This window comes from Pseudomonas sp. GM49 (assembly GCF_000282355.1).
In the GTDB taxonomy this organism is placed as follows: Bacteria; Pseudomonadota; Gammaproteobacteria; order Pseudomonadales; family Pseudomonadaceae; genus Aquipseudomonas.
The window spans coordinates 1-40,918 of the sequence record NZ_AKJL01000336.1; the positions used below are offsets into that span (position 1 = coordinate 1).

The 40,918-nt window shown below is 57.5% G+C and carries 31 protein-coding genes and 5 pseudogenes; 14 read left to right on the forward strand and 22 right to left on the reverse strand.

Translation table 11 applies throughout. The features are described from left to right. The 9 genes from PMI29_RS00735 to PMI29_RS00695 form a co-directional block, all read right to left on the reverse strand. A partial coding sequence (locus tag PMI29_RS00735) for a Gfo/Idh/MocA family oxidoreductase (protein ID WP_008004502.1) occupies positions 1–282 on the reverse strand: 282 nt, incomplete at its 3' end. 149 nt (positions 283–431) lie between these two features. Then, complete coding sequence (locus PMI29_RS00730; RefSeq protein WP_008004504.1) at positions 432–1,292, reverse strand: sugar phosphate isomerase/epimerase family protein; 861 nt, start codon at positions 1,290–1,292, stop codon at positions 432–434. Between the two features lie 72 nt (positions 1,293–1,364). Then, positions 1,365–2,390, reverse strand: a complete 1,026-nt coding sequence (locus PMI29_RS00725; protein WP_007986618.1) for a Gfo/Idh/MocA family protein — start codon at positions 2,388–2,390, stop codon at positions 1,365–1,367. Positions 2,391–2,422: 32 nt separating this feature from the next. Continuing rightward, positions 2,423–4,354: a 3D-(3,5/4)-trihydroxycyclohexane-1,2-dione acylhydrolase (decyclizing) gene (gene iolD, locus PMI29_RS00720; protein WP_008004506.1), complete on the reverse strand. Its 1,932-nt coding sequence runs from the start codon at positions 4,352–4,354 to the stop codon at positions 2,423–2,425. A gap of 171 nt (positions 4,355–4,525) precedes the next feature. Further along, entirely contained in the window at positions 4,526–5,347 is an 822-nt protein-coding gene (locus PMI29_RS00715; protein WP_008004509.1) for a TIM barrel protein, read from the reverse strand. 25 nt (positions 5,348–5,372) lie between these two features. Further along, positions 5,373–6,875, reverse strand: a complete 1,503-nt coding sequence (locus tag PMI29_RS00710) for a CoA-acylating methylmalonate-semialdehyde dehydrogenase (protein WP_008004511.1) — start codon at positions 6,873–6,875, stop codon at positions 5,373–5,375. Positions 6,876–6,919: 44 nt separating this feature from the next. Then, a complete protein-coding gene (gene iolB / locus PMI29_RS00705) occupies positions 6,920–7,729 on the reverse strand; it encodes a 5-deoxy-glucuronate isomerase (protein ID WP_008004513.1) in 810 nt (269 codons plus the stop codon). After that, positions 7,726–8,619 carry a myo-inosose-2 dehydratase gene (iolE, locus tag PMI29_RS00700; protein WP_008004515.1) on the reverse strand — a complete coding sequence of 298 codons (894 nt, stop codon included), beginning with the start codon at positions 8,617–8,619 and terminating at the stop codon, positions 7,726–7,728. The genes iolB and iolE overlap by 4 nt, the downstream gene beginning before the upstream one ends. Positions 8,620–8,786: 167 nt before the next feature. Continuing rightward, entirely contained in the window at positions 8,787–10,724 is a 1,938-nt protein-coding gene (locus PMI29_RS00695; protein WP_008004517.1) for a bifunctional 5-dehydro-2-deoxygluconokinase/5-dehydro-2-deoxyphosphogluconate aldolase, read from the reverse strand. Positions 10,725–11,035: 311 nt separating this feature from the next. Here PMI29_RS00695 and PMI29_RS00690 point away from each other — a divergent pair, with 311 nt between their 5' ends. Beyond that, on the forward strand, positions 11,036–11,956 hold the full coding sequence (locus PMI29_RS00690) for a MurR/RpiR family transcriptional regulator (RefSeq protein WP_008004519.1): 921 nt from the start codon (positions 11,036–11,038) through the stop codon (positions 11,954–11,956). Positions 11,957–12,115: 159 nt separating this feature from the next. Next, a complete protein-coding gene (locus PMI29_RS00685; protein WP_008004521.1) occupies positions 12,116–13,231 on the forward strand; it encodes a Gfo/Idh/MocA family protein in 1,116 nt (371 codons plus the stop codon). 43 nt (positions 13,232–13,274) lie between these two features. On the opposite strand, the gene PMI29_RS00680 is transcribed toward PMI29_RS00685, so the two are convergent. Next, positions 13,275–13,727, reverse strand: coding sequence for an Lrp/AsnC family transcriptional regulator (locus PMI29_RS00680; RefSeq protein WP_008004522.1), 453 nt, complete (start codon positions 13,725–13,727; stop codon positions 13,275–13,277). Between the two features lie 147 nt (positions 13,728–13,874). On the opposite strand from PMI29_RS00680, the gene PMI29_RS00675 reads away from it, so the two are divergent. Next, positions 13,875–14,492 (forward strand): LysE family translocator, encoded by a 618-nt coding sequence (locus tag PMI29_RS00675; protein ID WP_007986596.1) that lies wholly within the window; start codon positions 13,875–13,877, stop codon positions 14,490–14,492. A gap of 213 nt (positions 14,493–14,705) precedes the next feature. Next, positions 14,706–15,193 (forward strand): annotated as a pseudogene (locus tag PMI29_RS31635) (MaoC family dehydratase). A gap of 81 nt (positions 15,194–15,274) precedes the next feature. Here the strand turns inward: PMI29_RS31635 and PMI29_RS32960 are convergent. From PMI29_RS32960 to PMI29_RS00665, 4 genes and pseudogenes are all read right to left on the reverse strand, one after another. Next, a pseudogene (locus tag PMI29_RS32960) lies at positions 15,275–15,478 on the reverse strand (hypothetical protein); the annotation flags it as partial. A gap of 800 nt (positions 15,479–16,278) precedes the next feature. Next, a pseudogene (locus PMI29_RS32965) lies at positions 16,279–16,527 on the reverse strand (multidrug ABC transporter ATP-binding protein); the annotation flags it as partial. 457 nt (positions 16,528–16,984) lie between these two features. Further along, entirely contained in the window at positions 16,985–17,371 is a 387-nt protein-coding gene (locus PMI29_RS00670; RefSeq protein WP_008004535.1) for a hypothetical protein, read from the reverse strand. A 648-nt stretch (positions 17,372–18,019) separates the two neighbouring features. Beyond that, the gene (locus PMI29_RS00665; RefSeq protein ID WP_008004537.1) at positions 18,020–18,649 is read right to left on the reverse strand and encodes a response regulator transcription factor; all 630 of its coding nucleotides are present in this window, start codon (positions 18,647–18,649) and stop codon (positions 18,020–18,022) included. 41 nt (positions 18,650–18,690) lie between these two features. Here PMI29_RS00665 and PMI29_RS00660 point away from each other — a divergent pair, with 41 nt between their 5' ends. Further along, positions 18,691–22,434: a transporter substrate-binding domain-containing protein gene (locus tag PMI29_RS00660; RefSeq protein ID WP_157221396.1), complete on the forward strand. Its 3,744-nt coding sequence runs from the start codon at positions 18,691–18,693 to the stop codon at positions 22,432–22,434. Positions 22,435–22,675: 241 nt separating this feature from the next. Here PMI29_RS00660 and PMI29_RS00655 read toward each other — a convergent pair whose 3' ends face one another. Further along, on the reverse strand, positions 22,676–23,968 hold the full coding sequence (locus PMI29_RS00655; protein WP_008004542.1) for an EAL domain-containing response regulator: 1,293 nt from the start codon (positions 23,966–23,968) through the stop codon (positions 22,676–22,678). 529 nt (positions 23,969–24,497) lie between these two features. Between PMI29_RS00655 and PMI29_RS32150 the strand changes: the two are divergent. From PMI29_RS32150 to PMI29_RS00645, 3 genes and pseudogenes are all read left to right on the forward strand, one after another. Beyond that, a pseudogene (locus tag PMI29_RS32150) lies at positions 24,498–24,644 on the forward strand (IS3 family transposase); the annotation flags it as partial. Between the two features lie 252 nt (positions 24,645–24,896). After that, a complete protein-coding gene (locus PMI29_RS00650; RefSeq protein WP_008004545.1) occupies positions 24,897–25,688 on the forward strand; it encodes an SDR family oxidoreductase in 792 nt (263 codons plus the stop codon). A 103-nt stretch (positions 25,689–25,791) separates the two neighbouring features. Next, positions 25,792–27,267, forward strand: a complete 1,476-nt coding sequence (locus PMI29_RS00645; protein WP_008004547.1) for an FAD-dependent oxidoreductase — start codon at positions 25,792–25,794, stop codon at positions 27,265–27,267. A gap of 156 nt (positions 27,268–27,423) precedes the next feature. On the opposite strand, the gene PMI29_RS00640 is transcribed toward PMI29_RS00645, so the two are convergent. Beyond that, positions 27,424–27,924: a nuclear transport factor 2 family protein gene (locus tag PMI29_RS00640; RefSeq protein ID WP_008004549.1), complete on the reverse strand. Its 501-nt coding sequence runs from the start codon at positions 27,922–27,924 to the stop codon at positions 27,424–27,426. Between the two features lie 218 nt (positions 27,925–28,142). On the opposite strand from PMI29_RS00640, the gene PMI29_RS00635 reads away from it, so the two are divergent. From PMI29_RS00635 to PMI29_RS00625, 3 genes are read left to right on the forward strand one after another with little or no spacing between them, the layout of a single operon-like run. Continuing rightward, positions 28,143–28,904: an SDR family oxidoreductase gene (locus tag PMI29_RS00635; protein ID WP_008004551.1), complete on the forward strand. Its 762-nt coding sequence runs from the start codon at positions 28,143–28,145 to the stop codon at positions 28,902–28,904. A gap of 22 nt (positions 28,905–28,926) precedes the next feature. Continuing rightward, positions 28,927–29,682 (forward strand): SDR family NAD(P)-dependent oxidoreductase, encoded by a 756-nt coding sequence (locus PMI29_RS00630; RefSeq protein ID WP_008004553.1) that lies wholly within the window; start codon positions 28,927–28,929, stop codon positions 29,680–29,682. Between the two features lie 15 nt (positions 29,683–29,697). Next, positions 29,698–30,474: an SDR family NAD(P)-dependent oxidoreductase gene (locus PMI29_RS00625; RefSeq protein ID WP_008004555.1), complete on the forward strand. Its 777-nt coding sequence runs from the start codon at positions 29,698–29,700 to the stop codon at positions 30,472–30,474. A gap of 95 nt (positions 30,475–30,569) precedes the next feature. On the opposite strand, the pseudogene PMI29_RS32790 reads toward PMI29_RS00625, so the two are convergent. Continuing rightward, a pseudogene (locus PMI29_RS32790) lies at positions 30,570–30,668 on the reverse strand (group II intron maturase-specific domain-containing protein); the annotation flags it as partial. Between the two features lie 538 nt (positions 30,669–31,206). Between PMI29_RS32790 and ttdA the strand changes: the two are divergent. The 3 genes from ttdA to PMI29_RS00610 all read left to right on the forward strand — a co-directional run bounded on the left by ttdA (position 31,207) and on the right by PMI29_RS00610 (position 33,928). Continuing rightward, positions 31,207–32,106, forward strand: coding sequence for a L(+)-tartrate dehydratase subunit alpha (ttdA, locus tag PMI29_RS00620; RefSeq protein ID WP_008004557.1), 900 nt, complete (start codon positions 31,207–31,209; stop codon positions 32,104–32,106). Next, positions 32,103–32,711 carry a L(+)-tartrate dehydratase subunit beta gene (gene ttdB, locus PMI29_RS00615; protein ID WP_008004560.1) on the forward strand — a complete coding sequence of 203 codons (609 nt, stop codon included), beginning with the start codon at positions 32,103–32,105 and terminating at the stop codon, positions 32,709–32,711. The genes ttdA and ttdB overlap by 4 nt, the downstream gene beginning before the upstream one ends. 305 nt (positions 32,712–33,016) lie before the next feature. Beyond that, on the forward strand, positions 33,017–33,928 hold the full coding sequence (locus tag PMI29_RS00610) for a LysR family transcriptional regulator (protein ID WP_008004562.1): 912 nt from the start codon (positions 33,017–33,019) through the stop codon (positions 33,926–33,928). A gap of 52 nt (positions 33,929–33,980) precedes the next feature. Here the strand turns inward: PMI29_RS00610 and PMI29_RS00605 are convergent, their stop codons facing one another. From PMI29_RS00605 to nirB, 5 genes are all read right to left on the reverse strand, one after another. After that, positions 33,981–35,333: a dicarboxylate/amino acid:cation symporter gene (locus PMI29_RS00605; protein ID WP_008004564.1), complete on the reverse strand. Its 1,353-nt coding sequence runs from the start codon at positions 35,331–35,333 to the stop codon at positions 33,981–33,983. 94 nt (positions 35,334–35,427) lie between these two features. After that, the gene (locus tag PMI29_RS00600) at positions 35,428–36,486 is read right to left on the reverse strand and encodes a tartrate dehydrogenase (protein ID WP_008004566.1); all 1,059 of its coding nucleotides are present in this window, start codon (positions 36,484–36,486) and stop codon (positions 35,428–35,430) included. A 378-nt stretch (positions 36,487–36,864) separates the two neighbouring features. Beyond that, the gene (locus tag PMI29_RS00595) at positions 36,865–37,305 is read right to left on the reverse strand and encodes a CBS domain-containing protein (RefSeq protein ID WP_008004570.1); all 441 of its coding nucleotides are present in this window, start codon (positions 37,303–37,305) and stop codon (positions 36,865–36,867) included. Positions 37,306–37,405: 100 nt separating this feature from the next. Beyond that, the gene (nirD, locus tag PMI29_RS00590; protein WP_008004571.1) at positions 37,406–37,792 is read right to left on the reverse strand and encodes a nitrite reductase small subunit NirD; all 387 of its coding nucleotides are present in this window, start codon (positions 37,790–37,792) and stop codon (positions 37,406–37,408) included. Then, the gene (gene nirB / locus PMI29_RS00585) at positions 37,792–40,353 is read right to left on the reverse strand and encodes a nitrite reductase large subunit NirB (protein ID WP_008004572.1); all 2,562 of its coding nucleotides are present in this window, start codon (positions 40,351–40,353) and stop codon (positions 37,792–37,794) included. The genes nirD and nirB overlap by 1 nt, the downstream gene beginning before the upstream one ends. Positions 40,354–40,918 lie beyond the last annotated feature (565 nt).

The following is a 40,918-nucleotide window of genomic DNA, read 5'->3' on the forward strand; positions in this document are numbered from 1 at the left end:
CGGCTTGTCGCTGACCACCGCCACATTGTGTTCGATGGCGTCGAGCACCAGCGCCGGGCGGCCTTTGAGCGGTGTGGACACTACCAGCACATCGACCCCGATCTCGACCAGTTGACCGATGCTGTCGAAGGCCGGCACGCCTGGGTGTTCTGCCGCCAGCAACTGGCGCCGCTCCGTTGAACGGGTAACCACACCAACGAAGGTCACACCCGGCAAACTGCTGATCAGAGGAGCATGGAAAAACCGGCCGCCATGGCCGTATCCGACAAGTCCGATGCGCATGAAAGTATTCTCCTTATAAAACGCGGCCTCTGTGGGAGCGAGCTTGCTCGCGATGACGGCAGCACATTCAACATCTATGTGACTGTCAGATCGCAATCGTCGGAACGCCGCCCGGAGCAAGCTCGCTCCCACAGGATTTTCGTAGGTATTCAGCGGCAGAGTTCGCTTTTGACGCGTTCGAGCATCATCCGGTTGGACTCGTCCGGCCGGTCCTCCCAGGCGAACACCGAGACGGTTGCAATGCCGTCGAACTTGATCTCGCGCAAGGTGCCGAAGAACGCGTCCCAATTGACCTCGCCCTGGCCGATGTCCAGATGCTGGTGCACGGTGGCGGTGACGCCCGGCGGGTTGACGATGTAGCGCAAGCCCGAAGACGCCTTGTGGTTGTAGGTGTCGGCGATGATCAGGTGCGTCAGTTTTGACCCGGCGTACTTGAGCATCGAGGCGATATCACCGACGCCATCGTCATAGAAGAAGGTGTGCGGCGCCGCGTAGAGGTAGTTGATCCAGTCGCGATCCAGTCCGCGAATGATGTCCACCGACTCGTTGTTGCGCTCGCAGAAATCGTAAGGGTGCGCCTGGATGTCGAGTTTGATGCCTTCGCGTTCGAACTCCGGCATCAGTTCATCCATGGAGCGCATGAACTGGTTCTCGCACACCAGCGGGTTGTCCGACTGGCCGGTGAACTCGGTGTTGACCAGCTGGCAGTCCATCTCCACGGCAATCTGGATCGCGCGCTTCCAGTTGCGGACGGCGGCCACGCGCAGGCCTTCGTCGGCGGCGGCCCAGTGGTACATCGGTAACAAGGACGAGAGTTTGACCCCGGCATCGCTCAGGGCTTTGCGAAACTCCTTGATCCGCGCCTTGTCGACCCGCGGGGCTTTGTAGAACGGCAGGAAATCCTCCCGGGGCGACAACTCGATGTGTTCGTAGCCGAGTTCGGCGACTTTGTCGACCATCTTGCCCAGGGACAGGGTGCGGTACATGTAGGGATCTAGTGCGATGCGCATTTTTATTCTCCTTCACCACTCCCCTTGTGGGAGCGAGCCTGCTCCGGGCGGCGCTCCCACAGGGGATCATCGTTAACCGTAGAAGTGTGGGCGCTCTGGCAGGCCGACTTTTACGATCTGCCCGCTGTTCTGCGCCTCGATGCACGCATCGGCCGCCACCGCCGCTGCGAAGCCATCCCATGCCGAAGGCCCGCCAACCTGCCCGGCGCGCACGCCGTCAATGAACGCCTGCAACTCGACGTCATACGCGGCGATGAACCGGTCCTTCCAGTCCATCAGAATCGCATTGGACAGCTTCGCGCCACTGCGCAACTGCACCTGGGACGGTTCCGGCAGTTTGGCGATACCGGTCTCCCCCACCACTTCGCACTGGATGTCGTAGCCGTACTGGCAGTTGACGAACACTTCCACATCGATGCGCGTGCCCTTTGCGGTTTCCAGCAACACGATCTGCGGGTCTTTCAAATGGGCGTGGGCCTTGCTGGTCTTGCGCGGGAACACCACCTGTACCGATACGTAGTCGTCATCGAGCAACCAGCGCAGCACATCCAGCTCATGGATCAGGGTGTCGGTGATCGCCATGTCGGTCTTGTAGTTCTCGCCCACGGTCGGGTTGCGGTGGGCGCAATGCAGCATCAACGGCTCGCCGATCTGGCCGCTGTCGATCACTGATTTCAGTGCCCGATAACCCTCGTCGTACGGACGCATGAAACCGACCTGTACCAGCCGCTTGCCGTGAGCCACTTCGGCTTCGACGATCTTGCGGCAGCCTTCGGCAGTGACCGCCAGCGGTTTCTCGCAGAACACCGGCTTACCGGCAGCAATCGCTGCCAGCACGAACTCTTCGTGGCTCGGCCCCCAGGAGGTAACGAGGATCGCCTCGACTTCCGGTGCATTGATCAGGGCATGACCGTCGGGATAGACCTCGGCAGTCAGTTTCAGATCGGAGACGACCTTGGCCGCTTGTTGCAGGTTGATGTCGGTGACCGCCACAACCTGGCTATTGAGCAAGGTCTGGCTGCAACGCCGGATATGGTCCTGGCCGATGGCCCCGGTGCCGATGACGCCAACCCGCAACGAATTAGAGAGCAAAGACATATAACAACTCCTGTTTATCAGTTTCAGGGCAATCAGTATTGACGGGCCTTGGCCAGTCGTTCGTTCAGGGTCTTGGCCACCGCATCGGTACGGGCACTGGTGGAAACCTGCGCCACACCGACCCGCCACCACGACAGGTATTTGTGAATCATTGTCTTGGGCAAAACCTTGATATCGATCAGCGTCGAAACCGTCTGCAAGCGTGCATCCGCCAGTGCAGCTTTCAGCTCTTCAACGGTGTTCACTTTGTAAGTCTTGCAGCCATAGGCCGCCGCGCTCATGGCGAAATCCACCGGCACAAAGCCGCCATCAAGCTTGCCGGTTTGCGGGTTGCGGAAACGGAACTCGGTGCCGAAGCTGTCCATGCCGTGTTCCATCTGCAGGTTGTTGATGCAGCCAAAGGTCATGTTGTCCAGGAGCACTACGTTGATATTGCGCCGCTCCTGAATCGAGGTCGCCAGCTCCGAGTGCAGCATCATGTAGGAGCCGTCGCCCACCAGCGCATAGACCTCACGATCCGGCTCGGCGAGTTTCACGCCCAGCGCAGCGTTGACCTCGTAACCCATGCAGGAATAGCCGTACTCGACGTGATAGGTGTTTACGCCCTTGCTGCGCCAGCTGCGCTGCAAGTCGCCTGGCAGGCTGCCAGCGGCGGCGACGATCACCGCGTCATCGGCCAGGGTTTCATTGAGCACCCCGAGCACGCGGCTCTGGGTCAGACAGGAGCCGGTCAGCTCCATGAATTCGCGCAGGACGGCCGGGTCCATGCGGTCGTTGATTTCCGGGACGAAATCCTTGGCCTGGTATTCCACCTGATAGAGGCGATCGACTTCCTCATCCAGTTGCGCTTTGGCCTGACGGGGTTGATCGCCCCAGCTCGAACGATAATCACCCAGCGCTTTGGCCAGCGCCGACAAACCGGTTCTGGCGTCCGCCAGCAATTGCACGCCGTCGAGTTTCAAGGCATCGCAGGGGCTGATATTGAGGTTGAGGAATTGCACCTCCGGGTGCTGAAACAAGGACTTCGACGCGGTGGTGAAGTCGCTGTAACGGGTGCCTATGCCGATGATCAGATCAGCATCCCTGGCCAAGAGGTTCGCCGCCAGGCAACCGGTTTCGCCGATACCGCCGACGTTCAGCGGATGGCTGGACACCACCGCACTCTTACCGGCCTGGGTTTCGGCGAACGGAATATCGAAGCGCTCGGCGAATGCCTGCAACGCGGAGTTGGCGCCAGAGTACTTGACCCCGCCGCCGCAAATGATCAGCGGTTTGCGCTTGTCTTTGAACAGCGCCAGCGCATCACCCAGCATCGCTTCGGTGGCCGGACGTCGTTCGATACGGTGCACGCGTTTTTGCAGGAAGTAATCGGGATAGTCGTACGCCTCGGCCTGCACGTCTTGCGGCAAGGCCAAGGTCACGGCGCCGGTTTCCGCAGGATCAGTGAGCACACGCATGGCGTGGATCGCCGCCGTCATCAACTGCTCGGGACGGTTGATGCGGTCCCAGTACTTGCTCACAGCCTTGAAGGCATCGTTGGTGCTGATGCTCAGGTCGTGGAACTGCTCGATCTGTTGCAGCACCGGGTCCGGTTGACGACAGGCGTAGACATCACCGGGCAACAACAGCAATGGAATGCGGTTGGCTGTCGCGGTGGCGGCAGCGGTCAGCATGTTCGCCGCGCCAGGTCCCACCGACGAAGTGCAGGCGTAGATCTTGCGTCGCAGATGCTGCTTGGCGAAACCGATAGCCGCATGAGCCATGCCTTGCTCATTGCGGCCCTGATGGACGATCAGGTCACCACTGTCCTGCTCCAGGGCCTGCCCCAGACCCAGCACGTTGCCGTGGCCGAAGATGGTAAAGATCCCGGCGACGAATTTACTCTGGACCCCATCGACCTCGATGTACTGGTTATCGAGGAATTTCACCAGGGCCTGGGCCATGGTCAGTCTTGTTGTGGTCATGCTTGCACCTTCCTTTGAAGCTAAATCCGGTATGTGCTGTGAACACTGATCATTGTGGGAGCGAGCTTGCTCGCGATGGCGGACTGGCAGCCTGCATCATTGTTGAATGTGCGGGCCCCATCGCGAGCAAGCTCGCTCCCACAGTTGATCTCCATCTGCCCGAAAGTGTTGTCAGGCCAGGGATTTCTGCAGGTGATCCATGCTCGCGCCGATCGCACGCTCGATATCCGCCAGCCCATGCACGCTGTCAGCAAAGGGTTCGAACGACAGATAGCCGCTGTAGCCGCTGCCGAGCAAGGTGTCGATCTGCGCCGCGTTGCCGAGAATGTCGCCATCGCCCACCAGCACCCGGTGACCATCGCGAATGGTCGCCAGTGGCGCTTCGGCATCTTCGACCCCGGAGATGTGCACCAGTCCGGTCAGCTCAGCAAAGAACTCTTGCTCACCGGCCAGGTGATGGTGAAAGGTGTCGTGGACCAACCGGAACACATCCAGACCGCCGATGGACTTGATCGCCTCCACCGCCGTGCGTTTACGGCGCAGCGAGCACTCTTCGAAACCCAGCGGCTCGATGAAACCGAGGATGCCGTGATCGCGCAGGATCGGCGCCAGTTCACTCAGTGCCGTACGCAGCCCGGAAGCACGCTGCGCCTCGGTTCGAGGATCAGCGCGGTCATTCAACGGGCACATGACCAAACCCTGCGCGCCGCAATCACGGGCATAAGCGGAGAGCTTCAGGGCTTGTGCTCGGCGCTCGTCACTCCAGACATCAAACGGATAGAGCGCGTTGATCGACAGCACGGTGATGCCTTTGGCCGCGCACAACTCACGCACGCGTTCGGGTGCGGTGCCGTCTTCGATCTCGACGCCTTTGAGGTCATTGCGGATCTCGATGGCGTCGGCCTTGAGGGTCACCGCCAACTCGATGAACGCGGGCAAGGACAAACGTGGGGCGACCATACGGTTCAGGGCGAAACGCAGGGGTTTGTTCATTATTGTTGTTCTCCGCACAAGTGAATTATTTGGCTGTCGGCATACTGAATTCAGGGCCCTTGGCGATACTGTCGGGCCAGCGCTGCATAACGCTTTTGTAGCGGCTGTAGAAGCGGATACCTTCTTCGCCGTAGGCATGGTGGTCGCCGAACAGCGAGCGTTTCCAGCCACCGAACGAATGCCAGGCCATCGGCACCGGAATTGGCACGTTGATGCCGACCATGCCGACCTTGATGGTGCGGGCGAAGGCTCGGGCGATCCCGCCGTCGCTGGTGAAACACGACACACCGTTGCCGAACTCATGGGAGTTGATCAAAGCAACGGCGCTGGCGAAGTCAGGGACACGGACGATGCCCAGCACCGGGCCGAAGATTTCCTGCTGGTAAATGCTCATCTCGGTCGTGACCTTGTCGAACAGCGTCGCGCCAACGAAGAAGCCATTCTCGGCGCCCGGCACCTTGAAATTACGACCATCGACAATCAGCTGCGCACCTTGAGCCACACCCTGGTCAATGAAGCCTTCGACCTTGGCCTTGTGCTCGGCCGTCACCAACGGCCCCATGTCGGTGTCGCCCTGCAGGCCGTTACCGACCTTGAGCTGATCAATGCGCGGCAGCAGTTTGGCAATCAACTGGTCGCCGACATCGCCGACCGCCACGGCAATCGAGATCGCCATGCAGCGCTCACCGGCCGAGCCGTACGCCGCGCCAATCAAGGCATCAGCGGCTTGATCCAGATCTGCATCGGGCATGACGATCATGTGGTTCTTTGCCCCGCCCAGGGCCTGCACCCGCTTGCCGCGCGAGGTGGCCTGCTGGTGGATGTACTCGGCAATCGGCGTCGAACCGACAAAGGAAATCGCTTCGATGTCCGGGTGTTGCAGCAGCGCATCGACCGCAGCCTTGTCGCCCTGTACGACGTTGAATACACCGTCCGGCAAACCGGCTTCAGTCAGCAACCGAGCCATCAGCAAACTGGCGGACGGATCGCGCTCGGACGGCTTGAGGATGAAGCAGTTACCGGTAACCAGCGCCAGCGGGATCATCCACAGCGGCACCATCACCGGGAAGTTGAACGGTGTAACCCCGGCACAAACACCCAGCGGCTGGCGCAGGTTCCAGTTGTCGATGCCGCCGCCGATGTTGTCGCTGAATTCGGTTTTCAACAGGTTCGGCGCACCGCAGGCGTATTCGACGATTTCGATGCCACGGGTGACTTCGCCCTTGGCGTCAGAAAACACCTTGCCGTGTTCGCGGCTGATGATTTCTGCCAGTTCATCGTGATGGCGGTCGAGCAATTCCTTGAACTTGAACATCACCCGCGAACGGCGCAGGGACGATTGCTCGGACCAGGCTGGAAAGGCTCTCAGGGCCGATGCTACAGCCTCGTCCACAGTCTTCTCGTTGGCCAGCCCGACCCGTGCCTGCACGCTGCCGGTGGCTGGGTTAAAGACATTGCTGAACCGCTCACTGCCGGTGTCTTGCACCTGACCGTCAATGTAATGGCCTACAACCTGGGCGTCGCTCATCGTTATTGTTCTCCGTGCAGATAGTGGAATTCGGACGTTGGAATTCAGAGATCCAGCAGCCAGCTGTGCTGCGGATCGTTATGGAACTGCCAGACGCGTTTCGGGCCGGCCATCACGTTCAGGTAATACGACTCGTAGCCGTACGGCACACTGACCGGGTGATAACCCTTGGGCACGACCACCAGGTCGCTGTTTTCCACGGCCATGGCCTGATCGATGCTGCGATCGTCGGTGTACACCCGCTGGAACACGAAGCCCTGGGGCGGGTTGATCTGGTGGTAATAGGTTTCTTCGAGAAAGCTCTGGTGCGGCAGGTCGTCGGTGTCGTGCTTGTGCGGCGGGTAACTCGACGAATGCCCGGACGGCGTACGCACTTCGACCACCAGCAGTGAATGGGCTGGCTCGGTATCCGGCAGGATGTCGCAGACGTAACGGGTGTTGGCGCCCTTGCCGCGCACACTGCGCTTCATCGTGTCGGGTTTGATCAGGCGTGGGCCGAGGCCGTTGCTCGTCGAACCGGGCGCGGCGCATACGGTAATTTGCACATCGCTGAGCGCGACCACTTGCGCCTGACTGCCCGACGGCAAGTACGCGGCGAACGGAGACTTGTCTTCGAACACCGACTGCCGATCGCCAATGTTGTCCCAGTCGAACGCGCCCTGCCCCGGCGCTTCTCCCTTGATGCTGACCCGGCCGCTGAGCAGCACCAGGCACAGTTCTTTATCACCCGCCGAGACAGGCAAGGTTTCGCCCAGGCTCAAGCGGTAGGCGGCGAAGCCGACGTATTCCAGCTCACCTTTGCCCAGCTCGACCATGGTCCGGCCGCGGGCGTTGCTTTTGACCAGCAGGCTCATGACGCGGCCCTCTCGTCGAGCAACGCACGCAAGGTGTCGTAGCCCTTTTTCGCGTAGACATAACTCGGCGCCACCGCCGGATCCTGCTCGGCTTCGACCACCAGCCAGCCGTGGTAATCGGCGGACAGCAGCACGTCGAGCAATGAGCCGAAGTCGATATCACCATCGCCGGGCACGGTGAAGGTGCCATTGATGATGCAGTCCGGGAAGCTCCACAGATTGTTGCGTGCCAGCTGCACCACCGGTTTGCGCACGTCCTTGAAATGCACGTGGCAGATGCGTTCGATGTGCTTGCGCAGCACCTGCAAGGGTTCGCCGCCGCCCATGTAGCAATGGCCCGAATCGAACAGCAGGCCGACTTCGCTGCCGGTCAACGCCATCAGTTTGTCGATGTCCGCCGGGGATTCGATGTAAGCGCCCATGTGGTGGTGATAGGCCAGACGCACGCCTCGGGACAGGGTGAAACGCGCCAGCTCGGTGAGCTTGTCGGCGTATTCCTGCCAGGCCTGTTCGGTGTGGAAGCGCGGGCGCTCCACCAGTGGAATGCATTGCCCCTGGATCGAGTCAGCAACTTCTCCGTAAACCAGCACCTTGGCACCGTTTTTGGCCAGCAGCTCGACATGACTGCCGATGGCGTCGATTTCCTCGGCCACCGAGCGGCGGGCCAGGCGACTGGAGTACCAACCGGACACCAACGCAAGGTCATAAGGCCGCAGCACGTCGCCGACGCCTTTGGCATCCTTGGGAAATTTACCGTTGAGTTCGAAACCTTCGTAACCGATTTCCTTGCCTTCGCCGAGGGCGGTGCTCAATGGCGTCTCGCCACCGAGGGACGGCAGGTCGTCGTTGCTCCAGGAGATCGGGTTGATGCCAATTCGGATAGCGGGCATGGCTGCACCTTTTATTGTTTTACACAAATCAGTAAGAACGACACGGAACCCTGTGGGAGCGGGCTTGCTCGCGAAACCGACTTAGCAGTCACATAAATGTTGAATGTGCCGCCGTCATCGCGGGCAAGCCCGCTCCCACAGGTTCAGTGTTCACAAAAAGAAAGTGTTCAACTCCGGGCCGTACGCCAGGCATCGATCAGCTCAACGAACGTGTCCTGCACTTGGCGGATCAGCGCCTCATCGTCGATTTCCCCAGCCAACCACGCACGGCTCGGCTCCTGGAAAATCGTCCGGCCCACGGCAAACCCCCGGCAGGTCTGGCTCTTGCTGGCCTGTTGAAAGCCTTCGGCCAATGCTGATGCCGGAGCATTCAAGCCCAGCAGCACCACGCCTCGGCAGTACGGATCGCGCTCCTGAATCAGTTCGTCGAGTTGCTGCCACTCCTCGGCGCTTTGCGCCTCGATCTTCCACCACGCCGGGTAGATGCCCAGGTTGTAGAGGCGTTTGAGGGCGCGATACAGCACGTCCGGATGGGCCGAGGGGTGATCCTTGGGCGGGATGATTTCCAGCAGCAGTTCATGACCGCTGACCTGGGATGCCTGATACAAACCCTTGATCTGTGCTTCCTGCTCCAGGCGCAGCAACGGTTCGTCATCGGGATGAAATTGCACCAGGCACTTGATGATCTGTTCCTGTGGCCAGGCAACCAAATTGCTGCCGATAGAGCGACCGTGCTCGAAGGCCAATGGCCGTGAACCCTGCACTTCCACCGGCCGCGCCACCCACCAGCCGCGACCGGTGGCGGCGTTCAGTGAGTCCTGGCCGAAACGTTGATCGGCCAGCAGCCCGACATCGGCATCGATACCTTGCTTTTGCAAATCGGCGTCGACCCGCTCCACGGCCTGAATAAAAAGTTGCTTGAGTTCGCTGATGGCGTTGAGGTCACGGCCGCCCTTGTGGGCCAGTTCCACCAGTTGCCCGCGATGGTCGAAGGCAAAGATGAACAGTTGCTTCCACTGTTTGCGCGGCACGCTGACCTGATGCAGGCGCTGCAACACCGCATCCTGGTCCGGACGGGTAATCGGCACCGGGCTGTTGAACAGGTAATCGAGTTCGGCGCGGGTCGGCATCGCCGGGGCGCAGGCATGGCGCGAGACCACCAGACCACCACAGGCATTGGCCAACTGGCAGCAGCGCTCATCGCTGGCATCCTCCAGCCAACCGCTAAGGAAGCCCGACATGAAGGCATCGCCGGCCCCCAGCACGTTGAGCACCTCCACACGCACACCGGGATAAATCGAGCCGTCTTCGAGACGGGCCGGGATCTCTCCATGAATCACTGTGCAGCCTTGCGGGCCGAGCTTGACCACCAGGGTCGCCGCGCTCACTCGCCGGACATTGCGCAGCGCGGTGAGCAAATCCTCGGCGCCACCGGCCATCAGGAACTCTTCTTCAGTGCCGACGATCAGGTCGAAACGCGGAAGGATTTTCTGCACGTGCTGGCTGACGTTCTGGTCGGCGACGAAACGGGTTTCACCGTCCGCCTTGCCGGCCAGCCCCCAGAGCACCGGGCGGTAGTCGATGTCCAGCACCCGTTTGACGTTGTGCTTCTGTGCATAGTCCAGGGCCTGGATGCTCGCCTTGTACACGCCATCGGTGGAGAAATGGGTACCGGTGATCAGCAAGGCTTTACTGGAAGCGATGAAGGCTTCGCTGATGTCTTCGGCCCGCAGCGCCATGTCGGCGCAGTTTTCGCGGTAGAAAACCAAGGGAAAAGTTTCGCGGTCCTTGAGCCCCAGCAGCACCATGGCCGTCAGGCGCTCCGGATCGACCTTGATGCCACTGATATCGCAGCCTTCACGGGCCAAGGATTCAACGAGGAAGCGCCCCATATGGTCGTCCCCTACCCGGCTCAGCATCGCCGACTTGAGCCCCAACCGCGCGGTGCCGAAGGCGATGTTGGCGGACGAGCCGCCGAGGTACTTGGCAAAGCTGCTTACATCCTCCAGCCGCGCCCCGACTTGCTGCGCATAGAGGTCGACGCCTAGGCGCCCCAGGCAAATCAGATCCAATTGACGCCCACTGGCAAAACGAGTCTGGCCCATGCTGGCTCCTGTTATTTTTATCAGCCTGCGTTCGGGGCGATGACCGCGCCGAACACTCTTGGTGGAGGCAGACTAAAACGACCGGGACCGAACAATCAATAATTATTCCAATTATTTTTTACATGGAATTATTTTTCCAATAAGCTTTGGCACAGGCGTTCCAGAAGCAGTGCATCGTTTCAGCACGCTTCACACTGCTGCAAGCTCAAGATTTTATTCGGGCCTACCCTGTAGACTGCGCACAGCCAACCTATTGTCGGGGGACGAGGTGAAAAATCGTCCCTATAAGAACAAGCCAGAAGGATTTCCTAATGTCCCGCACCGATCAGCCGGCTACGACCGAGAGCACGCCCGAGAGCGACCTTGTCACCCCTCCGATCAATGCCGAGCGCCTGCTGCAGCTGATCACCAACGAATACGAAAGCTTGCCGCGCCAGCTCAAACGCATCGCCAGCTACATGAGCCAGCAAAGCGACCGGATCATGGTCGACCGCATCAGCGACATCGCTCGCGAGTGCGAAGTGCATCCGTCGGCCATCGTGCGGTTTTCCCAGCGTTTCGGCTTCAGCGGCTTCAGCGAAATGCAGGCCCTGTTCCGCGAGGCCTACACCCACAAAACCACGCCGGTGCAGAACTACCAGCAGCGCATTCGCAACATGATCACCAACAAGTCGCAGAAGGCCAGCGGCGGCGACCTGGCACGCGAATGCATCAATGCCACCCTGTCGGGCATTGAACGACTGGGGCTGGAACTTGATGACCAGGCCTTCGACAAGGCCGTGGACCTGGTGGTGAATGCCGACAATATCTACGTGGTCGGCGTGCGCCGTTCGTTCGCGGTGGCCGATTACCTGGTCTACAACCTGCAACACACCAACAAGCGCATCCACCTGGTCTCAGGGCTCGGCGGCAGCTACCGCGAGCAGATGCGCAGTGTGCGCGCCAATGACCTGGTGATCGCCATCAGCTTCACGCCGTACGGCAAGGAAACCCAGCACTGCCTGCGCATCGCCCAGCATCATCAGGCGAAAACCCTGATCATCACCGATAGCAATCTCTCGCCCCTGGCCAAGCGCGCCAACACCGTGCTGCTGGTCAACGAAGGCAGCTCGTTTGCGTTCCGTTCATTGAGTGCGACTCTGTGCCTGTGCCAGGCGCTGTTCATCGCCGTGGCTTATCGACTGGAATTGAAAGTCGATGAGATTCACGAGCAGGTCGGGTTCGAAGACTGACCCAGACACTGGCCTTACGGCGCCGCGCGCAGCGAAGTACTCCCACGTTTGCACACGAGCGTTCAGCGGCCGCATGCAAATATTTATTCCATAATTGCTGAAAGGGAATTTTTATTCTATAAACAGGCTTCCTGAAAACAATAACCAAAGGATCCTGTCATGCGCGAACTCGGAATCGGACTTATCGGCACGGGTTTCATGGGGCGTGCCCATGCCCTGGCCTTTCGCAACGTCAGCGCAGCATTCGAACTGCCCTTCACGCTTCGCCTCGCCGCCCTGGCCGACGCCGATTCCGTCCGTGCCCAGGCATGTGCCACCGCCTGGGGCTTTGAGCAGGCCTATGGCAACTGGCAGCAATTGATCGACGACCCCAAGGTCAACCTGATCGCCATCACCACACCCAACCACCTGCACTACCCGATGGCCATGGCCGCTATTGCCGCTGGCAAGCCGGTGTACTGCGAAAAACCGCTGGCGGTGAGCCTTGAACAGGCCAATGCCATGCACCTGGCGGCCAAGGATGCCGGCGTGGTCACCCGTGTCGGCTACAACTACCAGCACAACCCGATCATCGGTCTGGCGCGGGAGTTGATTCAGAGCGGCAGACTCGGTGAGATCATCAGCTTTCAAGGCGAATTCAGCGAAGACTTCATGGCCGATCCAGCGTCCCCCTGGTCATGGCGCTGTGAGACCGAACATGCCGGTGGCGCGCTGGCGGACCTGGGCAGCCACTTGCTGGGCATGGCGCGCTATCTGCTCGGCAATGTCGAGGCGGTATGCGCCGATTCCCAGACCGTGCACCGCCAGCGCCCGGCCACAACCGGTAGTCAGGAACAACGCACAATTGCCGTCGACGATCAGGTCCATGCGTTGCTGCGCTTCGCCAGCGGTGCGCGTGGCACCTTCAGCAGCAGTTGGCTCAAACATGGCTACAAGAATCATCTGAGTTTCGAGATCAGTGGTACCCAAGGGACCCTGTCATTCGATCAGGAGCGTTTGAATGAGTTACGCCTGTGCCGTGTCGGCCAGGACGGTTTCCAGCGTTTACTGGCCGGGCCGAACCTGCCCGGATATGCAGCGTTCAGTCCGGCGCCGGGGCATCAGCTGGGCTACAACGAGTTGAAGACGCTGGAAGTGCATGAGTTGATCATGGCCTTGGCCGGCCACGGACAAGCCGGCACTGATTTCGAGCGAGCCCTGGAAGTGGAGCGACTGGCGACGGCGATTCGATTGGCGGCGCGGGAACAGCGCTGGGTCAATATCAGCGAGATCTGATCGCGGATAAGGCGACCAGCCAATCCTGACGCTCTGGCCCCGATCACAAAGGAAGGGGTCTGTCCTGAACGACCCGTTTCATTACAAGCGTTGAGGTCAGACGTTGCACGTTGGGCAGCGTCGAAAGGCTCTCATCGTAGAGCCTTTGAAACGCAGGCAAATCCTGAGTAATAACGTGCAACAGGTAGTCGGGCTCGCCAAATAATCGTTGAGCGTCGACCACTTGCGGGATATCGACAAGTGCTCTCTCGAAAGCCTCGACCGCTTGCCTGTCACCTTCACGCAATGTGGCAAACACCATGGCGGAAAAGTTAAGGCCCAATGCACCTGGATCAAGTTGTGCCCGATAGCCGAGCAACACACCCGACTCTTCCAGTGCCCGTACCCGTCGATGGCAAGGGGAAAGGCTCAGCCCTACACGCTCGGCGAGTTCGGTAACCGAAAGGCGACCGTCCTTTTGCAACTCAGAAAGAATTTTGCGATCAATCCTGTCCAATTAGAAGAATCTCCCCGATTGCAGCAATCTGCTGATTATCTTTGGAAGTAAATTCTAACAAGAATTCATTATTCTTCCTCGCACCAATAATTACCGGAGCGGGACGATGCAGCACGCGGAGAGTCAGCGGCAGAGGTGGGTAGCACCATGACCTTGAGCGTTTTTGTTGCCTTTTGGGCAGTGTCGATTCTATTCGTCATTACGCCGGGCGCAGATTGGGCCTATGCGATTTCGGCGGGATTGAAAGGCCGAGTGGTCATACCCGCCGTGGGCGGGCTCTTGTCCGGCCATTTGATCGCAACCATGATCGTTGCCGGTGGTGTTGGCACGCTGGTTGCCAACCACCCCACTACCTTGACCGTACTGACCGTTGCCGGGGCGGCCTATCTGCTTTGGTTAGGTCTAAATATGCTTGCCCACCCCGCTACGCCACACTCTGATGATGTCCAGACGTCGGGTTCCTGGAAGCGCTGGGCGATCAAGGGTCTTTGCGTGAGCGGGCTGAATCCGAAGGTGTTCCTGCTGTTCCTGGCGCTTTTGCCGCAGTTCACCGATACCACCGCAGCCTGGCCTGTGCCGATGCAGATGATTGCACTGGGGCTCATCCACACTGTCAGTTGCGGTGTGATCTATCTGCTGGTCGGATTTGGCTCACAGGTGGTACTGCAAGCACGTCCCGTTGCGGCTCGTTTCGTAAGCCGTTTCTCCGGCGCGGCCATGATCATCATTGCGGTCGTTCTGCTCACCGGGCAGGTGCTGGATTGATCCATTTTCAAAATGAGGCAACGCCATGACCGATCAGCCTTCACCGTTCGGCGGTGCCTCTGACGTCTCCCAGGCACCGCGTATCAATACGCAGATCTTCGATCGGTGCTTCACACGGCAGCAAGGGACTTTGCGCTCGAGGTGAATGCAGGAACATTTCCGGGCCCCGAACATACTTTTCAGGCGCCTCCCCTCACCTTCCACGGAGTTGTGATGAAAAGTCCAAGAGAACGTGCTGCCGAAGGTCTTGAGATCGGAGACCGGTTCACGATAGTCCGCTGTTTTTCAGATGACGATATTCGTCAATTCGCGCAGGTTTCTCGGGACTACAATCCGGTTCACTGCGATGCAAATTATGCAGAGTTGCGCGGATTCAGGGCGCCAATCGCCCATGGTCTATTGACTGCCAGCCTCGTCACCGAAATTGGTGGGCAAATTGGCTGGCTACAGGGATGAGTTTCCAATTCAAACGTCCCGTTTACGCGGGAGAACAGATCACCTGCCACTGGCTCATCGCTGACATCGATGAACGCGGTCATGCAAAAGCCGAAGTCAGGATACTCAACGCAGAAGGCATCACTGTAATGGTGGCAACAACCTCTGGCGTGCTACCAAGACGTGAGGAGCGTGAACGACTCACACAGATGCTCTCTGACGGGGATCCCACCAACGGTGCTGCTCAATGCGGCGGTCCTAATTGACGGCTAGTTTTTGAAATAAACACGCTCTCAGCGTTAGCTTCAGACGATGGTAAAGAAGCGCAACCGGCCCAGCGCGCTATCTCAGTTGGTTGTTGTTGTAGTACCCGGTGCTGGGCCTTCGCTAAATGTGTAGTTAATTACCACGTCGTTGCGGATAAGCACGTCGAGTGTCTTCTGGGTGTCTGTTGTCCTCACCTTCATCGTCACCACGTAGTTCTGAGCATGCGCTGAATCGTTGGTGTACGTGTAGATCCACTTCTCGTCTGTCTCGCTGACAGCACTCTCTTGTTAAATCATGTGCCATATTAGAAATGCTCATAATGTGTCTGTCATGTCAGCGTCGTTAATTAAATGGAATGTCGGATAATCGCCTATCCATTGTTTCCAAATATGCCTTCCAGGACGTTGCTGGGCACAAGCCGGTACCTGATCTGAAGGTGATACTCGACGTGTTGAGAGTGAAAAATGATGGATTGCTGAGCTACTGCCACACAATTGGGAGCCGATCAGCAGGGTGTGATGCCCGTTCGCTTACCCAGTATCAGCACCCCGCGAGGTGTATTTACCAGACACTGGCTTATGCGAGTATCAACGACACCGTCGAATGCGGATTTTTTGCCATTTGTCTTCGCTGGAGAATTTGCCGGTGTTGCCTCGAATGGAATACAGAGTCGCCCTATAAATGGCGGTCAGACGAGTGCAGTACAGTCCGCGAATCTTCCGATAAGCCCATTTCCAGCCATGTTTGTTTATGATGTTCATCCCGTCCCTACTCCTTGCATGCCAGGCAACTGTTTTTTGATGGAAACAGCTTATTGATAGCCACTTACTTATAACGATTGTTGAAACACTAGAATCCGACGCATGAGAATCATTTCGCCAATCACTACAACCGAAGGGATCAGGACGTTGCTACTCACTTAATGCGCCAGTTCGATGCGGGGTTCGTCGATGTTATTGCCTTCCAGATAAGCCAACCGCTGGCGCATCGGATGGTGTGCGGCCCCTATTGATTCAACCGAGGCCCTTGAAGCCCCGATTATTTGGACTGGTGGTATAAATGTATGTAGGGTTTTTCTGAAATATCAGAGGAGTATTCCTGCGAAAACAACGTGACACTTTAGGCATGCATAGCAACCACCGTTGGCGAGTAGCTCAAGATGGGTGCCCGACTCACTGATCCGCCCATGTTCAACGGCCACAATGCATTGGCGCACTGTCGACAATCGTTGAGCGATGATGATCACCGTGCGCCCCTCAGCGATCCGCGCCATATTGCTTTGGATCAACGCCAGGGAATCGTCGTCCAGTGCACTGGTGGCTTCATCAAAAACTTCGAGTAGAATGTTGCAGTATTCACTGACATAAACCGCTCATTGCATGATCAAGGGAACATGGAGACACGGTCGAATTCTGCGTCGATAACTGTGAATTGATAATCACGCCTGGATTGAAGGCTTTTAAATAAAACTTAATAGTTCACTTGCGATATTGCGTAGTGCACCTAAGCCCATCGGCTCGCCTGTGTGCAACTTAAGAATTTTCTTGCAGACACAAGTATCGCCCTGCTTGAAACTGAATGGGTTGCTCCACAACAAGAACCTTTATGCCCCCGCTGCTGGGGTAATGCTGTCACTTAAGATCCTGAGGCTGCTGCGCAGCCCCAATGGGCGCCCCGCTGAACTTAATTAAACAGTATTACACCACAGGGGGCTTTTTTTACCTTTTCCCATCTTAACGCGCCATCGTGGTGGCACAATGCCTACCATGAGACGCCACCTGCCACACACATCAGCCCTTTGCACACCCTTGTACCACATTGATCAACCTGCCTTTGTCGACCCAGGCATGTCTCTGGTAAACGGTGTAGGTGGTTTGGACGTTGCCGCGAGAGAGTTCGACAAGACCTGCTGCCGTAATGGGGTCAGTACTGCCAATAAACAGATTGATTTTGCCGTTGCTCTCCTCGGTAAATATTTTAGTGCCACTCCCGAGTTCGCGCTTTATGCAGGCCATGTACGTGTGAGTGTCTTTGACCGTAACGCCATAGGCATGATTGCGATCGAGTCTTATATCAAGATTATGTGAGCAACCAGCGAACAGCAGTGGAATGCAGACAAGTAAGGTTTTACCACTACTGGCGAGTGTTAGAAATTTGCCGGGTATCGTTGCTTTCATACGTTCAAGTCCTGATCGTCACGCGCGGTGAACCCAGGCGGTACTGCATGGGCACTGCTCAAAGGGGTGAGTACAGTTATTAAGCAGCAAACAACAGACCAATCGTTGGCAATTGCAGGTGTATGGTCAGCCTGTACGGTGGGTGAAGCCAGCTATACAAGCGCCAATCCCGTAGGTGTTATTGATACGAGAACATTATTGTCGATCCCGCGTGAACCGTTCCAGACTGCACGGTTGCTGCTGTTTGCACATCCCATATATAAGGTGAGTCGACAAATTTGCTCTAACACCCAATGTAAGCACGTGCTCCCAAACAGAAACATGAACATCCTTTTTAAACTCGTCCTTGAGCACTCATCAGCGAATCACTGAGAAACTCACCATAAAGCCACGGCAAGTCGAAATATCGGTAATTCCCTCCCCCCAGAGCCGGGGCATATAGGTTTCTGTTTGGAAGCGACAGGTTCAGTTTCTAGGAGAGTAGTGCTGGCGTCTGCAAGAAAAGTCTTAAGCTGAACGGAGTGATATGTGGATGAGGGCTTGTCTACCCACGGTAGATCCTTGCGCGCCACTGAGGCGCAGCGCTTTAGACTTGGCAGAGTGGCCAGAACACGAACGGCCTGGCACCCGTAAGGATTTCCGCCCGATTCAGATTAACTTGTTGCGCCGGGCAAGGTCGGCAAGATCGACCACAGACTTGACCCCAAGCTTGTCAATCAAGCGGGCTTTATAGCAGCTGACCGTCTTACTGCTGAGCATGAGGTTTTCAGCAATCGCCTTGTTACTCATACCTCTTGAAAGCTGCTGCAACACTGAAAGCTCGCGATCAGAGAGTAAGCCTATCATTTCCATTTCACCCACCAGCATGTCGCTTTTACGGGTAGAAACATTGACTTCGTCAGGGTAATAAATTTCGCCTTTCATCACCGACTTGATGGCTTCGGAAACAGCGCCCAAGTCATCCGTCTTTGTCATAAACCCTGACGCTCCCGCCTTGATACAGCGTAGCGCGTAGTACTCCGATGCCAACGAGGTAAGAATAATGATTCTCGCTGGCAGCGAGAGCCTTTTGATCCGGTCGATGACCGCAATTCCATCGAGTTTCGGCATCGTCACATCAAGGAGGACAAGATGCGGATTGTGCTTGCGAATAAGACTGATTGCTTCTACGCCATTTTCCGCCTCGGCCACCACTTCATGCCCCGCCTTAGTCAGCACTGTGCTCAACGCCAACCTAATAAGCGGATGGTCATCTACAACAAGAATCTTGTACGCCACGCGGCTCAACCTTGCTTTCTATAAGGTGTAGAGAGTGTATCATGACGGCATTGAGACATCATCCGCTTTACCACGAGTCTTTATCAGCATCCAATACATGCAAGACTCTGGTAGCGCGCATCGGCAAGGACAAAAGCATGAAGTACGTTTGGATACTAATTTTTTCCTGCGCCGTATTCAATTATGCATCAGCAAACAATGATCCCGTGATACTGAAAGTTATTGGCCGCGCGATTGTTGAACCTGAGTACTTCTCGCTCAACAAGAGCGATACCCAGTGGTTAGAAAAAAAAGCAACATTACGCATCGGCATATCCGATCCTGACTATCCTCCCCTCGATATCACTACCCATACAAAAGAATTCGAAGGCATTACCGCCGACTATTCGGCGCTACTTGGGCAACTCCTCAAGGTCCGGGTCGAAATATTCAGCTTTCCAGACCGTACCACTTTGATTGAGGCCCTCAAGCGTCGCGACATTGACCTGATCGGATCGGCCAACGCCTATGAAGCGGTGGACCCGCAGCTTATGCTCTCGGCGCCCTACATGCTCGATCAACCAACAATCATCACGCGTGTTGAAGATGATGTCGCAACTGACGAGAGCCTGGCCGGCAAAAAAATTGCGATGCTTTACCATTACCTGCCTTTAGCAATCGTGCAGGGCTTTTATCCGCAAGCGCAGATCGTGCTCTACCCATCCATACTCAATGCCATCGGTGCGGTCGCGTTCGGCGATGCTGACGTTTATCTGGGCGATACTGTTACTGCAAACTACCTGATTAATAAAAGTTACCTGAACACTGTTCAGATGACTGACTTCTCAAGGCTGGAAGCCAACAACTTCTCTTTTGCACTGCTGCGCTCAAACCCGCAACTCAAACGAGTGGTCGACCAGGCTCTTGAAGCCATCCCCTCCAGCGAACGCATCGCCATTGTCCAGCGCTGGCAAGCAGGCGGTGTCGGCATTTCGGGGCGCAACACGATCAAGTTCAGTGTCGACGAACAAGAATGGCTGACACGGCATGGTCAGTTGAAAGTCTTGTTCAACGAAGACTACTTACCTTTCTCCTTCGTAGATGAAAACGGTCAGTCCAGGGGGTTGACGGTTGATGTACTGAAAAAGATCAGCCAGAGAACCGGCCTGCGTTTTGAAACAGGCCGCGGATCGTCGGTCAACCAAATGATTGCCGAGCTCAACGCCGGCACGTTCGATGTTGTCGCTTCGCTGACACAAAGCCCAGAGCGGGAAAAGCTGGTCAATTTCAGTCGCCCTTACCTGGCAACACCGTTGGTACTCGTGGCACACGCCAGATCTGACGCCCCTCATAACCTTGAAGACCTGGCAGGCAAGAAACTGGCAGTGGTCTATGGCAACGTCAACTTGTCGCTGCTTGAACGTGAACATCCGCAAGTACAACTGGTCCCAGCCAACAACCTGAATGAAGCATTCGCCATGGTCGCTCAAGGAAAGGCGGATGCAACCCTCAGCTCATTGATCAGTGCGCGTTACATCATTGCCAGGACCTACCCGGACGCACTCAAGATAGCCTCGACCACGGGCACCAAAGCAGGCCAGGTCGCCTTCGCTGTCAGCAAAGATGCCCCCGAACTATTGTCGATACTCAATAAATCATTGCTGAGCATCTCACCCGAGGAAATGGATGAGATCACCAATCGGTGGCGTCGCGCGGTTGTCGTCGAAGACAGCTACTGGACCAGACACCGTGAAATGATCATTCAAGGCCTGGTTGCAGCCGCACTGCTACTGCTGGGCATCTTCGTGTGGATCACCTCTTTGAAGCGCGAAGTGTCCAAGCGCAAACTCGCCGAGCGCACACTCAATGACAAGCTCGAGTTCGAGCGCGTGTTGCTCAACGGCACCCCGCACCCGATCTATGCCAGGGACTGCGATGCGCGCCTGTTACTGTGCAACAAAGCCTATATCGATACCTTCAGTGTCAGCGACAGCGCGTCCCTCAAAGGCACGACCGTCGAACAAAGCCTGCTACTCGATCCAGCCCAGGCCGCTGAATACCATCAAAGCTATTTTGAGGTGATGGCCTCTGGCGAGCCCAAATTCGAAGATCGCCAGCTCAGCCTTCCCTCCGGTGAGACACTCACGATTTATCACTGGATGCTGCCCTATCGTGCAAGTGATGGCGCCATCAAAGGGCTGATTGGTGGCTGGCTCGATGTGAGTGAACGCCAGGACTTGATCCAACAACTGCACGCTGCCAAGAATGACGCCGATAATGCCAGCCGGGCGAAAACGACCTTCCTTGCAACCATGAGCCACGAAATACGCACGCCTCTGAATGCGGTGATCGGGATGCTGGAAATGGCGTCAAAAACCGCCGAGCAAGGCCAATTTGACCGGGCAGCCATCGATGTCGCCTCGGAAGCCGCACAAGGGCTGCTCGATCTGATCGGCGACATACTTGATATCGCGCGCATTGAGACGGGGCAACTCAGCCTGACCCCCAGGCCGGCAAACCCGCGTGACCTGCTGAAGTCGATAGTGCGTATATTCGATGGCCCGGCAACACAGAAATCACTGCAGCTGGTCACCCATATCGAGCCCTCGGTCGACCAACTTGTACTCATCGACCCCATGGGCTTCAAGCAAGTGCTGGCCAACCTGCTGAGCAATGCAATCAAGTTCACCGCCCAAGGCTCGGTGAACCTTTCGGCAAGCGCGACCCATCACCCCACAGAACGAACCATGAGCCTGGAAGTAAAGGTCCAGGACAGCGGCATTGGTATTTCGGTAGCCGACCAACAACGTCTGTTCAGGCCCTTCTCCCAGGTCAAGAGCGCTCAACAGCCTTCTGGCAACGGTTCGGGGCTTGGCTTGGTAATCAGCCGGACGTTGGTAGAAATGATGGGGGGTACACTCGAGCTGATCAGCCAGGAGCGCATGGGCACCCTGATCACGATCAGGATCGACCTGCCGCTTCAGGACGCTCTGCATGCCGAAGCTTTAGTCCCGCAACAGCAGACACCTGAAGCACTTGATGCTGATTGCCAGCTGAACATCCTGATTGTCGATGACTACATGGCCAATCGTATCCTGCTCACCCGACAACTGAGCTACCTGGGCCATCATGTCAGCGAAGCCTGCGATGGTGTCGAAGCACTAAAGCTATGGAACGAAGCCCCCTTCGACGTGATCATCACCGACTGCAACATGCCCAACATGGACGGGTATGAATTGGCACGCAACATACGTCAGCAAGAACAGCGAAGAAACGAACCAGGCTGCCTGTTGCTGGGCTTTACTGCCAACGCAGTACCTGAAGAACGGCAAAATTGCCTGGATGCCGGGATGGATGACTGCCTGTTCAAACCCATCAGCCTGAGCACCCTGAGTAACCGATTGCTTTCACTCTGCGGCGAGCATACCGATGAGTTCAATGATGGCGAATTGTCAAGCGTTCAACTTCACGCTCACTTGATGCACTTGACTGCAGCAGATGAGACAGCGATGCATGCCCTCTGGTCGGAGTTGGAGCGCAGTACTGCGTACAACATGCTTGAACTGCAAAAGTTACTCGATCATCGTGACATCAAAGGACTAGCCAGGCTCGCCCATCAGATCAGGGGCAGCGCACTGATACTAAAGTATGAAGCGCTCAATATCAGTTGCACCAATATGGAAATAGCCTGCCGAGACAACGTGGATGCTGAGGCGCTGCAGGTCGCGGGGGACGCAATCTCCAGTTGCATGCAAAGCCTGTCGATCTTGCTGCAAGAGGGTAAGTCGCCAACCACAAACCAATAGAAGCGGGCTTTCACCGTGAGGAGGTCCAGACAGCCTGCATATCGCCCGACTATGCAAAAAGCCCCCGCGCTTGATTGGAATTCAGTTGCTCACAGCGACCAGAAGTTACTTTGTTTATCACAATTAAAATCCTCTGAAACCTGCTGAGCCACGGAATAGTTGAGGAACTAGATAATCCCAAGCGAGGAAAATTACATACTCAGTTTCCAAGCACGCGGTGCCTGTGTCTGCAAGAAAAACCTTAACCTGCACGAAGGGCGTTTAGACTGGTCTTTGAGGCACTACGCGCTTTCACTGCCCTAACTATGCCGCCGAACCTGGTGCGCTCCTCAATCCAACACAACAGGTCGACCTCACTCATCGGTCGCGAAATGAAATACCCCTGTATGGTCGGCTCTCCCAATGCCTGCAAGGCTCGATAGTCACGCGCTGTTTCCACACCTTCGACCACCACGTTCAAGGCCATTTTTTGCGCCATGATCAGAGCGCCGGCGACCACAGAGGACTTACGTCCATCGTCGCCAATGCCACGCACGAACTCCGCAGGAATTTTCAACTCGGAAAATGGTAGTTGCAGCAAACGCTGAATGTTCGACGCGCCGGTTCCAAAGTCATCAATCGACAGATGGCAGCCCTGCATGCGCAAGCGCAATAAACCTTCCAGGTGTGCCGTCTTGGCCTGCAACAACGGGCTTTCTACAATCTCCAACGTGAGCACGTTGGCTGGTAGCCCGAAGCGCACCAAAAGTGCCAATATCTGTCGAGCAAAATCATCCCGCTCGATCATCGAAGGCGGGATATTGACCGAGACAGGCAGGCACTCACCACGCTCACGCAGCACTCGCGAGGTCAACGTCAATGCCAAGTCCAACATCCGCCAGGTTAACGGCTCAATCAGTCCGGCACTATCCACAGCGTCCAAGAATTGACCGGGTGACATCAACCCATGGATAGGATGTTGCCAACGGACTAACGCTTCGACACCTGCCAATTGACCCTCAAAACTTACTTTGGGCTGGTAATAGGCGACCCATTGCGCAAACGTACCCGCGTCACCGATGCGTTGACCGGGAGCAAGTTGATGTAACTCCTCCAATGAAAACTGCTGTGAAGCCTGCTTCAGCGGCACTGATTGAACGCCGCGCGCAACCAGATCCTGATAAGTTTCCAGCAACTGACACAACGCATCGGGCGACATGGGTTTGCGCAAGCTGCCAAGCAATAGAATGCCCTGTGATCGGGCGAAATGGGCCGCACCGTCAAGTATGCTTTGGTCAGTGCCACTAAGGATGATTAGTGCCCGAGCCAAGCGGTATTTGGCCAAAAAACGTATCATGTCGAGGCCATCCGGGCCGTCCATCTGCAAGTCGCAAATGGCGATATCGACACCCCCTCGATTAGCCAGTGCTTGCTGGGCGACTTCCACGCTGTCCGCCGTCAGCACATTGAAGACCTGAATGGCATTTAGCATTTTATGCAAGACCATTAACTCAAAAGAGTTATCTTCCAGAACCAGCACATTCAGTAAGCGCAACGCAACACCTCTATAATTTAAGTAACTTTATCCATGGCTAACTTATCCACACAACGAAAGTCACCCACATTTGGGAAAGACGCCGCAGCTTAAACTTTCTCACCAGATCCAGTTAAGCATTAAATATAGGCAAGCTTAGACCGCCCGCATCTACAAGAATGCGATTCTACTCACTCGGACTGCCTGGAGATGCAAGAAATTTCTTGAGCTCAAGCAACCTCATCTTCATGGAGAATTTGCTCAAGGGTGCAACTTAAGAATTTTCTTGCAGACATTAAAACCACTCTCTTGGAAACTGACCGGGTTGCTCCACATCTGGTACTTTTATGCCCCCGATCCAGGGGGCTTTTTTAGCTTTTACTGAAAGCTTTTCGTTGATGTGGCAAGTACCACAACTCTCGCAACAGTCCTGTTTTCGAGCACCTTCACACTGTAGCCGATCAGCAGAAACGATTTCGTTGCAATGCGAAAATCGCAGACTCCACTTTGAATCCGGGGACGATGGTTGGCGGAGTGGGAGCTGGAACCAGTCAGCAAACAACCCGGCTCACATGCCTATAAACAAGCGACGGTCGAGCGCCCGGACATTCCGAACATCTTGAATCGGGAGTTTGAGGTACAGGTACCCAATCAGGTCTGGTGTGGCGACATCACCTACATCCCTTGTATCGGGCGCCGCCTCCCCCCCACTCTCCACCATGTTTGCGACATTACTTTTCGTACAGAACGTAGTCCAGTCGGACGAAGATAGAGTCAGCCGACCGTTTGTATTTTGAACCCGCGCACAACTAAACCTTTGATCAGGTTGAGCGGGAGATCGTGTTCTATCTGAAGCGTTCTCGTCTGACCGTTGCCCAGGCGGCGCGTTAGCGTGCACTCCTCGATGCCGTCATTTCACGATACGAATAGTTATACGGGAGACATTGAAATGCTAATGCGAAACAAAGTTGTCGTGGTATCGGGCGTCGGTCCGGGACTTGGGGTCAAACTTGCGATCCATGCCGCACGCGAAGGCGCACATGCAGTTGTCCTCGCCACACGTACCGCATCGAAACTGGATGAGGCAGAACGCCGGATTCTGGACCTGGCCACCGACTGCCAAGTGCTCAAGGTGGTGACCGACATTACCGACAAGGCGCAGTGCAAGTACCTGGCGGACCAGACAATCGAGCGCTTCGGCCGAATCGACGCCTTGGTGAACAGCGCTTTTGTGCATGGCAACTTCCCCGAGCAGGTCGAGGGGGCCGATCTGGATATCTGGCGTGAGGTCTTCAACACCAACGTGCTCGGCACGATGAACCTGACACAGGAAGTCGTGCCACATATGAAAAAGCAGGGCAACGGCGCGATTGTCATGATCAACACCCAGGCCACCCGCAAACCCTTTCCTGGCGAATCCGGCTATGCGGCGTCCAAAGGCGCCCTCGCGGTGGCCGTCAAGTATCTAGCCAAGGAACTCGGACAGTATGGTATCCGCGCCAACAGTATCTACATGGGTTGGATGTGGGGTGCGCCGGTCCAAGGCTATGTCCAGCATGCAGCTGCCGAACTCAACGTGCCGCAAGTGCAAATCATAGAGCCGATCGCTGCCAATATCGCACTCGGACGCATGCCGACCGACGACGACTGCGCCAAGGCTGCGTTGTTCCTGGTATCCGATTACGCCAACGCAATTACCGGTGCGGCACTCGACGCCAATGGCGGCGACTTCATGCCCTGAGCGCCCTGAGCGCCCTGAGCGCCCTGAGCCAGACTTTGGCTCAGACTTCATATCGCTACGACACCGTTTTTTGACTAAAAAATATAAAAAAAGGACTGTGTTCATGTCATATGTTTTTTCTGTTTCACACCCATGTCGAACCCACCAAGTCCCAAAGTGGGATTTTGAGACCGATGTCGTTATTGTCGGATTTGGCGCGGCGGGCGCTTGCGCCGCCATCGAAGCCGCCGGTGCCGGCGCGGCCGTGACGCTTCTGGAAGCTGCCTCAGGCAACGGGGGCACCAGCGCCTTGTCCGGTGGCGAAATCTATCTTGGCGGTAGCGGGGGCACGCCCGCTCAGCAACAAGCTGGCTTCAACGACGACACCGAAGACCTTTTCCGTTACTTGATGATGGCCGGCGGCGTCGACGCCGACGAGTCGAAGGTACGCCTCTATGCTGCGAACAGTCTTGCCCACTATGAGTGGCTGGTCGCACAAGGGGTCATGTACAAAAATACGTTTTTGCCGGAAAAAATGTTGGAGCCAGAGACAGACGACTGCCTGATCTGGTCTGGCAGCGAAGAAGCATGGCCATTCTCGGAACAGGCCAAACCGTGCCCCCGGGGACATGCCCCTCAATGGACCGGCTGGGGCGGCGGACGCATGCTCATGGATGCGCTTGCCGCTCGCGTTGAAAAGCTGGGCGTGGACATTCGCTATGACAGCCGGGTGCTTACCCTGATTGCCGATGACGCCAACAACGTCCACGGCGTGGTGGCTCGAATCGACGGTCAAATTTGCTTTGTACGGGCTCGCAATGGCGTCATCCTGTGCGCCGGAGGCTTCGCGATGAACCGCGATATGGTCAAGCGCCACGCGCCACAATTGCTGCGCGCCGATGGGCCCATAGGAACGCCTGGCGATGACGGTGCGGGCATCCTTCTGGGAATGAGCGTGGGGGGCGCATCGATTCACATGGACGAGGCTTTTGTGAGCTTGCCGTTTTATGCCCCTGAATCTCTGGTAAGGGGTATTTTCGTCAACGAGCGTGGCCATCGTTTCATCAACGAAGATTGCTATCACGGTCGCGTTGGTCATCACATCATGCGGCAAACGGGTGATCGGATTTATCTTCTCGTCGACAACTCGTCTTACGAGCCACCGGCACAATTCACACGCATTGACATTGCCGCCGCGGGAGAAACGTGGGAAGAGGTAGAGCGAGATCTTGGCTTGCCTGAAAACGCTTTGGTCAATACGGTCGCCCTGTACAACCGCCACGCGGCCCAAGGCAACGATCCCCTGTTCCACAAAGCCGAAAAATGGCTCAAACCACTCGATGAGCCGCCCTTCGTCGCGCTGGATTGCCGAGTCGATTATGCGTTCTATCCGCACTTTACTCTGGGGGGGTTGGATACTCTGCCGACGGGCCAGGTGCTCACAGAAAAACGTCAGCCAATCAACGGTCTGTATGCCGCCGGGCGTACCGCTTGCGGGTTGCCGCGTTGGGGAGGCGGTTATAGTTCTGGAATGTCTCTGGCCGACGCCACCTTTTTTGGGCGCCAAGCGGGGCTGAGCGCCGCAATCACGAGAAATTGAGGCGGATTCGACATCGTTGCCGACCTGACGCCTTTTATCGATTTCGACAAGATCGACGTGCTGCCCACCAGTCAGTATCGACTCTGAATCCTTCCAGGTTTTTATCAAGCAACAGTCAAGTCCGACGCCATGCGTCGGGCTTGACCGTTGGCTGGTTTACACCTGACGTGCAACCGCAGGTGCGGGAGCATCAAACAGGCTGGCGGTGACTTTGAGCTGTTCAGGAATCGGCGAGGTGAGGGTTTCAAATACGCGCCGGTAGCCTGTAGAAACGATTAGCCAATTCCCGTCGCGCTTGATGTACTCGTCCTGGTAGAAGGCCGTACCGTGCAACATCCAGTCGCCCTCCAGGTCAATAACATGATCTTCCAGGTACCAGGTACCCCTGGCCTTGTCCGGCCCCAGAATCTCGATCTCTGGATGGTGCCCCTGGTGTTTGCACAGCAAAGTGGGTCGGTCCATGATCGCCCTGAGCCCGTCGAGGAACGCGGTGCGGCAGTCGAAGCTGTACTTGCCACTGTCAAGGGAGGTCTTCACGTCTTCAGCCAGGCAGGTCTCCAATGAAGTCCAGTCGTGGCAATCAACCGCGCGAAAGTAGCGGTACTTGAGCTGCCTGATCTGCTCTATTTCAAGATAGTCGTCCAGCGTAATAACCATCGGTGGTGCTCCTGTGCATGGCGGAGGGGTCGAACGCAGGATAGGTAGCACCCCACACACCTTCATCGTCTGGCCGGACTACAAGATCCCCCCTCACAAAACGCAAGTTTTACGCCCTTGGCGTGACGGTAGTCTCCTTGGACGATGTCTCTGTGCCTCCCGGGATGCGAGCTTCTCCGCACCTGCACCATCGCAGGACGAATAAGGAGGCTCAGAGGATGTCCAAGGCATCGCACAAGCACGTGCTTATCACCGGCGCCGCCAGCGGCGTTGGCAAGGCCGATGCCCTGTTGATGGCCGCAGAAGGAGCCCGTGTCGTGGTTGCCGACGTCAACTGCGAAGCCGGCCGGGCGGTGGTCGACGAGATTGGTCCACATGCCCTGTTCATCGAACTGGATGTAGCAGACGAAGCACACTGGCAACGCGCGATCGCCCAGATCCAGGCCCACTTCGGACGCTTGGACGTGCTGGTCAACAATGCAGCGATCTGCCCGCTGGGGACTATCGAAGAGGCCAGCCTGGAACAATGGCGCAAAGTCATGCGGGTCAACGCCGACGGCTATTTTCTCGGCTGCAAGTACGCAATTGAGGCGATGAAAAGCAACGCCGCTGGTGGTTCGATCATCATGATGTCTTCGGTCGCGGCCCTCGCTGGCCTGCCGCCGATGTGCGCCTACAGCAGTTCCAAAGGCGCGGTGACCGCGCTGACCCGCAGCGTGGCCGTACATTGCAAGCAGCAGGGCTACCGCATCCGCTGCAATTCGGTGCACCCGGACGGCATCTGGACTCCCATGACACAGGCCTTGGTACCCGATCTTGATCCGGTAGCTCTGGGCATCGGCGACAACTCCATGGCGCGCATGTGCATGCCTGAGGACGTAGCCAATCTGGTTCTGTTCCTCGCCTCGGACGAATCCTGCTTTATCAACGGCGCCGAACTGCGCATTGACAATGCACAGCTGATTTCCGGCATCGCTTGAATACCACCTGGAGAATCTGCACATGAATATGCTGGAAAGCAAAGTAGCCCTGGTCACCGGCGGCGGCCAGGGAGTCGGCCAGGGTATTGCCTTTGCCCTCGCGAACGAGGGGGCGATGGTCGCCGTGGCAGGCCGTACGCGCGCCACCCTGGAGCAAACCTGCGACGAAATCCGTCGCCGGGGCGGTACCGCTCTGGCAGTGGAGTGCGACGTGATGAACCAGGCCGATATCAATCGCTGCGTCGCCGAAGTAGTAGAGGCTTTCGGCGGCTTGAACATTCTGGTCAATAACGCTCACATCGTGCCGCTGGGCAGCATCCTCGAGGTCACCGACGAAGCCTTCATGTTGGGCATCGACTCCGGTCCCATGGCCACTCTGCGGATGATGCGAGCTTGCCATCCCCACCTCAAGGGCGACGGCGCAGTGATCAACCTGGCCTCCTCGGCAGCGGTACGCTGGGACGCTTCGGGCTACGGCCACTATGCCGCGACCAAAGAAGCCATCCGTGCCCTCAGCCGTGGCGCCGCCTGCGAATGGGGCGTGGATGGTATCCGCGTCAACGTCATCGCCCCCCATGCGTTGTCGCCGGGCCTGCGCGGCTGGATCGAAAACAATCCGCATGAAGCACAAGTCTTTTTCAACAGCATCCCACTGCGCCGGGTCGGCGATTGCGAATCCGATATCGGTCGCACTGTGGCTTTCCTGGTCAGCGACAATGCACGCTACCTGACAGGCGCCACGATCCCGTTGGATGGCGGCCAGGCTTACTGGGGTTAATCGAGGAGAAACTGCATGAACCGTTTGGCAAACAAAATCGCTATCGTCACCGGTGGGGCTCGCGGCATGGGTGCACACACCTGCCGGCTGTTCGTCGAGGAAGGTGCGCAAGTGATGATCGCCGACCTGCTGGAAACCGAGGGCCAGGCCCTTGCCGGCGAGCTGGGCGACGCTGCCAGCTTCCGTCGCCTGGATGTCAGCAACGAGGAACACTGGCAACAACTGGTTGCCGAGACAGTAGAACGCTTCGGGCGTATCGATGTGCTGGTGAACAATGCCGCCGTGCTGGTATTCGGCTCCCTGGAGCAACTGTCCAAGGCCGACTTCGAGCGGGCACTGTCGATCAACCTGACCGGCACATTTCTGGGTATCCACAGCGTCGCGCCGATCATGCGTGAGCAGCGCGCCGGCTCGATCGTCAACATCTCCTCAGTGGATGGCCTGCGCGGCGTGAACGCCCTCGCCGCCTACGTCTCCAGCAAGTGGGGCGTGCGCGGGCTGACCAAGGTGGCGGCGTTGGAGTTGGGCCCACACGGCGTGCGGGTCAACTCGGTGCATCCGGGCGGGGTGGATACGCAAATGTCCAATCCCACCGGAGTCTCACGCGACAAGCTGGACAGCCAATACCGCCAGGTGCCGCTGCAACGCATTGGCGCTCCGGAGGAGATCGCCCGCGCCACGCTGTTCCTTGCCAGCGACGACGCCAGCTATTGCAACGGCAGCGAGCTGTCGGTGGATGGCGGCGCGGCTGCCGGTTTCTATTACGAAGGCTTGCCGGGTTCGCCCATCTGAACCATGGGGCAAAGCGAGTAGGAGACGGGATCTGACTCCCGTCGTCCTCTCACACCGTACGTACGGCTCCGTATACGGCGGATCAGGTTATTTGGTTAAGTTTCCAGTATCGAGACCAGTCCGGGCGGATCCCGGAGCTTCTTCGGCAACGCCTGATTCATATGCGACGCTCCTGAGCTCCACCGTGGGCCTCGTATCATCTCTTTGAACTTGTCGTGCAAGCGCTGCAAGCTCGTGTTCGCCACTCGAAACCATAGCTGGCCACCACCGTCGACCCGGGTGGACTCGACTGACCGCAGATTTCTCTCGAAAAAATAGACACCACTTCAAATCGGGGACGCCGCAAAACACATCCGCGTCATGCGCCTTTCCACTGAGACCGCTGAAGGCGATTGGCAATCCATCAAAATCGATGCCCACCTTTGAGATGCCAGGTTCTCACTTACTACCCCCACGCCCGATTCACACCTCACATCCCTCGTAAAAGCCATTTCACGCGTCATTCCAACCCCACAAACCGGCTCTCTGGTTTACCTCCAATAATTAACTTTAAGTAAAGAGTGTAATAACCATGACCCCATTCAATCCCTCCAGTTGAACTGATAATTTTAATTCAGCGCATTAACCACATGCTCTATATGGAATTACTCCTTGGGCATGCCGGCGTCCTTTCGCACAACCAAAAGCTCCAAAACAAAAAAACAAGCCTTGAGATGCAGTGAGGAAATGAAAGTGGATAAAGACTCAGCCGTTGATTCGCTGACTGATGTGATGGCCAAATTCACGGCCTACATTGGCAAGCGCCTGCCCACCGACGTGAAGAAAAAGACTGCCCAGTTGCGCGCAGCGGAAACCAATCCGTTGGCTATCGCTGTCTATGACTCCATGGCCGAGAACCAGGATTACGCCGACAAGCTGGATCGGCCCAGCTGTCAGGACACCGGGGTGATTCAGTACTTCATCAGCGCCGGCGCCCGGTTCCCGCTGTTGGGGGAGCTTGAGAGCATTCTGGAAAACGCCACGCGCGAGGCCACCATCAAGGGACCACTGCGCCATAACGCGGTGGAGACCTTTATTGAGAAGAACACCGGCACCAACACTGGCTCGAAGATTCCGTGGCTCGACTGGGAGATCATTCCGGATGCCGACTATGCGTTGATCGATGTGTACATGGCTGGGGGCGGTTGCACGTTGCCTGGCTCGGCGAAGGTGTTGATGCCTGGTCAGGGTTATGAAGGCATCACCGAGTTTGTCTTTGACGTCATTACGTCGCGCGGCGTCAATGCCTGCCCGCCACTGTTGGTTGGCGTGGGCGTCTCGACGTCGGTGGAGACGGCTGCCCGCTTGTCCAAGCGGGCGATTCTGCGCCCGGTGGACTCCAGCCACCCGAACGAAAGCGCGGCACTTATGGAGCAATTGCTGGAGGAAGGGTTGAACGAGGTGGGCATCGGCCCACAGGGCCTGACCGGTAACAGCAGCGTGATGGGGGTGAACATTGAGTCATCGGCTCGTCACCCGTCCACCATTGGCGTGGCCGTGTCCACCGGTTGCTGGGCACATCGGCGCGGCAAGATCCGCATCAACGCCGACCTTTCCTACGACATCCTCTCCCATGAAGGAGTAGTACTGTGATTAAAGTCCTTAATACCCCTATCAAGGACGAGGATCTGGCCGGTCTGAACGTCGGTGACGTGGTGTACCTCACAGGCCAACTGGTGACCTGCCGTGACGTGGCGCACCGTCGTCTGATCGAGCTCAAGCGCGAGCTACCGGTAGACCTGCGCGGTGGCGCGATTTTCCATGCCGGCCCCATCGTGCGCAAGAAAGATGATGGTAACTTCGAGATGGTGTCCATCGGGCCGACCACCAGCATGCGCATGGAAAAATTCGAGAAGCAGTTCATCGAACAAACCGGGGTCAAGTTGATCATCGGCAAAGGCGGCATGGGGCCTGAAACAACCGCTGGCTGCCTGGAAAACAAGGCGGTGCATGCGGTGTTCCCGGGTGGTTGCGCGGTATTGGCCGCCACCAAGGTGGAGGAAATCGAGCGCGCCGAGTGGCAGGATCTGGGCATGCCGGAAACCCTTTGGGTGAACCGGGTACGCGAGTTCGGCCCGCTGATCATTTCCATCGACACCAAGGGCAACAACCTCTTCGAGCAGAACAAGGCACGTTTCAACGAGCGCAAAGGGTCGATCATCGAGAAGATCAACGCCCAGGTACGCTTCATTAAATGATCCGGTGGGGTGGCCGTTTTCCCGCATAAACCTGCCACCCCTGCCGCGACACCCTGCATTGCTTCGCTCTCTCTTACACAGCCCCAGGTGCACTCGTCGAGTGCGCTGGGCCTCGTGCGCAGCGCTGACCCCGGACATGAACCAGACGCCCCCCCGTCAGCAGCCCCCTCCCCTGCACCTGAATACAGCCCAATGATGCCGCAAAGCCCGAGTCGCTTGTTCGCGCAGGACCGGCTGGAGTATATGTAGTGAACAGAAAGCGATGGTTAACCAGAAATAACGAGACAATTAATCTGGAGTCATGAATGACGAACACCCAGGACTTGGGTTTTTTCTATCTGCTGGCTAAACAGGGCAGCCTGGTCGCCACCGCCAGGGAGCTTGGCGTGACGCCACCGGCCGTCAGTAAGCGCCTGGCTTCGCTGGAGGCACGGCTGGGGGTCCAGCTCGTCAACCGCACTACCCGCTCCATGAGCCTTACCCCCGAGGGCGAGCTGTATTACGCGCACACCGCGCGCATTCTTACCCAAGTCGACGAAATGGAGCAGCTGGTCAGCAGCAGCCGCGCCACGCCTAAGGGGCTGATCCGGGTGAACGCATCACTGGGTTTCGGCCGTCGACATATCGGCCCTGCGCTGGCGGCTTTCTATACCCGTTATCCGGAGGTGGAAATCCAGCTGGAGATCAGTGACCACCCGTTGGATCTCGCCACCCACGGCTTCGACTTGGGCATTCGCTTCGGCACTCTGCCGGACGCTGCGCTACATGCCCGCAAGATTGCCTCAAACCGGCGCTTGCTGTGCGCGTCGCCGATTTATCTGGACAAGCATGGGACCCCGGAGAAACTCTCCGACCTGCAAAACCACAACTGCATTTTCATTCGCCAGAACGAAGCCCCCTACGGTGTATGGAACTTCAACAATGGCGGGCGGACCGAGACCATCAAGGTCCGCGGAGCCCTGGGTTGCAACGACGGTGAGGTCGCCCTGAACTGGGCGCTGGAGGGTTACGGTTTGCTGCTGCGCGCCGAGTGGGACATCGCCCGCTATGTGCGCAGCGGGCGGCTGCGCCTGGTGATGGAGGACCATACCCCTACCCGCGCAGACGTGTATGCGGTTTACCCGCAGCAACTGCACCTGTCAGCCCGGGTACGCAGCCTGATCGACTTTCTGATCGAACGCTTCAAGCAGATCGATAACATCGAAGACCGCGGATAAAAAAAGCTGTCGACTCCACCGGGGAATCGACAGCTGAATGACGACCCTTCGATCAGATGCGGGTGGCGGCTTTCACACCACCCAATGGATGGGCATTTTCAGGCTGCAAGGTGAAGCTCGGAGCCTTGGTGACTACCGCCTCCTCCACCACCTGCTCTTCACCATCCAGCACCCGTTTCAGCCTGGCTGTATCCAGCGCCCCCACCCACTTCGCAATGGCCAGGCAACCTACCCCGTTGCCGATGGTATTGGTGATGGCGCGGGCCTCGGACATGAATCGATCGACGCCCAGCAGCAGCACCATGCCTGACACCGGAATGTTGCCCAGGGAGGCCAGCGTCGCGGCGAGGATGATGAAGCCCGAGCCACTCACCCCCGCCGAACCCTTGGAGGTGAACATCAACACCGCCAGGACAATCAATTGGTCGGTCAAGGTCAATGGCGTGTTGGTCGCCTGAGCGATGAAGATGGCGGCGATGGTGTAGTAGATGGCCTGGCCGTCCGGGTTGAAGCTCAGCCCGGCGGGAATCATCATGCCGGCCACCGGCTTGGAGCACCCTGCCTGTTCCATTTTGGTGATCATCTGTGGCAGCACCGACTCCGAGGAACTGGTGCCCAGTACTGTGAACAGCTCTTCCTTGATGTAGCGCAGGAACTTCCACAAGCTGAACCCGCTGTAGCGGCAGATCGGCCCCAGCACGAAGATCACGAACACGACGCAGGTCAGGTAGACACAGGCCATCAGCTTGCCCAGCGAGAACATCGAGTCAAAACCGTATTTACCGATGGTGAAAGCAATGGCCCCGAACGCGCCGATAGGCGCCAGACGCATCACCATGTTGACGATGTTGAACATGCCGCGCATGAGGCTGTCGATGACGTCGATGAAGATCCTGGCGCGGGGGCCGGCATTGGCCAGGGCTACGCCCAGCAGGATAGAGAACAGCAGAATCTGCAGCACATTCCCCTTGGCGAAAGCATCGACGATGGTGTCCGGAATGATGCTCAGGACGAAATCCATGAACGAGTTGTGCGGTGCCTGGGTGGTGTATGTGGCAATGCTGGATGTGTCCAGTGCCTTGGGGTCGATATTCATGCCGGCACCTGGCTTGAACACATCCACCACGATCAGGCCGATGGCCAGGGCCAAGGTGGACACCACTTCGAAGTAGAGCAATGCGCGCACGCCCACACGCCCCAGTTCCTTCATGTTTTCCATGCGTGCGATGCCGCTGACCACCGTCAGGAAGATCACCGGGGCGAGGAGCATCTTGATCAGTTTGATGAAGCCGTCGCCGATGGGTTTGAGCGCTGTCCCTGTTTCGGGAAACAGCACCCCGACGATTGCGCCGAGTACGACTGCGATGAGTACTTGTACATAGAGTTTGCCGAGTATGCGTTTCATGGCGGACCCTGAATTTTTATTGTTGTCAGGAAATGCCCAGGAGTTCGGTCCGAGTGACCAACCCCTGTGGCGCTATATCACGATAAGGAAGTGTTTAACGTCGCAGCAGCGCAATGACTGCATCGGTCACCTGGCGAGTGGTGGCCGTGCCGCCCAGGTCAGGGGTATGCACGCCCGCCTCGGTCACGGCTTCGATGGCCGACATCAACTGACGAGATGCCTGCACCTCGCCCAGGTGCTCGAGCATCATGGCGGCGGTCCAGAAGGTCGCGATGGGGTTAGCCACGCCTTTGCCGGTGATGTCGAATGCGGAACCGTGGATGGGTTCGAACATCGACGGGAATTTCTTGCTCGGGTTGAGGTTGGCGGTGGGCGCGATGCCCAGGCTGCCCGACAGCGCAGCAGCCAGGTCTGAGAGAATGTCGGCGTGCAGGTTGGTGGCCACGATCACATCCAGGGTGGATGGCTTGAGCACCATGCGGGTAGTCACGGCGTCTACCAGTTCCTTGTCGATTTTCACGTCAGGGAAGTCCTTCGCCACTTCGTAAAAAATCTCATCCCACAGCACCATGCCATGGCGCTGGGCATTGGACTTGGTGACCATGGTCAGGTGCTTGCGTGGCCGGGTACGCGCCAGCTCGAAGGCAAAGCGATGGATTCGCTCGACACCGGCACGGGTAAACACCGACACCTCGGTGGCCACCTCTTCCGGCAAGCCCCGATGCACCCGGCCACCGTTGCCGGAGTACTCGCCTTCGGAGTTTTCACGGATCACCACCCAGTCGATCTCGTGGCCGTTGTTCAGTGGGCTTTTCACGCCCGGCAACACGCGAGCCGGACGCACGTTGGCGTATTGGTCGAAGCCTTGGCAGATCGGCAGACGCAGGCCCCAGAGGGAGACGTGGTCCGGCACATTGAGTGCACCCACGGCGCCAAAGAAGATGGAATCGAAGGTCTTGAGCTCTTCCAGGCCACCTTCGGGAATGTAGTGGCCGTTTTTGAGGAAGTTGTCAGAGTTCCAGTCAAAGTGTTTGAAGTCCAGGGCAAAGGTGCCCGAACATTCGGCCAGTGCCTTGAGCACTTCAACGCCGGCGTCGATCACCTCCACGCCGATACCGTCACCAGGAACCGCTGCAATTTTGTAAGTGTTCATCGTCAACTCCGCCTTTTATTTTCGTGCGCCTTCGAAGGGAGATCAGCCGGCGTGTGGCTGGAATATACGAAGTGAGCAACAGGCGTTGGTTAACTCAAAATCACTACATTATTAAATTTAATTCATTAATTCCTGTTGGGCTTGCTACACACGCAGTTATAGGCACGGTTGGTCTATTCAGAGTTACTGCGGCAGGCAGCACAGGGTGTTCCTGGCGTTGTCCCGTACACCTGTGGCAATGACCATGACCGGATCGATTTTCGGCCAGTCCTGTTTGACGATCAGCATTGCCTGTTCCTTTAGCGTTGCCAGATCGTGCAACGCATATAACGCCATGCCTTATTCATAAGCCTTCGATCCACCCTGCCCCCGGTCCTTTTAATGTCCGCGAATGTAGTGTTCCAGTTGCCGGATCAGCTCGGCCTGCTCGACGATGGCTTCTTTGACCAGATCACCAATCGACAACAGACCAATCAGTTGGTCGCCCTCCACCACCGGTAGATGGCGCAGATGACTGTCAGTCATGACCGCCATGCAACGCTCGATGCTCTGCTGACTGTCTGCTGTCACGACGGGCGCGCTCATGATGGCCCGGACCGGCGTACCGACCGAAGAGCGCCCCTGTAGAACGACCTTGCGCGCATAGTCGCGTTCGCTGATAACGCCGACCACCTGCCCCTGCTCCATGACGGGTAGAGCCCCGACATTTTTTTCGGCCATCAACTTCAACGCTTCAAGCACCATCTGGTCTGGCGCGATGCTATGCACCCGCCGGTTCTGCACGGCCTTCAGCTTCAGCAGTTGTGCGGCTGTTTTCATACGAGCCTCCGATACGGTTTGTCATTGATCATCGACGTCGCCGGAGCCTGGCTACATCATTCATTGAATGAGCGTTCAGACCCCGTCAAAACCCATGTGGTCAGGCCACCGCGACTTCCACCTGGCCTGCGTTCAGGCGCACCGGCCAGACCCGAAGGCGCTGCTGCGGATACTCCAGACAACTGCCGTCCTCAAGGCGGAAATGCTGTTTGTAGAGTGGCGAGGCAATCACCAGATCGCCCTTGATGCTGCCGACCAGCCCGCGACCGATGACATTCGCCCCGGATTGCGGGTCATGATTATCGATGGCATAGAGGGTCTTGCCTTCGGCAGCCGGCAGGTAGAACAGCGCCACTTGTGCACCATCGAGCCAGACGACAACGCCGGAGTTACTCACCAGATCCTCCTGGCGGCACACAGCTTGCCAGGCTTGTGGATTGACCAGGGAGGAGCAGGAATAGGCTCGCTGGGTATCGGACTGGCTCATCAGGCAATCTCCTCAATGACAGGGATAAGGTGGAGTTCAGCGGCCATGATCGGCCGGCGCTGACCGCGTTCCTGGACAAAATGGATGTCCGGGTCCGGGCGTTGATCGTTGACGAAGGTGCGGAATCGCTTGAGCTTTTCCGGGTCTTTCAGGGCATTGGCCCATTCGCACTCGTAGCGGTCGACCACCCGTTGCATCTGCGATTCGAGCTCAAGGCCAAGCCCCAGGCTGTCGTTGATGACCACGTCCTTGAGGTAATCCAGACCGCCCTCCAGGCTTTCACGCCAGACCGAGGTGCGCTGCAATTTGTCGGCGGTGCGGATGTAGAACATCAGGAACCGGTCGATGTAACGGATCAGGGTTTCATCATCCAGGTCGGTGGCGAACAGCTCGGCGTGGCGTGGACGCATGCCGCCGTTACCCGCCACGTAGAGGTTCCAGCCATTCTCGGTGGCGATCACGCCCACGTCCTTGCTCTGCGCCTCGGCACATTCACGGGTGCAGCCGGAAACCGCGAACTTGAGCTTGTGCGGTGAGCGCAGGCCTTTGTAGCGATCCTCGAGGGTCAGGGCCATTTTCACGCTGTCCTGCACGCCATAACGGCACCAGGTGCTGCCGACGCAGGACTTCACCGTCCGGGTCGATTTGCCGTAGGCGTGCCCGGTTTCGAAACCGGCCTCGATCAACTCGGACCAGATGTCCGGCAACTGATGCAACTGTGCGCCGAACAGGTCGATCCGCTGGCCGCCGGTGATTTTGGTGTAGAGGTCGTATTTCTTCGCCACCACGCCAATCGCGATCAGCTTGTCGGCTGTGATCTCGCCCCCGGCGATGCGCGGCACCACCGAATAGGTACCGTTTTTCTGCATGTTGGCCATGAAGGTGTCGTTGGTGTCCTGCAACGGCACCAGTGACGTGTCCATGATCGGCTGATTCCAGCACGAGGCGAGAATCGAACCCACGGCCGGCTTGCAAACGTCGCAACCGGTATGGCCACGGCCGTGCCTGGCCAACAGTTCTTCGAAGGTGATCACCCCTTCTACCCGCACCAGCGCATAAAGCTCCTGACGGGTATAGGCGAAGTGTTCGCACAGACTTTTATCGACACTGACGCCACGGGCAATCAACTCATGCTCGAACACTTGCTTGAGCAGGCCGGCGCAACCGCCACAGCCGGTGCAGGCCTTGGTCTGCGACTTGAGCTGGCCCAGGTCGGTACAGCCTCCGTCGATGGCCGAACAGATGGAGCCCTTGGTGACGTTATGACAGGAGCACACCGTGGCCGACTCGGGCAGCGCACCCGGGCCCAGGGTCGGCGCGCCTTCGGAGGACGGCAGAATCAGGCTGGCAGGTTCCGCTGGCAAGGCGATGCTGTTCTGCATGTACTGCAGCAAGGTGTCGTAATAGCTGTTGTCACCGACCAGCACTGCACCGAGGACGTGTTTGCCACTGGCATCCACCACCAGGCGGCGATAGCTGGCGCTGGTTTCGTCGATGAACTGATAGCTGCGCGCGCCCGGGGTATTGCCGTGCGCGTCGCCGATGGAGCCGACATCCACCCCCAGCAGCTTGAGCTTGGTCGACATGTCGGCACCGGTGAACGGCTCGGCGACTTCGTTGCACAGACGGGCCGCGACGCTGCGTGCCATCTGGTAGCCCGGCGCGACCAGGCCGAACAGGCTGCCGTTCCATGAAGCGCATTCACCGATGGCGTAGATGTTCGGGTCGCAACTCAGGCACGTGTCGTCGATCACCACGCCACCGCGCGGACCGATTTCCAGCGCGCATTGACGAGCCAGCGCGTCTTGAGCGCGGATACCGGCGGAAAACACGATCAGGTCGGTTTCGAGGAATTCGTCATTGGCGAAATTCATGCGATAGCGGTACTGCTCGCCCGCGCTGATCGATTGAGTGGCGCGGGACAGGTGTACACCGACGCCCAATCGTTCGATCTGCGCCTTGAGCGCCTGGCCACCGAGGTCATCGAGCTGTACCGGCATCAAGCGCGGCGCGAATTCCACCACGTGGGCTTCAAGGCCCAGGCTCTTCAACGCGTTCGCGGCTTCCAGACCCAGCAAGCCTCCGCCGACCACCACGCCGCGCCGGGCATTGGCTGCCGCAGCCCGAATGGCATCGAGGTCTTCCAGGGTGCGATAGACCAGACGCGATTCACCTTCGGCGCCTTCGATTGGCGGAACAAACGGATAAGACCCGGTGGCCAGAACCAATTTGTCATACGTGACGTAACCTTGCGAGGTGATTACCTGGCGACGGACGCGGTCGATTTCCAATACCGGCACATCCAGATGCAGCGTAACGCCGGGCGTCTGGTAAAGCGACGCATCAGACAGCGCCAGCGACTCGGCATCACGACCGGAGAAGTACTCGGAAAGATGCACACGGTCATAGGCACGCATCGGTTCCTCACTGAAGACGTGCAGTCGGTAATGGTCAAGCGCTCCCCGCTCGATCAGCTGTTCGACACAATGATGTCCGACCATGCCATTACCGATCACGATCAGCGTTTGCATCTTGTTCAACGTGGCAACATTGGAATTCATAGAAAGCACCCAGCCCGAGCCAATCACGGTTTTAAAAGCAAAAAAAACGCCTGAAACCTTGCGGTTCCAGGCGTCTTTGCCTGTTCTTTTGTGGTGTTGAAACAGGCCTCTATGCCTGATCCACCGATGTTGCCCACGACCTGTTCGGCCAATCGATCGTCGTTGACCGAGGGGGCTGTCCACACGAATGCGTTCCAGGTGGACCTGATGTCAACCTTGCAGCCTTTGTGCCAGCCAGCCACAGAGAGACTTCAACTATCTGCAAACATTGACTCTTGAGCCAGGGGGGATTGTCACGGCAATTGTTGTCTACAGGCGAAAGCTCTTTGCGGCGCTTCCGACTGGTGCACGCTGTTACGCATAGCGCTTTATAAAAGTGCATTTACAGTTCGATGCCACAGCTCGTTGGAACTCAAGCCTGTTTTTCGCCAGCCGAACTGTTGGAACGGCACAACCGATTCCAGCTAATGACCGCCGATTACAACGCCCTCCCCGCCGGCCAAAAATACAACGGTATTCGGCTAATAATGCGATCTGTAGCAGCTGCCGAGCCCGCGAGGCTGCG

What these genes read in the sequence shown, in the direction of transcription:
- PMI29_RS00730 (WP_008004504.1), bottom strand. Translation starts at nt 1,292, where the DNA reads ATGCGCATCGCACTAGATCCCTACATGTACCGCACCCTGTCCCTGGGC.
- PMI29_RS00725 (WP_007986618.1), bottom strand. Translation starts at nt 2,390, where the DNA reads ATGTCTTTGCTCTCTAATTCGTTGCGGGTTGGCGTCATCGGCACCGGG.
- iolD (WP_008004506.1), bottom strand. Translation starts at nt 4,354, where the DNA reads ATGACCACAACAAGACTGACCATGGCCCAGGCCCTGGTGAAATTCCTC.
- PMI29_RS00715 (WP_008004509.1), bottom strand. Translation starts at nt 5,347, where the DNA reads ATGAACAAACCCCTGCGTTTCGCCCTGAACCGTATGGTCGCCCCACGT.
- PMI29_RS00710 (WP_008004511.1), bottom strand. Translation starts at nt 6,875, where the DNA reads ATGAGCGACGCCCAGGTTGTAGGCCATTACATTGACGGTCAGGTGCAA.
- iolB (WP_008004513.1), bottom strand. Translation starts at nt 7,729, where the DNA reads ATGAGCCTGCTGGTCAAAAGCAACGCCCGCGGCCGGACCATGGTCGAG.
- iolE (WP_008004515.1), bottom strand. Translation starts at nt 8,619, where the DNA reads ATGCCCGCTATCCGAATTGGCATCAACCCGATCTCCTGGAGCAACGAC.
- PMI29_RS00695 (WP_008004517.1), bottom strand. Translation starts at nt 10,724, where the DNA reads ATGGGCCAGACTCGTTTTGCCAGTGGGCGTCAATTGGATCTGATTTGC.
- PMI29_RS00690 (WP_008004519.1), top strand. Translation starts at nt 11,036, where the DNA reads ATGTCCCGCACCGATCAGCCGGCTACGACCGAGAGCACGCCCGAGAGC.
- PMI29_RS00685 (WP_008004521.1), top strand. Translation starts at nt 12,116, where the DNA reads ATGCGCGAACTCGGAATCGGACTTATCGGCACGGGTTTCATGGGGCGT.
- PMI29_RS00675 (WP_007986596.1), top strand. Translation starts at nt 13,875, where the DNA reads ATGACCTTGAGCGTTTTTGTTGCCTTTTGGGCAGTGTCGATTCTATTC.
- PMI29_RS00670 (WP_008004535.1), bottom strand. Translation starts at nt 17,371, where the DNA reads ATGAAAGCAACGATACCCGGCAAATTTCTAACACTCGCCAGTAGTGGT.
- PMI29_RS00660 (WP_157221396.1), top strand. Translation starts at nt 18,691, where the DNA reads ATGACGGCATTGAGACATCATCCGCTTTACCACGAGTCTTTATCAGCA.
- PMI29_RS00650 (WP_008004545.1), top strand. Translation starts at nt 24,897, where the DNA reads ATGCTAATGCGAAACAAAGTTGTCGTGGTATCGGGCGTCGGTCCGGGA.
- PMI29_RS00645 (WP_008004547.1), top strand. Translation starts at nt 25,792, where the DNA reads ATGTCATATGTTTTTTCTGTTTCACACCCATGTCGAACCCACCAAGTC.
- PMI29_RS00640 (WP_008004549.1), bottom strand. Translation starts at nt 27,924, where the DNA reads ATGGTTATTACGCTGGACGACTATCTTGAAATAGAGCAGATCAGGCAG.
- PMI29_RS00635 (WP_008004551.1), top strand. Translation starts at nt 28,143, where the DNA reads ATGTCCAAGGCATCGCACAAGCACGTGCTTATCACCGGCGCCGCCAGC.
- PMI29_RS00630 (WP_008004553.1), top strand. Translation starts at nt 28,927, where the DNA reads ATGAATATGCTGGAAAGCAAAGTAGCCCTGGTCACCGGCGGCGGCCAG.
- PMI29_RS00625 (WP_008004555.1), top strand. Translation starts at nt 29,698, where the DNA reads ATGAACCGTTTGGCAAACAAAATCGCTATCGTCACCGGTGGGGCTCGC.
- PMI29_RS00610 (WP_008004562.1), top strand. Translation starts at nt 33,017, where the DNA reads ATGACGAACACCCAGGACTTGGGTTTTTTCTATCTGCTGGCTAAACAG.
- PMI29_RS00605 (WP_008004564.1), bottom strand. Translation starts at nt 35,333, where the DNA reads ATGAAACGCATACTCGGCAAACTCTATGTACAAGTACTCATCGCAGTC.
- PMI29_RS00600 (WP_008004566.1), bottom strand. Translation starts at nt 36,486, where the DNA reads ATGAACACTTACAAAATTGCAGCGGTTCCTGGTGACGGTATCGGCGTG.
- PMI29_RS00595 (WP_008004570.1), bottom strand. Translation starts at nt 37,305, where the DNA reads ATGAAAACAGCCGCACAACTGCTGAAGCTGAAGGCCGTGCAGAACCGG.
- nirD (WP_008004571.1), bottom strand. Translation starts at nt 37,792, where the DNA reads ATGAGCCAGTCCGATACCCAGCGAGCCTATTCCTGCTCCTCCCTGGTC.
- nirB (WP_008004572.1), bottom strand. Translation starts at nt 40,353, where the DNA reads ATGAATTCCAATGTTGCCACGTTGAACAAGATGCAAACGCTGATCGTG.